This is a genomic window from Roseomonas genomospecies 6 (genome assembly GCF_008365375.1).
GTDB lineage: Bacteria > Pseudomonadota > Alphaproteobacteria > Azospirillales > Azospirillaceae > Azospirillum.
In genome coordinates this window covers 1-55657 of the sequence record NZ_QOKW01000024.1, presented here as the reverse complement: position 1 = coordinate 55657, position 55657 = coordinate 1, and the positions used below count along the sequence as shown (strand labels likewise).

At 68.3% G+C, this 55657-nt stretch carries 53 protein-coding genes and 1 rRNA gene (1 of these 54 cut by a window edge); 21 read left to right on the top strand and 33 right to left on the bottom strand.

Annotated elements, in window-relative coordinates:
• Positions 1 to 125: the 3' portion of a chemotaxis protein CheB gene (locus tag DS843_RS23805; protein ID WP_149471321.1), read on the top strand. The gene continues 895 nt to the left of window position 1, outside the view; 125 of the gene's 1020 nt are visible here — the last part of the coding sequence; the start codon falls outside the window, past its left edge; the stop codon is at positions 123 to 125.
• A gap of 10 nt (positions 126 to 135) precedes the next feature.
• On the opposite strand, the gene DS843_RS23800 is transcribed toward DS843_RS23805, so the two are convergent.
• From DS843_RS23800 to DS843_RS23755, 10 genes are all read right to left on the bottom strand, one after another.
• Positions 136 to 2412, bottom strand: coding sequence for a CheR family methyltransferase (locus DS843_RS23800; protein ID WP_149471320.1), 2277 nt, complete (start codon positions 2410 to 2412; stop codon positions 136 to 138).
• A 108-nt stretch (positions 2413 to 2520) separates the two neighbouring features.
• A complete protein-coding gene (gene pth / locus DS843_RS23795; protein WP_149471319.1) occupies positions 2521 to 3096 on the bottom strand; it encodes an aminoacyl-tRNA hydrolase in 576 nt (191 codons plus the stop codon).
• Positions 3097 to 3185: 89 nt separating this feature from the next.
• On the bottom strand, positions 3186 to 3797 hold the full coding sequence (locus tag DS843_RS23790) for a 50S ribosomal protein L25/general stress protein Ctc (protein ID WP_149471318.1): 612 nt from the start codon (positions 3795 to 3797) through the stop codon (positions 3186 to 3188).
• Positions 3798 to 4039: 242 nt separating this feature from the next.
• A complete protein-coding gene (locus DS843_RS23785) occupies positions 4040 to 4975 on the bottom strand; it encodes a ribose-phosphate pyrophosphokinase (RefSeq protein ID WP_014199935.1) in 936 nt (311 codons plus the stop codon).
• A gap of 212 nt (positions 4976 to 5187) precedes the next feature.
• Complete coding sequence (locus DS843_RS23780; RefSeq protein WP_149471317.1) at positions 5188 to 5640, bottom strand: bacteriohemerythrin; 453 nt, start codon at positions 5638 to 5640, stop codon at positions 5188 to 5190.
• A gap of 113 nt (positions 5641 to 5753) precedes the next feature.
• Complete coding sequence (gene pgeF / locus DS843_RS23775; RefSeq protein ID WP_149471316.1) at positions 5754 to 6521, bottom strand: peptidoglycan editing factor PgeF; 768 nt, start codon at positions 6519 to 6521, stop codon at positions 5754 to 5756.
• 43 nt (positions 6522 to 6564) lie between these two features.
• The gene (locus DS843_RS23770; protein ID WP_149471315.1) at positions 6565 to 7680 is read right to left on the bottom strand and encodes a class I SAM-dependent methyltransferase; all 1116 of its coding nucleotides are present in this window, start codon (positions 7678 to 7680) and stop codon (positions 6565 to 6567) included.
• Positions 7681 to 7697: 17 nt separating this feature from the next.
• On the bottom strand, positions 7698 to 8501 hold the full coding sequence (gene lgt / locus DS843_RS23765) for a prolipoprotein diacylglyceryl transferase (protein WP_149471314.1): 804 nt from the start codon (positions 8499 to 8501) through the stop codon (positions 7698 to 7700).
• Between the two features lie 60 nt (positions 8502 to 8561).
• Entirely contained in the window at positions 8562 to 9548 is a 987-nt protein-coding gene (gene rfaD, locus DS843_RS23760) for an ADP-glyceromanno-heptose 6-epimerase (protein WP_149471313.1), read from the bottom strand.
• A 126-nt stretch (positions 9549 to 9674) separates the two neighbouring features.
• Positions 9675 to 11387 (bottom strand): long-chain-fatty-acid--CoA ligase, encoded by a 1713-nt coding sequence (locus DS843_RS23755; protein WP_149471312.1) that lies wholly within the window; start codon positions 11385 to 11387, stop codon positions 9675 to 9677.
• A gap of 275 nt (positions 11388 to 11662) precedes the next feature.
• On the opposite strand from DS843_RS23755, the gene DS843_RS23750 reads away from it, so the two are divergent.
• From DS843_RS23750 to DS843_RS23740, 3 genes are all read left to right on the top strand, one after another.
• Complete coding sequence (locus DS843_RS23750) at positions 11663 to 12208, top strand: cold-shock protein (protein ID WP_167525440.1); 546 nt, start codon at positions 11663 to 11665, stop codon at positions 12206 to 12208.
• A gap of 98 nt (positions 12209 to 12306) precedes the next feature.
• Positions 12307 to 12969 carry a chemotaxis protein gene (locus DS843_RS23745; protein ID WP_149471310.1) on the top strand — a complete coding sequence of 221 codons (663 nt, stop codon included), beginning with the start codon at positions 12307 to 12309 and terminating at the stop codon, positions 12967 to 12969.
• Between the two features lie 145 nt (positions 12970 to 13114).
• Positions 13115 to 13744: an HAD hydrolase-like protein gene (locus DS843_RS23740; protein ID WP_149471309.1), complete on the top strand. Its 630-nt coding sequence runs from the start codon at positions 13115 to 13117 to the stop codon at positions 13742 to 13744.
• Between the two features lie 33 nt (positions 13745 to 13777).
• Here DS843_RS23740 and DS843_RS23735 read toward each other — a convergent pair whose 3' ends face one another.
• From DS843_RS23735 to bioF, 8 genes are all read right to left on the bottom strand, one after another.
• A complete protein-coding gene (locus tag DS843_RS23735; protein WP_286192282.1) occupies positions 13778 to 14860 on the bottom strand; it encodes a serine hydrolase domain-containing protein in 1083 nt (360 codons plus the stop codon).
• A gap of 60 nt (positions 14861 to 14920) precedes the next feature.
• A complete protein-coding gene (gene ppdK / locus DS843_RS23730; RefSeq protein WP_149471354.1) occupies positions 14921 to 17614 on the bottom strand; it encodes a pyruvate, phosphate dikinase in 2694 nt (897 codons plus the stop codon).
• A 410-nt stretch (positions 17615 to 18024) separates the two neighbouring features.
• Positions 18025 to 18732: a DUF2270 domain-containing protein gene (locus tag DS843_RS23725; RefSeq protein ID WP_149471308.1), complete on the bottom strand. Its 708-nt coding sequence runs from the start codon at positions 18730 to 18732 to the stop codon at positions 18025 to 18027.
• 55 nt (positions 18733 to 18787) lie between these two features.
• Positions 18788 to 19780 (bottom strand): biotin synthase BioB, encoded by a 993-nt coding sequence (gene bioB / locus DS843_RS23720; RefSeq protein ID WP_149471307.1) that lies wholly within the window; start codon positions 19778 to 19780, stop codon positions 18788 to 18790.
• Between the two features lie 27 nt (positions 19781 to 19807).
• Entirely contained in the window at positions 19808 to 21112 is a 1305-nt protein-coding gene (bioA, locus tag DS843_RS23715; RefSeq protein ID WP_149471306.1) for an adenosylmethionine--8-amino-7-oxononanoate transaminase, read from the bottom strand.
• Positions 21109 to 22518, bottom strand: a complete 1410-nt coding sequence (gene bioD / locus DS843_RS23710) for a dethiobiotin synthase (protein WP_149471305.1) — start codon at positions 22516 to 22518, stop codon at positions 21109 to 21111. The genes bioA and bioD overlap by 4 nt, the downstream gene beginning before the upstream one ends.
• Positions 22515 to 23300 carry an alpha/beta fold hydrolase gene (locus tag DS843_RS23705; protein ID WP_149471304.1) on the bottom strand — a complete coding sequence of 262 codons (786 nt, stop codon included), beginning with the start codon at positions 23298 to 23300 and terminating at the stop codon, positions 22515 to 22517. Before DS843_RS23705 ends, bioD begins: the two co-directional genes overlap by 4 nt.
• On the bottom strand, positions 23297 to 24478 hold the full coding sequence (gene bioF, locus DS843_RS23700) for an 8-amino-7-oxononanoate synthase (RefSeq protein ID WP_149471353.1): 1182 nt from the start codon (positions 24476 to 24478) through the stop codon (positions 23297 to 23299). Before bioF ends, DS843_RS23705 begins: the two co-directional genes overlap by 4 nt.
• Positions 24479 to 24571: 93 nt before the next feature.
• Between bioF and DS843_RS23695 the strand changes: the two genes are divergently transcribed.
• The gene (locus tag DS843_RS23695) at positions 24572 to 25039 is read left to right on the top strand and encodes a GIY-YIG nuclease family protein (protein ID WP_149471303.1); all 468 of its coding nucleotides are present in this window, start codon (positions 24572 to 24574) and stop codon (positions 25037 to 25039) included.
• Positions 25040 to 25111: 72 nt separating this feature from the next.
• The gene (locus DS843_RS23690; RefSeq protein ID WP_149471302.1) at positions 25112 to 26224 is read left to right on the top strand and encodes a BMP family ABC transporter substrate-binding protein; all 1113 of its coding nucleotides are present in this window, start codon (positions 25112 to 25114) and stop codon (positions 26222 to 26224) included.
• A gap of 3 nt (positions 26225 to 26227) precedes the next feature.
• On the opposite strand, the gene DS843_RS23685 is transcribed toward DS843_RS23690, so the two are convergent.
• A complete protein-coding gene (locus DS843_RS23685; RefSeq protein ID WP_149471301.1) occupies positions 26228 to 26953 on the bottom strand; it encodes an RluA family pseudouridine synthase in 726 nt (241 codons plus the stop codon).
• Positions 26954 to 27165: 212 nt separating this feature from the next.
• Here DS843_RS23685 and DS843_RS23680 point away from each other — a divergent pair, with 212 nt between their 5' ends.
• The 3 genes from DS843_RS23680 (at position 27166) to galU (ending at position 29725) form a co-directional block, all read left to right on the top strand.
• Positions 27166 to 27879 carry a VWA domain-containing protein gene (locus DS843_RS23680; protein ID WP_149471300.1) on the top strand — a complete coding sequence of 238 codons (714 nt, stop codon included), beginning with the start codon at positions 27166 to 27168 and terminating at the stop codon, positions 27877 to 27879.
• Between the two features lie 111 nt (positions 27880 to 27990).
• On the top strand, positions 27991 to 28722 hold the full coding sequence (locus DS843_RS31895) for a DnaJ domain-containing protein (protein WP_167525439.1): 732 nt from the start codon (positions 27991 to 27993) through the stop codon (positions 28720 to 28722).
• Positions 28723 to 28855: 133 nt separating this feature from the next.
• Positions 28856 to 29725 carry a UTP--glucose-1-phosphate uridylyltransferase GalU gene (gene galU / locus DS843_RS23670; protein ID WP_149471298.1) on the top strand — a complete coding sequence of 290 codons (870 nt, stop codon included), beginning with the start codon at positions 28856 to 28858 and terminating at the stop codon, positions 29723 to 29725.
• Positions 29726 to 29792: 67 nt separating this feature from the next.
• On the opposite strand, the gene DS843_RS23665 is transcribed toward galU, so the two are convergent.
• A complete protein-coding gene (locus DS843_RS23665; protein ID WP_149471297.1) occupies positions 29793 to 30404 on the bottom strand; it encodes a hypothetical protein in 612 nt (203 codons plus the stop codon).
• A complete protein-coding gene (locus DS843_RS23660) occupies positions 30401 to 30961 on the bottom strand; it encodes a hypothetical protein (RefSeq protein ID WP_149471296.1) in 561 nt (186 codons plus the stop codon). Before DS843_RS23660 ends, DS843_RS23665 begins: the two co-directional genes overlap by 4 nt.
• Positions 30962 to 31240: 279 nt before the next feature.
• Between DS843_RS23660 and DS843_RS23650 the strand changes: the two genes are divergently transcribed.
• Both DS843_RS23650 and DS843_RS23645 read left to right on the top strand, forming a co-directional pair.
• Positions 31241 to 31993, top strand: a complete 753-nt coding sequence (locus tag DS843_RS23650) for an isochorismatase family protein (RefSeq protein ID WP_149471295.1) — start codon at positions 31241 to 31243, stop codon at positions 31991 to 31993.
• 156 nt (positions 31994 to 32149) lie between these two features.
• The gene (locus DS843_RS23645) at positions 32150 to 33334 is read left to right on the top strand and encodes a pentapeptide repeat-containing protein (protein WP_149471294.1); all 1185 of its coding nucleotides are present in this window, start codon (positions 32150 to 32152) and stop codon (positions 33332 to 33334) included.
• A gap of 9 nt (positions 33335 to 33343) precedes the next feature.
• Here the strand turns inward: DS843_RS23645 and DS843_RS23640 are convergent, their stop codons facing one another.
• Together DS843_RS23640 and DS843_RS23635 are read right to left on the bottom strand one after the other, a co-directional pair.
• The gene (locus DS843_RS23640; RefSeq protein ID WP_149471293.1) at positions 33344 to 34336 is read right to left on the bottom strand and encodes a BMP family lipoprotein; all 993 of its coding nucleotides are present in this window, start codon (positions 34334 to 34336) and stop codon (positions 33344 to 33346) included.
• Positions 34333 to 35079: a hypothetical protein gene (locus DS843_RS23635; protein WP_149471292.1), complete on the bottom strand. Its 747-nt coding sequence runs from the start codon at positions 35077 to 35079 to the stop codon at positions 34333 to 34335. Before DS843_RS23635 ends, DS843_RS23640 begins: the two co-directional genes overlap by 4 nt.
• Positions 35080 to 35249: 170 nt before the next feature.
• Here DS843_RS23635 and DS843_RS23630 point away from each other — a divergent pair, with 170 nt between their 5' ends.
• Positions 35250 to 36077 carry an SDR family oxidoreductase gene (locus DS843_RS23630; protein ID WP_149471291.1) on the top strand — a complete coding sequence of 276 codons (828 nt, stop codon included), beginning with the start codon at positions 35250 to 35252 and terminating at the stop codon, positions 36075 to 36077.
• 36 nt (positions 36078 to 36113) lie between these two features.
• On the opposite strand, the gene DS843_RS23625 is transcribed toward DS843_RS23630, so the two are convergent.
• Positions 36114 to 36866, bottom strand: a complete 753-nt coding sequence (locus DS843_RS23625) for a TSUP family transporter (RefSeq protein WP_286192280.1) — start codon at positions 36864 to 36866, stop codon at positions 36114 to 36116.
• 124 nt (positions 36867 to 36990) lie between these two features.
• Between DS843_RS23625 and gcvA the strand changes: the two genes are divergently transcribed.
• Positions 36991 to 37857: a transcriptional regulator GcvA gene (gene gcvA / locus DS843_RS23620; protein ID WP_149471289.1), complete on the top strand. Its 867-nt coding sequence runs from the start codon at positions 36991 to 36993 to the stop codon at positions 37855 to 37857.
• A 196-nt stretch (positions 37858 to 38053) separates the two neighbouring features.
• Here gcvA and DS843_RS23615 read toward each other — a convergent pair whose 3' ends face one another.
• The 3 genes from DS843_RS23615 to DS843_RS23600 form a co-directional block, all read right to left on the bottom strand.
• Positions 38054 to 39577: a UxaA family hydrolase gene (locus DS843_RS23615; RefSeq protein WP_149471288.1), complete on the bottom strand. Its 1524-nt coding sequence runs from the start codon at positions 39575 to 39577 to the stop codon at positions 38054 to 38056.
• 225 nt (positions 39578 to 39802) lie between these two features.
• A complete protein-coding gene (gene uxaC, locus DS843_RS23610; protein WP_149471287.1) occupies positions 39803 to 41206 on the bottom strand; it encodes a glucuronate isomerase in 1404 nt (467 codons plus the stop codon).
• A 162-nt stretch (positions 41207 to 41368) separates the two neighbouring features.
• Positions 41369 to 41803 carry a methylglyoxal synthase gene (locus tag DS843_RS23600; RefSeq protein ID WP_149471285.1) on the bottom strand — a complete coding sequence of 145 codons (435 nt, stop codon included), beginning with the start codon at positions 41801 to 41803 and terminating at the stop codon, positions 41369 to 41371.
• A 165-nt stretch (positions 41804 to 41968) separates the two neighbouring features.
• Here DS843_RS23600 and DS843_RS23595 point away from each other — a divergent pair, with 165 nt between their 5' ends.
• Together DS843_RS23595 and mgrA are read left to right on the top strand one after the other, a co-directional pair.
• Positions 41969 to 42844, top strand: coding sequence for a GntR family transcriptional regulator (locus DS843_RS23595; protein WP_286192279.1), 876 nt, complete (start codon positions 41969 to 41971; stop codon positions 42842 to 42844).
• A gap of 113 nt (positions 42845 to 42957) precedes the next feature.
• Positions 42958 to 43998: an L-glyceraldehyde 3-phosphate reductase gene (gene mgrA, locus DS843_RS23590; protein ID WP_149471284.1), complete on the top strand. Its 1041-nt coding sequence runs from the start codon at positions 42958 to 42960 to the stop codon at positions 43996 to 43998.
• A gap of 76 nt (positions 43999 to 44074) precedes the next feature.
• Here mgrA and DS843_RS23585 read toward each other — a convergent pair whose 3' ends face one another.
• The 6 genes from DS843_RS23585 to DS843_RS23560 all read right to left on the bottom strand — a co-directional run bounded on the left by DS843_RS23585 (position 44075) and on the right by DS843_RS23560 (position 49016).
• On the bottom strand, positions 44075 to 45358 hold the full coding sequence (locus DS843_RS23585) for a TRAP transporter large permease (protein ID WP_149471283.1): 1284 nt from the start codon (positions 45356 to 45358) through the stop codon (positions 44075 to 44077).
• Positions 45349 to 45867 (bottom strand): TRAP transporter small permease, encoded by a 519-nt coding sequence (locus DS843_RS23580; RefSeq protein ID WP_286192278.1) that lies wholly within the window; start codon positions 45865 to 45867, stop codon positions 45349 to 45351. The genes DS843_RS23585 and DS843_RS23580 overlap by 10 nt, the downstream gene beginning before the upstream one ends.
• 85 nt (positions 45868 to 45952) lie before the next feature.
• Positions 45953 to 46942, bottom strand: a complete 990-nt coding sequence (locus DS843_RS23575; protein ID WP_149471281.1) for a TRAP transporter substrate-binding protein — start codon at positions 46940 to 46942, stop codon at positions 45953 to 45955.
• A 124-nt stretch (positions 46943 to 47066) separates the two neighbouring features.
• The gene (locus DS843_RS23570) at positions 47067 to 47402 is read right to left on the bottom strand and encodes a cupin domain-containing protein (protein ID WP_149471280.1); all 336 of its coding nucleotides are present in this window, start codon (positions 47400 to 47402) and stop codon (positions 47067 to 47069) included.
• Between the two features lie 34 nt (positions 47403 to 47436).
• Positions 47437 to 48195: a 2-dehydro-3-deoxy-D-gluconate 5-dehydrogenase KduD gene (gene kduD / locus DS843_RS23565; RefSeq protein ID WP_149471279.1), complete on the bottom strand. Its 759-nt coding sequence runs from the start codon at positions 48193 to 48195 to the stop codon at positions 47437 to 47439.
• Positions 48192 to 49016, bottom strand: coding sequence for a GntR family transcriptional regulator (locus DS843_RS23560; protein WP_149471278.1), 825 nt, complete (start codon positions 49014 to 49016; stop codon positions 48192 to 48194). The genes kduD and DS843_RS23560 overlap by 4 nt, the downstream gene beginning before the upstream one ends.
• Positions 49017 to 49524: 508 nt before the next feature.
• On the opposite strand from DS843_RS23560, the gene DS843_RS23555 reads away from it, so the two are divergent.
• The 6 genes from DS843_RS23555 to DS843_RS31630 all read left to right on the top strand — a co-directional run.
• Entirely contained in the window at positions 49525 to 50631 is a 1107-nt protein-coding gene (locus DS843_RS23555) for a restriction endonuclease (protein WP_167525438.1), read from the top strand.
• A gap of 472 nt (positions 50632 to 51103) precedes the next feature.
• The gene (locus DS843_RS23545) at positions 51104 to 51799 is read left to right on the top strand and encodes a GntR family transcriptional regulator (protein WP_286192277.1); all 696 of its coding nucleotides are present in this window, start codon (positions 51104 to 51106) and stop codon (positions 51797 to 51799) included.
• 21 nt (positions 51800 to 51820) lie between these two features.
• The gene (locus DS843_RS23540; RefSeq protein WP_149471274.1) at positions 51821 to 53305 is read left to right on the top strand and encodes a mannitol dehydrogenase family protein; all 1485 of its coding nucleotides are present in this window, start codon (positions 51821 to 51823) and stop codon (positions 53303 to 53305) included.
• Between the two features lie 70 nt (positions 53306 to 53375).
• Positions 53376 to 54572 carry a mannonate dehydratase gene (gene uxuA, locus DS843_RS23535; protein WP_149471273.1) on the top strand — a complete coding sequence of 399 codons (1197 nt, stop codon included), beginning with the start codon at positions 53376 to 53378 and terminating at the stop codon, positions 54570 to 54572.
• 306 nt (positions 54573 to 54878) lie between these two features.
• The gene (locus tag DS843_RS23530; RefSeq protein WP_149471272.1) at positions 54879 to 55073 is read left to right on the top strand and encodes a hypothetical protein; all 195 of its coding nucleotides are present in this window, start codon (positions 54879 to 54881) and stop codon (positions 55071 to 55073) included.
• A 503-nt stretch (positions 55074 to 55576) separates the two neighbouring features.
• Positions 55577 to 55657, top strand: a 16S ribosomal RNA gene (locus DS843_RS31630); the annotation flags it as partial.

The window sequence follows — 55657 nt, the reverse complement described above, 5'->3', positions numbered from 1 at the left end:
TCATCGAGACGAAATGGACCCGGGCGGCGCGGGAGGCCGAAGGGAGCGCCGCCTTGTTGAAGAATGTGCTTGCCGGGCCGGGACAGGAGCTGGCGGGCGGCATGGCTGCCGAGGGGGAGGATTGACGGAGCCGCCCTATTCCACCTCCGCCGTCCTGCCGCCTTCCGCCCCCAGATGCTGGCGCTCGGTCGTGTCGTGCACGATGGCGAGGAGGATCGGCGGCTGCTCCCCGCCGAAATGCTGGAGGCAGACCTCCACCGGGTAGGCGCCGGGGTGGCTGCCCTCCATCACCGTTTCGAAGACGACCTCCATCTTCTTGCCCGACAGGAGAGGAGCGACGAGAGCCCGGAACCGTTCCGCCGACACCTCGGGCATGAGATCGTGGACGGCGAGCTGCTTCAGGTGGTCCAGCTTGTAGCCCAGTTTCGTCTCGGCCCCGCGGTTCACCAGAAGGAAGCGGAAGGTGGAGGGGTCCAGGAAATAGACCTCGTTCAGGGATTCGCCGATGACGCGCCCGAGGTAGCCGGCGAAGGCTTCGGTGCGGGTCTGTTCGGTGACGTCCTCGATGATCAGGACGACGCCGTGCGCCTCCCGAACCTCGTACAGCAGCGGCGAGAGCCGGACCCGGCAGGTCGCCGCGCGGCCGCGCCGGTCCACGGCGTTCAGCATGGCCGGCGGCTGCGGCACCCCGCTTTCCAGGACACCTTCCAGATGGGCGCGCAGCCGTTGCACCGGCAGGCCGATGTCGAGGGCGAGGAAATGTTCGCCCTGCACCTCCTCCGCGCGCAGGCCCCACATGTTCTCGCCCCAGCGGTTCCAGGACCGCACGCGCAAGTCCTCGTCCAGGACGATGATGCCCACATCCATGCTGCGCAGGATCGATTCGGAGTAGCGGCGGAACTCGCCGGACTCCTCGCCCTGGCGGCGCAACTCCTCGTTCGCGACCTCCAGCTCCTCGTTGGCGGAGCGCAGCTCCTCGTTCATGGTCTCCAGTTCTTCGTTGGTGGACTGGAGTTCCTCGTTCGTGGTCTCCAACTCCTCGTTGGTGGACTGGAGTTCCTCGTTGGTCGTCTCAAGCTCTTCGTTGGAGCTTTGCAGCTCCTCGATGGTGGTCTCCAGGCTTTCCTGCGCCGCTTCCAGCTCCTGCTGCACCTGGAAATGCCGGCTGGTGTCGGTGAAGCCCAGCAGCGTGGCGAACGGCTTCCCGTCGCGCCCGTAAAGCAGGGAGATCTCGATGGTCAGTCGCATCGGCTCGCCCGGCGGGCGGGTGAACTCCTGATGCTCGATGCGCACCATGCGCCCGGTCTTCTGCACCTCCTCGATGCGGGAGCGCAGCTCTGCCGGGCGGTAGGAGATCGACAGATCCTGGAACGGGCGCCCGATGTCGATCTCGCCGACGTCCAGAAGCCGCCGGGCCATGGCGTTGGCGAAGACGAGGATGCCCTCGCCGTTGACCGACAGATAGGCCGTGGCGCTGCTGTCCACGATGCCTTCCATCAGGCGGGTCTGGAAGCTCTGCCGGTGGTTGTTCTGCTCCGGCGCGATGGTCAGGCTGCCGCCCGGGCTGCGCCGCCATTCCTGCGGCACCTTGCGGAAGATGCGGCTCTTCAGGTTCACCGGCTCGAACATCTTGGAGCGGGCGAGCTGCGTCTCCGCCTTGCCGAGGAACAGGACGCCGTCGTTGGTCAGCGCATAGTGCAGGCGCGGCAGAACGATGTTCTGGGTCTCGCTTTCCAGATAGATCAACAGGTTGCGGCAGACCAGCAGGTCGATGCGCGAGATCGGGGCGTCGGTCACCAGATTGTGCCGCCCGAAGATCACGCATTTGCGCAGATCGCGCAGGAAGACATAGTGGTTGTTGGACCGCTCGAAATACCGGTCCAGCAGCGGTGGCGGCACGTTCTCCACGTCGCGCGGCGAGTAGATGGCGTGCCGGGCGATGTTCAGGGCCGCGTCGTCCAGATCGGTGGCGTAGATCTTCACCCGGTCGATGAACTGGTCCTTGCCCAGCGCCTCCGCGAACAGCATGGCGAGGGAATAGGGCTCCTCCCCCGATGCGCAACCGGCGCTCCAGATGCGGATGGGACCGTCGTCGGACCGCTGCGCGAGGATCTGCGGCACGACCTCCTTCCTCAGCACGTCCCACGCCTCGGTGTCGCGGAAGAAGGACGTCACGTTGATCAGCACGGTGTTCAGAAGATGGATGAATTCCTGCGGATCGGCCTCCAGCAGGCCGTGGTAGGTGGCGAAATCCTCGCAGCCGGCCTCCTCCATCCGGCGGCGGATGCGCCGTTGCAGGCTGGTGCGCTTGTAGCCGCGGAAATCGAGTCCCCGGCTTTCCTGGATGTAGCGGATCAGCGCCTCGAATTCGGGATCGGCGGGTTCTTTGTCGCTGAACTCTTTGCTGGACATGGCGGCCACGCGGCTTGAGAGGACGCCATCATATCGGCATGGCGGCGCTTGCCTCAACCCGTCGCAATTTTCCCTGCCGTGGGCCGGGAAACGTCACTTGGCAAAATCTCATTTGGCGGGCGCGGTGGCCAGGGTGACCTTGTTCATGAAAGTCTCGGCTTGGCCCTTCACGACCAGGGGGAAGGCGTCGGCGACGGCGTCGATCAGCGGGGCGAGCCAGCTCTGCTCGGCCTTGGCGAAGTCGTGCAGCACATAGCCGCTGACCCGGTCCTTGTCGCCGGGATGGCCGATGCCCAGGCGGATGCGCCAATACTCCTTGCCGAGATGCGCGTCGATGGAGCGCAAACCGTTGTGCCCGCCATGCCCGCCGCCCTTCTTCACGCGGATCTTGCCGGGAGGGAGGTCCAACTCGTCATGGATGACGACGACGTTCTCGGGCTTCAGCTTGAAGAACTGGAGTGCGGCGGCCACCGACTGGCCGGAGAGGTTCATGAAGGTCAGCGGTTCCAGCGCGATCACCTTCTCGCCGCCGACCGTGCCGTCGGCGGTCCGGCCCTGGAAGCGCTTGCGCCAGGGGCCGAAGCCATGGCGGCGGGCGATCTCCTCGACCGCCATGAAGCCGATGTTGTGCCGGTTGCGCGCGTACTCGGCGCCGGGGTTGCCCAATCCCACCAGCAGCAGCATGGCGAGGTCTCCTCATCTCGAAACAGCATAAGCCGGAAACGAAACAGGGGGCCGAAGCCCCCTGTCGCAACCCACAAGGCGGCTTCCGGTCAGGAAGCGGCGGCCTCGGTGCTCTCGGCCTCTTCGGACTTCAGGCCCGACGGGGCGACGATCGTGGCGATCGTGAAGTCGCGGTCGGTGATGGTCGAGGCCACGCCCTCCGGCAGCTTCACCGCGGAGATGTGGATCGAATCGCCGACGTCGAAGCCTTCGCAGGAGATCGTGATCTGCTCCGGGATGTTGCCGGCGGAGACGGTCACGTCCAGCTCGTGGCGGACGATGTTCAGCACGCCGCCGCGCTTCAGGCCCGGCGACTTCTCCTGGTCCACGAACTCGACCGGAACCTGCACATGGGTGCGGGTGTCGGCGGAGACGCGCAGGAAGTCGACGTGCAGCGGGACGTCGGTGACCGGATGGAACTGCACGTCGCGCGGCAGGACCCGGTGGGTGGCGCCATCGACCGTGATGTCGAACAGGTGCGTGAAGAAGCCCGCCTGGTTCAGAACGCGGGTGAACGCGAACTTCTCCAGCGAAATCATGATCGGGGCCTGCTTGTCACCGTAGATCACGGCCGGAATGCGGCCATCACGACGGGTCTGGCGGGCGGTCCCCTTGCCGGCCCGGTCGCGCGTTTCGGCGCTGAGCGGAACGATCTGCGTCATCGGATGAACTCCTTGAACGGAAAAAAGCGCCAGCCTCCAGGGGTGCTGACGCGTGGGCGCGGTGATTAAGCCATGCGGGGCGCCGCGTCAAGGAAAGAGTCTGGACATCAAGGAAAGAGTCTGGACATCAAGGAAAGAGTCCGGACATCAAGGAAAGCGTCCCGACATCCGCCGGATGGCGCCCATGAAAAAGCCCTTCCCCCGCGAAGGGAAAGGGCTTTCAGCAGGTGTTCCGGTCGCCGTTACGAGAACAGGCTCGACACCGAGCGTTCCTCGCTGATGCGGGTGATGGCATCGGCCAGCAGCGGGGCGATGGTGAGCTGGCGGATGTTGCGGGACACGCGCACGGCCTCGGTCGCCTGGATGCTGTCGGTGGTGACGAGCTGCTCCAGCGGGGACACGGCCACGCGGGCCACCGCACCGCCCGACAGAACGCCGTGGGTGCAATAGGCGTGGACCGACTTGGCGCCGGCGTCCATCAGGGCGACCGCGGCGTTGCACAGCGTGCCGCCCGAATCCACGATGTCGTCCAGCAGGATGCAGCGGCGGTTCTTGACGTCGCCGATGATGTTCATCACCTCCGACACGCCGGCGCGCTCGCGCCGCTTGTCGATGATGGCGAGGTCGGCGTCCAGACGCTTGGCCAGCGAACGGGCGCGCACCACGCCGCCGACGTCCGGCGACACCATCGTCACCTCGCCGATGTCCTCGAAGGTCGCGCGGATGTCCTTTTCGAACACCGGGGCGGCCATCAGGTTGTCAGTCGGGATGTCGAAGAAGCCCTGGATCTGGCCCGCGTGCAGGTCCATGGTCAGCACGCGGTTGGCGCCGGCCTGCGTGATGAGGTTGGCGACCAGCTTGGCCGAAATCGGCGTGCGCGGGCCGGTCTTGCGGTCCTGGCGCGCATAGCCGTAGTAGGGGAGGACCGCCGTGATGCGCCGGGCCGACCCGCGACGCAGGGCGTCGATGGTGACCAGCAGCTCCATCAGGTTGTCGTTGGCCGGGAACGACGTCGACTGGACCACGAACACGTCTTCGCCGCGCACGTTTTCCAGAATTTCGACGAACACCTCCATGTCGGAAAACCGGCGGATGCTCGCTTTGGTCAGCGGCACGCCGAGACAGGTGGAGATGGCCTCGGCCAGCGGACGGTTGCTGTTGCCGGCAAGCACCTTCATCGCAGTCGGCTCTCTCTGCAGGGAATAGGTTCCGGTGCGCCCGTCAGTCCCATGCCGACGCCGCCCCTTGAAAACGCGGCGGACCATAACAAAGGGCCGCTCCTATGTAAACGTTCCATGACGGCCGGTCCAAGACGCCGCAGCCAGCCCGCCCTGCGAATCCCGCATGGCGTGAGCGTGGCGGCAGGCGGTGGACGAAGGCCACCCGGGCGTCACCGCACCGCGAATTTCGCAAGGTACGATTTCATGGGCAGGTCGGCCTTCGCGAAGTGGTCGAAGAACCAGAATTGCAGCAGTTCGTCCGCCTTGTTCTTCACGTAACCGTAATCGAAGGCCGATTCGCCGGCATCCACCTGCCCGATGATGTCGTCCAGCAGGGCGGCCAGCCGGCGGTGCTGCGCCCGGTGCTCCTCCAGATGCGGGTAGCGCATGGAGATCTGCACCCGCTCTTCGCGAAGGAAATGCCGGGCCGAGACCCGGCGCAGCTCGTCCAGCAGGTGCAGGGCCTGCAGGCGCCCGGACTCGTCGGCCGGGAGCTGTACGAAGCGGCGGATCAGTTCGTGCTGCATCCGGTGGTCGGCGTCCAGCCCGCCGTTGTCGAGCACCATCCGTCCGCTGCGCCAGTCGCTGCGGTGCGAATCCTCCCGCTGCATATCCATCGTCATGCCGGCCTCCCCTTTCCGGAACGCCCCCTGTCGATTCCGATCTTACCCGAAATGGGTCGTATGGCAATCAGTCAGAGGTAAGAACAGTTGAGGGGGTGTGCTTCCTCTCGCGCTCAGCCTTGGAGGACGATGGCCGACAGGCCGCGCCCATAGTCCTTCTCGCCGCGCAGGCAGGACCGGCGGTAGCTGAAGAAGCGGTCCTCCTCGACCACCGTGTCGTTCGGGCAGCGCTGGATGATCTCCACCCCGGCATCGCCCAGCCGGCGGGTGACGTAGCCGGCGAGATCGAACAGGAAATGCTCCGGCCGGCGGGCCGGGGCGAAATAGTCGCGGTTGCGCGGGTCTTCCGACAGGAAGGGGGCGGGGAACTCCGGCCCGACCTCGTAGGAGCGCTGGGCGATGCAGGGGCCGATGGCGGCGACGATGCGGCTCCGCTTGGCGCCCAGCTCCTCCATGCGGGCGATGGTCGCCTCCAGCACGCCGCCCTTGGCGCCCTTCCAGCCGGCGTGGGCCGCGCCGATCACGCGGGACTTCTCGTCGGCGAACAGCACCGGCGCGCAGTCGGCGGTCAGGATGCCCAGCGCGATGCCCGGACGGTCGGTCGCCATGGCGTCGGCGTGGGGCGCCTGATCCGGCGTCCAGGGCTCGGTGACGGCGACGCAGGTCGGGCTGTGCACCTGATAGCAGGTGACCAGTCGTTCCGGCGGCACGTCCAGCCGGGCGGCGGCACGCGCGCGGTTCTCCGCCACCGCGGCCGGCGCGTCCCCGGACCCGAAGCCGACGTTCAGCGAGGCGTACAGCCCCGTGGACACGCCGCCGGTTCGGGTGAAGAAGGCGTGTCGGATGTGTGTGATGTCGTTCAGCGCGCCAAGCGTAATCACGAACCCGTCCCTTTGCTGTCGCGGTCTCTTTGTTGTGATGCTTTCAAGGACTCTCGAAGCCCGCCGGGCTTCCCAAGCCAGGGGAGGCGAGCGCCAGAGCCTTGAAGAGGGTGCCCATTCGGTCCGGCGCGATCAAGCGGGCCAGCGCCGCGTCGATGTCGGCGGCCTGCTTCGCCGTGGCGCTGCGCTTCAGCGCGGCGGCGCGCGGCTCGATGCCCAGCCGGACCAGCCAGTCGCCCTGGTCGACCGGGCCGAAGCTCTCCGCCCCGCCGTCGCGCGCGGCGGTGGCGATGGCGGCGAAGTCCACATGCGCGGTCAGGTCGGCCTCGCCCGGCGCCTCCAGCACCGGGGCGTAGGCGTGGCGGCGCAGCGCCTGGAGCGTGTCGCCGACCGCCGGCCCGCCGCGGTAGCCGTAGTCGATCACCAGCGCCGCGCCGGGATGGGCGGCCAGCCGCTCCCCGATCAGCCGGGCCACCGCCTGGGAGGCGGGGGAGACCTCGACCACGCTGCCCTCCGGCGCGTCGCGCAGGGCCGGCGGGATCAGGCGGGCGCCGGCGCTGCCGAAGGCCTCCAGAACGAAACGGAAGCGCGGCTCGTCGGCGGAGGAGGCCGGGTCCAGGTCGATCAGCCGCTCGAACCAGCCGTGGTTGGTCTTCTGCACCTGCCGGATGGGCAGGGCGTCGAAGAATTCGTTGGCGAGGATCAGGGTGGGGCCTTCGGGAACGTCCTCCAGCCGGTCGTGCCACAGGACGGGAACGCCGGTCAGGGTTTCCCGCTGGCGGGCGCGCAGGGTCGGGCTGGTCTCTACCAGATGGACCTGTGCCGCCTCGCGGAAGGCCGGAACCACCGCGGCGGCGCGCAGGGCGTCCTGCATCAGCGTGCCGCGGCCCGGCCCAAGCTCCACCAGATGGAAGGGAGCGGGGCCGCCCAGCCGCGCCCAGGTGTCGACGCACCACAGCCCGGCCAGCTCGCCGAACATCTGGCTGATTTCCGGGGCGGTGGTGAAGTCGCCGGACACGCCGAAGGGGTCCTGGCGCATGTAGTAGCCGAAACGCGGGTGGCCCAGCGCCTCCGCCATGAAGGCGGCGACCGACAGTGGCCCGTCCATCAGGATGCGGCGGGCGAGGTGATGGGCGAGGCTGTCCGGGGCGTCACTCATGGCGGGGCCTCCCAGGTTCAGGCGGCGGCGGGGCGGCGGGCCTGGGCGACCAGCCAGACGCCGAACAGCACCATCGGCACCGACAGAAGCTGGCCCATGGTCGCCCCGGCGTACAGGAAGCCGAGCTGCGGGTCGGGCTCGCGGAAGAACTCCGCGACGATGCGCGACAGGCCGTAGCCGATGAAGAAGACGCCCGCCGTCATGCCGGGCCGCCCGCGCACGCCGGGCATCCGCACCAGGATGGCGAGCAGGACGAACAGAACCGCTCCCTCCAGCACGGCTTCATAGAGCTGGCTGGGGTGACGCGGCACTTGGATCGGGTCGCGCGGAAACACCACCGCCCAGGAGACGTCCGGCGCCGGACGGCCATAGAGCTCGCCGTTGATGAAGTTGGCGATGCGGCCGAAGAACAACCCGATCGGGGCTGCCGCGGCGATCAGGTCGCCGAAGGCCAGCGGCGACAGGCCCCGCTTCCAGCAGAACAGCAGGATCGCGCCCAGGACGCCGATCAGCCCGCCGTGGAAGGACATGCCGCCATGCCAGACCATCAGCGCGTCCAGCGGATTCTGGAGGTAGAAGGGCAGGTTGTAGAACAGCACGTAACCGATGCGCCCGCCCAGGATGACGCCCACCACGGCCCAGGTCAGGAAGTCGTCGTAATCCTCCGCCGAGGGGCGGCCCGGGTTGCCGCGGGCCAGCGCCAGACAGTAGCGCCAGCCCAGCACGAAGCCCGCCAGATAGGCCAGCGCGTACCAGCGGATGACGATCGGCCCGAGTTCGAACGCCACGGGGTCGATGGCGGGGAAGGCGATGGCGAGCATGCGCGGCGGGTGCCTTATGTTGTTTGTGCGTTTCCCCCATCGGTGGGGGAGGCGGGACCGTCAGCGGTAGGGGTCGGGCTGCGACAGGAAATCCTGAACGTAGCGGCGCACGCCCTCCTCCAGCTCGGTGAAGGGCCGGTCGAACCCGGCGGCGCGCAGGCGGTCGGTCCGGGCCTCGGTGAAATACTGGTACTTGCCCTGGAGCGCTTCGGGCATGTCGAAATACTCCACGCGCGGCTCCAGCCCCAGCGCGGCGAAGGTGGCGAGCGCCAGATCCTTGAAGCTGCGGGCCTTGCCGGTGCCGACGTTGAACAGGCCGCTGACCTGCGGGTTGTCGTACAGCCACAGCATCACGGCCACGCAGTCGTCCACGTAGATGAAGTCGCGGAACTGCCCGCCGTCCTCGAAATCCGGGCGGTGCGACTTGAAGAGGCGCGCCGGTTCGCCGGCCATGAGCCGGGGGTGCAGCTTGGCGACGACGCTCATCATGTCGTCCTTGTGCCGCTCGTTCGGGCCATAGACGTTAAAGAACTTCAGCCCGGCCCATTGCGGCGGGATGATGTCGCCCTCCGCCACCACGCGGGCGACGCGGCGGTCGATCAGGTGCTTGGACCAGCCGTAGGCGTTCAGCGGGCGCAGGCCCGCCAGCGCCTCCGGCGACCCGTCGTCGTCGAAGCCGGCGGAGCCGTCGCCGTAGGTCGCGGCGGAGGAGGCGTAGATCAGCCGCGCGCCCCGCCAGGAGCACCAGCGCCACAGGTCCAGGGTCAGCGCCACGTTGTTGGCGACGATCTTGTCCACGTCGCGCTCCGTCGTCGCCGAGATGGCGCCGAGGTGGAAGATCACGTCGATCTCCGCGGCGTGCTGGTCGAGGAAGGCCAACGCGTTCTCCGGCGCGACGAGGGTGGCGAGTTCCCGCTTGGCGAGATTCTGCCACTTCTCCCCATCGCCGAAGCGGTCGATCACCGCGACGTTGGTGATCCCGCGCGCGGCCAGGGCCGCCACGAGGTTCGAGCCGATGAAACCGGCCCCACCGGTGACCACGATCATGCGCTTTTCCTTGCCGCCGGACCGAAAGAAAGGACGAGCGTCCTTATAGGGTCCGGGGGGCGGGGCCGCAAGGTGGGGTGGGGCGTATGGCCGCCTTGCGGCTCTGGAGGATGCGGCCCCGAAAGGTCACGCCGTTCCTTTCGTGCCTTTCCGCCGCGCCTCCTCCTCGTCCAGCAGGGCCTTGCGGGACAGCTTGCCGATCATGGTCTTGGGCAGTTCGCCGCGGAACTCGACCACCTTCGGCATCTCGATGGGGGAGAGCTTGTCCTTCAGGAAGTCGATCAGTTCGTCCCGCGTCAGGGTCTTGCCGTCATCGACGCGGATGTAGGCCTTCACCGTCTGGCCGCGGTACTCGTCGGGCAGGCCGGCGACCACGCATTCGGCCACGGCGGGGTGCAGGTAGATCGCCTCCTCCACGTTGCGCGGGTAGACGTTGAAGCCGCTGCACAGGATCATGTCCTTGATGCGGTCCACGATGTGGGTGTAGCCGTCCTCGTCCATATAGCCGACGTCGCCGGTGTGCAGACGCCCGTCCACCAGGGTCAGGGCGGTTTCGGACGGCTTGTTCCAGTAGCCCTTCATCACCTGCGGGCCGCGGATGCAGACCTCGCCCTTCTCGCCGATGGGGAGGACGCGGCGCGGCTCCTCCAGGCTGACGATCTCGATCAGGGTGGCAGGCAGGGGCAAGCCGATGGACCCTGCCTTGTTCATGCCGGTGATCGGATTGGCCGTGGCGACCGGCGAGGATTCGGACAGGCCGTAGCCCTCCACCAGCACGCAGCCGGTGTTCCGCTCGAACGCCTCCTTCACCTCGACCGGCAGCGGGGCGCCGCCCGACAGGCAATAGCGGATCGAGGAGAGGTCGTATTTCTCCAGATGCCTGTGGTGGTTGATCGCCGTGTAGATGGTCGGCACCGCGGGGAACAGCGTCGGTTTCTTGGCGTGGATGGTTTCCATCACCTGATCCAGCTCGAAGCGGGGGAGCATCACGATCTCCGCCCCGATGCGGATGCTGAAGTTCATCACTACCGTCATGGCGAAGACGTGGAAGAAGGGCAGCACGCCCAGCATCCGCTCCTGCCCCTGCCGCGCGCCGACGAACCACAGGGCGCACTGCTCGGAATTGGCGTAGAGGTTGGCGTGGGTCAGCATGGCGCCCTTCGGCACGCCGGTGGTGCCGCCGGTGTATTGCAGAACCGCCACGTCCTCCGCCGGGTCGATGGCGACCGGCTTCGGGTTGCCGTCGTTGGCGACCAGCCGGCGGAAGGACAGGTGGCGGTCGTCCGCGGGGATGCGCGCGACCTCCGCCCGCTTCACGATGGGGAACAGCCAATTCTTGGGGAAGGGCAGGATGTCGGCCATCGGGCAGATCACCAGCCGCTTCAGCCCCGATTCGGCCAGCATGCGCTCCATCTTGCCGTAGAGCACCTTCAGGTCCAGCGTGACCATCAGTTCCACGCCGCTGTCGGTGATCTGGTGGTGCAGTTCCCGCTCCGCATAGAGGGGGTTGAAGTTCACCACCGTGCCACCGGCCTTCAGGATCGCGAAATAGCAGATCACGAAATAGGGCGTGTTCGGCAGGAACAGCCCGACGCGCACCCCCTTGCCGACTCCGATCGACTGGAAACCGCGGGCGGCGCGGTCCACCATCCGGGCGACCTCCGCGTAGGTCGAGCGCTTGCCCATGAAATCCAGGAAGGGACGCTCCGCGAAACGCGCCGCCGCATCTTCCAGCAAAGCGGTCAGCGGTTTGACCGGAATCGGCGCGTTCCAGTCCACATCGGGCGGATAGCCCAGGGTCCAGGTCTGGTCCGGCAGGCTGCGGGCCGCTTCACCCATGATCGTTCTCCCTCCCTCTGTTCGGCCTTGGCGCCTGTTTGGCTGCTTCTCCGGCCTTTGGAGCATTGTAGCCCTTTTTGTAACCCGTCATCCGGAGAAATGGTCCTTGGAGCGGGGGCGTGACCAGAGGGGCGCAGCCTATGTGACGAAAAAATTACCCTGGAGTCCCTATTTTCTGTGTGGCTAAATGAACGCCCGGCGAATGATCCGGCGATGCCGGGCGGCGCCGGTTCCGTTTCACCGCGCGTGGCGCCTTGACCGAAAGGTTCGGACCCTTGCCTTCAACCGATTCGCAGTCCGGCGGCGTTCCGGCCGCTCCCTTTTCCGGTGAGGGCCTTCAGCTCCGTGCCCTGGTCAAATGGTTCGATGCCGCCAAGGGCTTCGGCTTCGTGGCGGCGCAGGACGGGACTCGGGAAGGGATGGGCGACGCCTTCCTGCACATCGCCGTCCTCAACCGCGCCGGACTGCATGAGATTGGCGACGGGGCGGAGCTTCTGTGCCGGGTCGTTCCGGGAGCCAAGGGGCCTCAGGTGGCCGACATCCTGGATGTGCTGAGCGCGGGGACCCCCGCCGCCGCCCGCGCGCCCCGCCGCGACGTGGCTCCCGGCCCGGAGGAGGAGGTGACGGGCACGGTGAAATGGTTCAAGCCGGACCAGGGCTTCGGCTTCGTCACCGCGGACGATGGGGCCAAGGACGTCTTCGTCCACAAGAGCGTCCTGCGTCGCTGCAACCTCACGGGCCTGGACTCCGGCCAGCGGGTGCTGCTGCGGGTGCGCGCCGCGCCCAAGGGGCGGGAGGCGTCCTGGGTCGTGCCGCTGTGACGCGGCGGGCGATGGCGGGTGATACGGATCTGTTGTATTTTCCTTAAGTGCCATGGGTTACCGTGGCGTGAGCTTCCGCCCCATCCAGGCTGACGACGATGCCCCTGTCCGGACCGTTCCATTTCCAGACCTCCGCAGGGTTCGACCGGCGCGGCGCGGGGAGCGACGGGCTGCGCTCGGACGGCAGCTACCTCGACCGCGAGTTCGGAGCCTATGTGGTGCCGGTGGTCCTGGGCCATCACCGCATCTCCAGCCGTGGCGACGACATGCTGGTGACCACGCTCGGGTCCTGCGTCGCCGCCTGCATCAACGATCCGGTGGCGCGGGTCGGCGGCATGAACCATTTCCTGCTGCCCGGCTCCCCCTCCGGCGGCGATGGGTTCGGGGTCGCCACCCGCTACGGCAGCGTGGCGATGGAGCGGCTCATCAACGACCTGCTGGAGCGCGGCGCCCGGCGCGAGCGGATGGAGGTCAAGCTGTTCGGCGCCGCCCGCGTCATCGACACCAGCCTGGACGTCGGCGCCGCCAACGCCGCCTTCGCGCTGGAGTACGTGCGGCGGGAAGGGCTGGCGCTGGCCGTTCAGGATCTGGGCGGGGACAAGGGCCGGCGCGTCCATTTCTTTCCGGCCACCGGGCGGGCCTTCCGCCGTCTGCTGCGCCCCGAGACGGAGCGGGAGACGGTGCATCAGGAGATGGACTATCTCCAGGCGCTGAAGCGCACCCCCGTGGAGGGGGAGATGGAGCTGTTCGACCGGCGCTGACGGACTCTACCGGCAATACGGCCAGCACTTTCTCAGCCGCGCGACGAGCGTCTTGGCGTTGCTCGGCAGGCACCGTACAGTGACTTCGGCGGGCGCTCCTTCCTGAGCAATTCCGGCCGCCGCCCAAACACAACACGATAGTCTTATGGGTTATAAGCTCGCAATTTTCGACTTCGACGGAACGCTGGCCGACAGTGCAGACTGGCTGAAAGGCGTGTTCAATCAGGTTGCTGACCGATACGGTTTCAAACAGATCAGCGATGAGGACTTCAATGTCCTTCGAGGCCGCGACAACCGCACCATCATCCGCCATCTCGGCGTGCCGGCCTGGAAAATGCCGTTCATTGCGAATCATATGCGGAAACTGGCCGGGCGTGACGCCTCAATCATTCCTTTGTTCGATGGTTCGGCCGAACTGCTGCGTGCGCTGCGCGAGAGCGGTGTAACAATCGCAATCGTGAGCTCGAATTCCGAGGAGAACATTCGGAAAATACTTGGGCCAGACAACGCGTGTTTGGTCCATCACTATGAATGTGGCGCATCGATATTTGGAAAGGCATCCAAATTCCGCCGCGTTCTGAGACGGGCCGGTGTTGTTCCGAATGACGCCATCGCCATCGGCGATGAGACCCGCGACATCGAAGCCGCCATGCAGGCCAACATCGCTGCGGGAGCGGTGGCATGGGGTTACGCGACACCAGAACTGCTGAAATCCCGTTTCCCCGCACATATGTTTGATACAATGGACGATATCGCCGCGACTCTCCTGCCCTGACACGCCGGCCATCTCCCCGCCCGATTCCCGGGATCATCCCCTCAGGATTTCAGCGGCTTCCACCGTCATCCATTCGGCCTGATCGTTGTCCTCGCCGTCGGTGAAGAGGGCGACGGTCAGCGGCTCCTCTCCCGGTCCGCGCGCGGGGAAGTGATAGGCGCAGGCCGACCCGCCCGGCCCGCCTCCGGTGTGGCCCCAATAGGGTCCCGCCTGTCCGTCCCGCTCCACCATCAGGCCGAGGCCGTAACCCGGCTCCACCCAGGGGCGCCCGCGCATGGTCCCCGGCACCGGGAAGGACTCGTGCATGCGCGCCGCCAAGGCGGTGGGCAGCAGGCCGCCCGCGAAGAGGCCGTGCAGAACCTCGGCAATGTCCTGTGCCGCCGCGGCCACCACGCCATGGGCGACCCAGCCGGGATGGTAGAGCGCCGCCACGTCGGCGGGCGGGCCGTCCTTGCCGCCGAGATAGGGGCTGGGGCCGCTCCACAGGCCGGACAGGTCGCCGCGAACGGTGGGCACCGACCAGCCGGTCAGGCCCAGCGGGCCGAACAACTCGCGCTCCAGAGCCTGGGCGAAGGGCAGGTCGGACGCCCGCTCCAGCACCCGCTTCGCCAGCAGATAGCCGATGTTGGAGTAGGAGAATTCCTGCCCCGGCGGGGCGAACAGGTCGGCGGCGCGGCAGCGCTCCAGGAAGCCGTCCTCGCTCCAGGGCTCCTCCCCCGCCCGGACGGCGGCGTGATAGGCGGGACTGCCGCCGTAATTGCGCAGGCCTGCGCGGTGGGCCAGAAGCCGGGCCAGGGTGATGCGGTCCGCCGGGGGGAAATCCGGCAGCCAGCGGTCCAGCGGGGCGTCGGGGTCGATCAGGCCGCACCCGCACAGCCGCAGCAGGGCGGCGGCGGTCAGGGTCTTGGTGACGCTGTAGACCAGGAAGCGGGCCGTGACGGGCGGAGGCGCCATGCCGCCGCGGGCGAGGCCGGCGGTCCAGGCCCTTCGCCCCGAACGGACCGCCACCACCGCCGCGCGGGCCGAGGCGGGGCCTTCGCCTTCGTCGAGACAGGCGGTGAGGCGGTCGGTCAGCCGACCGGCGAGTCCGGCCGGAAGGGCGGCGTCAGTGTCCACGGAAACCACATCCCAGAAAAAGCGAAGGCCCCCGGGGTGGGGGGCCTTCACGTCGTCGGGTCAGTCGCGCTTCACCGTGTCGGCGTCCAGCGCCGCCTGGGCGGCGGCGAGACGGGCGATCGGAACGCGGTAGGGCGAACAGGACACGTAATCCAGCCCGACCTTCTCGCAGAAGGAGATGGAGGCCGGATCGCCGCCATGCTCGCCGCAGATGCCGAGCTTGATGTTCGGACGGACCTTGCGGCCGCGCTCCGTGGCGATGGCGATCAGCTCGCCCACGCCGTCCTGGTCCAGAGTCTGGAACGGGTCGTGCTCCAGGATGCCCTGACGCTGATACTCCGGCAGGAAGGCGCCGGCGTCGTCGCGCGACAGGCCGAAGGTCGTCTGGGTCAGGTCGTTCGTGCCGTAGGAGAAGAACTCCGCCGTCTCCGCGATCTCACCGGCCTTCAGGGCGGCGCGCGGCAGCTCGATCATGGTGCCGACCATGTATTCGAAGCGGACGCCGGTCGAATCCATGACCTCCTTGGCGACGCGGTCCACGACGGCCTTGAGGATGTCCAGCTCCTTCTTGGTGCCGATGAGCGGGATCATGACCTCCGGCATCACCGTCTCGCCCGTGGTCTTGGAGACCTCGGCGACCGCGCTGAAGATGGCGCGGGCCTGCATCTCGTAGATCTCGGGGTAGGTGATTCCCAGGCGGCAGCCGCGATGGCCGAGCATCGGGTTCGCCTCGTGGAGCTGCACCACGCGGTGGTTCACCCGGAGCTGATCGGTGCCGGTGGCCTTGGCGACCTCCGCCATCTCCGCCTCGGTGTTGGGCAGGAACTCGTGCAGCGGCGGGTCGAGCAGGCGGATGGTCACCGGCAGGCCCGACATGATGGTGAACAGCTCGACGAAGTCCTTCTTCTGGAAGGGCTCCAGCTTCGCCAGGGCGGCGCGGCGGCCGGCCTCGCTCTCCGCCAGGATCATCTCGCGCACCGCCAGGATGCGGTCCGGGTCGAAGAACATGTGCTCGGTGCGCGACAGGCCGATGCCCTCCGCGCCGAACTTGCGCGCGGTGCGGGCGTCCAGCGGGGTTTCCGCGTTGGTGCGGATCTTCATGCGGCGCAGCGAGTCGGCCCAGCCCATCAGCGTGGCGAAGTCGCCCGACAGTTCCGGCTGGATCGTCGGCACCTCGCCCAGCATCACCTCGCCGGTCGAGCCGTCGATGGTGACGATGTCGCCTTCCTTGATGGTGACGCCGCGAACCGACATGGTCTTGGACTTGTAGTCCACGCGCAGGTCGCCGGCGCCCGACACGCAGGCGCGGCCCATGCCGCGGGCCACCACGGCGGCGTGGCTGGTCATGCCGCCGCGGGTGGTCAGGATGCCGCGGGCGGCGTGCATGCCGTGGATGTCCTCCGGCGAGGTCTCGACGCGGCAGAGGATGACCGCCTCACCCTGGCCGGCCAGAGTCTCCGCCTCGTCGGCGGTGAAGACGACCTTGCCCGAGGCCGCACCCGGCGACGCCGGCAGGCCCTTGGCGATGACCTTGCGCTCCGCCTTCGGGTCCAGCGTCGGGTGGAGAAGCTGGTCGAGCGAGGCCGGATCGATGCGGCGCACGGCCTCGGCCTTGTCGATCAGCCCTTCGTCGGCCAGATCGACGGCGATCTTCAGCGCCGCCGGGGCGGTGCGCTTGCCGTTGCGGGTCTGCAGCATGAACAGCTTGTTCTGCTGGACCGTGAACTCGATGTCCTGCATGTCGCGGTAGTGCTTCTCCAGCGTGAGGCGGACCTCGTTGAGCTGGTTGAAGACCTCCGGCATGACCTCTTCCATGGCGGGGAGGTCGGACTTGTTGGCCTCCTTGCCGGCGATGGTCAGGTGCTGCGGCGTGCGGATGCCGGCCACCACGTCCTCGCCCTGGGCGTTGACGAGGTATTCGCCGTAGAAGGCGTTCTCACCGGTGGACGGGTTGCGGGTGAAGGCCACGCCGGTGGCGCAGTCGTTGCCCATGTTGCCGAACACCATGCACTGCACGTTGACGGCGGTGCCCCAATCGGCGGGGATGTCGTGCAGCTTGCGGTAGGTGATGGCGCGGGCGTTCATCCAGGAGCCGAACACGGCGCCGACGGCGCCCCATAGCTGCTCCTGCACGTCCTGCGGGAAGGGCTTGCCGAGTTCGTGCTCGACGGCCTTCTTGTAGTCCTCGATCACGGCCTGCCAGTCGGCGGCGCTCAGGTCGGTGTCGAGGTTGTGGTTCTTGTCGCGCTTGTGGTTGTCCAGGATTTCCTCGAAATGGTGGTGGTCGACGTCGAGCACCACGTTCGAGTACATCTGGATGAAGCGGCGGTAGCTGTCGTAGGCGAACCGGGCGTCGCCCGAGCGCTTGGCGAGGCCGGCGGCGGTCGCGTCGTTCAGGCCGAGATTCAGCACCGTGTCCATCATGCCCGGCATGGAGGCGCGGGCGCCGGAGCGCACCGAGACCAGCAGCGGGTTGGCCGGATCGCCGAAGGTGGCGCCCATGGCCTGCTCCAGCCGCTTCACCGCGCCTTCCACCTGGGCCTTCAGCTCCGGCGGATAATTGCGGCCGTTGGCATAGAAATAGGTGCAGACCTCGGTCGTGATGGTGAAACCCGGAGGAACCGGGAGGCCCAGATTGGCCATCTCGGCCAGATTGGCTCCCTTGCCGCCGAGCAGGTTCTTCATGTCAGCCCGGCCTTCGGTGGCATCGGCACCGAAGCAGTAAACCCACTTGTTCTCGCCCTGGCTCGCCATCGTGAAATCCTCGTTCACCTCTATGGTCGTCCGGCCGTCGGTCGTGCGGGGAACCGGGGAAGGTCCGTCCTGCGAACGGGTGTCCTTCTGGTATGACCGCGCAACCGCATCCGATGGTGCACCTTCTATCCCCCCGCGGAAGGAGAACACAAGACGATCCGTTGCATAGCGTGAGCGCGACGGTGCTGATCCCATTTATGCCACGGCGCGCAAAAGGGGCAGGCCGGACGGTTGGGGTGCTGCTAAGGGGTTGATAAACCCCCTCTCCCGCCCCGGGAGAGGGTGCCCGCGAAGCGGGCGGGTGAGGGTAAAGCCGAGGATCAAATTGCTGATTCTTGTCGGGACCCTCACCCTCCCGCCGCTTTGCGGCGGGTCCCTCCCTCTCCCGGGGCGGGAGAGGGGGTGGGGTTTCAAGGACCGCGCGCCAGATCCAGCACGGCGTCGGTGGGCGGCGGGGGCGGGCGTTCGCGGTCGGCGCCGCGGCGGCTGCGGTAGGTGCGGAAGGCGATGGCCATCCAGGTGCCGTGGAAGGCGAGGCCGCAGAGCAGGACGATCTCCCCCGGCACCGGCCCGATGGTTGCCCGCGCGAACAGTTCCTCCAGGCTCGACAGCGGGACCGGGTGGATCATCAGCTTGCCCAGATAGGCCACCACCTGGATCAGGAAGATCCAGCCGTAGTTCCGCCGCAGCCGGCGGCCCACCGCTTCCAGGTAGGTGATGTGCAGGTTGGGATGCTGGTAATCCTGGAACAGCGTCTCGTTCCAGCCCTTGGCGAACTGGTCGCCCTGGCCGCGCAGGATGGGGCCGAGAAAGTACAGCTCCAGCACATGGGCGCGGATTCGCCAGAAGTCGAAGAAGCGGTAGCGCCGTGCCTCGATGTAGAGGAACACGGCGACCAGAAGACCCACCAGCACCAGCGGCAGGGGGGAAGCGGTGGCGCTGCTGAAGGTCAGCGACAGGGCGATGCCGGTGGTGACGACCGCCCAGTTGGTGGTGGCGTCCAGCCGGGTGCGCCAGACGGTGCTTCGGTAGATCTCGGCCCTGTAGAGATGGGACAGGGCCGTGACCTCGGCGGATGTGTAGTGGGTCTTTGGTGCTTTGGCGGCGATCTCGTCCATGCTCGGCGTCCTCCCCCTGGCTTTTCTTGGCACAGGGGCCGGGGACGCCGGCGCGTCAGTGGGCGCCGCCGTCGGCCTCCAGCCCCAGCCGGTCGAACAGCCGCCGGTCGGCCTCATGCTCCGGGTTGCCGGTGGTCAGCAGCTTGTCCCCATAGAAGATGGAGTTCGCGCCGGCATAGAAACAGAGCGCTTGTCCCTCGTCGCTGAGCGAGCGGCGGCCCGCCGACAGGCGGACGTAGGAGCGCGGCATCAGGATGCGGGCCACCGCGATGGTGCGGATGAACTCGAAGGCGTCCAGCGCGTCCACGCCGCCCAGCGGGGTGCCCGCGACCGACACCAGCTTGTTGATCGGCACGCTTTCCGGCTGCGGCGACAGGTTCGCCAGCGTCTCCAGCAGGCCGGCGCGGTCCACGCGGCTCTCCCCCAGCCCGACGATGCCGCCGGAGCAGACCTTCAGCCCGGCGTCGCGGACGTTGGCCAGCGTGTCCAGCCGGTCGCGGTAGCTGTGGGTGGAGACGATCTGCTCGTAGAACTCCTCCGACGTGTCGAGGTTGTGGTTGTAGTAGTCGAGCCCCGCATCCTTCAGCGCGTCTGCCTGCGGGCGGGTCAGCATGCCCAGCGTCATGCAGGCTTCCAGCCCCAGGTCCTTCACGTCGCGGACGATGTTGGCGATCTTCTCGACGTCGCGGTCCTTCAACTCCCGCCACGCGGCCCCCATGCAGAAGCGGCCCGCACCCGCCTGTTTGGCCTTCTCCGCGGCGGCGCGCACCTGGGCGCGGTCCAGCAGCTTCTCCGCCGCGAGGCCGGTGTCGTACTTCACGCTCTGCGCGCAGTACTTGCAATCCTCCTGACAGCCGCCGGTCTTGATGTTCATCAGGGTGGAGAGCTGGACCTTGTTGGGGTCGTGGAACTGCCGGTGCGTCTCGTGGGCGCGGTGCAGCAGTTCCATGAAGGGCAGCTCGAACAGGGCCAGGATGTCCTCGCGGGTCCAGCGCCGGGCGGTGGAGGAAGCGGCGGAGTCCGCGGTCTGCATGGCGGTGTCGGGCATGGTCGGTCCTTGGCTCAGGAAAGCAGATCAGAGAAGGGTGTCGGCGGCGTCGCGGATCGCGGTGTAGGCGCGGTCCAATTGTCCGTCCGTCACGCAATAGGGCGGCAGCAGGTATATCACGGGGCCGAGCGGGCGCAGCAGCAATCCCCGGTCCAGGAAGAAGCGCTTCAGCGTCTGCCCGACCGCGGCGGTGTAGCCCTGCGCGTCGGTCACCTCGATGGCGGCGATGGTGCCCATGACGCGCCCGCGCGACAGCTTCGGGTGGCCGGACAGCTCGGCGATGGCGGCGCGGTGCCGCTCCTCGATGCGCGCGAGGTTCGCGGCGGTCTCCGCCGAGCTGGTCAGGTCGAGCGAGGCCAGCGCGGCCGCGCAGCCCAGCGGGTTGGCGGTGAAGCTGTGGCCGTGGGCGAAGGCCCGGTCGAAACCGGCGCCCTTGAACGCCTCGTAGACCGCCTCGCCGCAGGCTGTGACGGACAGCGGGAGGAAGCCGCCGGTCAGCCCCTTGGACAGGCAGATCAGGTCCGGCGCCACCCCGGCCTTTTGGCTGGCGAACAGGGCGCCGGTGCGGCCGAAGCCGGTCATCACCTCGTCGAAGATCACCAGCGCGCCCGCCGCCCGCACCCGCGCGGCCATGGCCCGCAGGAACTCCGGACGGCAGAAGCGCATGCCCGCCGCACCCTGGACCAGCGGTTCGATGATGACGGCGACCATCTCCGTCCCGTTGGCGGCCAGCCAGCGGTCGAGCCAGTCCAGCGCCGCGGCCTCCTTCGCTTCGACCTCCGGGTCGTTGTCCCAGGTGGCGGGGTAGGGCATGCGGTCCACGGCGAAGAGAAGCTCGTGGAACGGCTCGTAGAAGCCGGAGCCGACACCTGCCGCCATGGCGCCGAAGGTGTCGCCGTGATAGCTGCCCTCGAAGGCCAGGAAGCGGCGGCGCTGGCCCTCGCCCTTGTTGCGCCAATACTGCCAGGCGAGCTTCAGCGCCACCTCCACCGCGGTCGAACCGTTGTCGGAGAAGAAGACGCGGTCGAGGTCCCCGGGCAGCACCTCGGCCAGCCGGGCGGCGAGGCGGGCGGCGGGGGCGTGGGTGAAGTCGGCGAAGATCACCTGCTCCAGCCTGTGGGCCTGTTCCGCGATGGCCCCGGCGATGGCCGGATGGGCGTGGCCGTGCAGGTTCACCCACCAGGAGGAGATGAGGTCCAGGATCTCCCGCCCATCCTCGGTGAACAGGCTGACCCCCTCGCCGCGGGTGACGGCCAGCGGTTCCGGTGCGGTCTGCGCCTGGGTGAAGGGGTGCCAGACGTGGCGGCGATCCAGGGCGATGGTGTCGGTCATGGAAACACGCTGTCGAAGGAAGGAATGAGGGATGCCGCCTCGGCGACGGATTCGGCGTCGATGCGGTCGAGCGTGGGGATCTCGGCCAGCACGCGGACCTTGCCGAACCGTTCGATGGCGGCGCGGTTGCCGGGGTTGGGCGGGCCGTTCAGCACCACCCCGGCCACCGCCAGCCCGCGCGCCCGCAACGCCTCCAGGCTGAGCAGCGTGTGGTTGATGGTGCCCAGCGTGCTGCGCGCCACCAGCACCACCGGCAGGCCGAAGCGGGCGATCAGGTCGATGATGAAGACGTCCTCCGTCACCGGCACCATCAGCCCGCCGGCCCCCTCCACCACCAGCGGGCGGTCGGTGTCGGGCGGGGCGAGGGCGTCGGCGTCAATGGTGACGCCCTCCAGCTCCGCCGCGGCCAGCGGGGCCAGCGGCTCGGCCAGCGCGTAGGCGGGCGGGTGGACGCGCTCCGGGGGCAGGGCGGCGAGGGCCGCGACGGTGGGGGTGTCGCCCGGCTCGTCCTTCAGGCCGGTTTGCAGAGGCTTCCAATAGGCGGCGTCCCAGGCCCGCGCGAGGCAGGCGGACACCAGCGTCTTGCCGACGCCCGTGTCGGTGCCGGTGACGAAGACACCCTTGGGGCGGGGGCCGTCCTTGCGGAACAGGCCGTAGGCGATGTGGTGGGTCATGGTCAGTCCTTCCGGCTGTGCCAGCCGGCGCAGCACGCGGCGCAGGGTGCCCGGCGGCAGAGGGCGGCGGCCCTCCGCCGGCAGATGGGCGCCGATGCCCTTCAGTTCGGCCAGGAACTCCAGCCCGTCGGCGTGGCGGCGGAGCAGCCGCTCCTCCTCCACCGATCCGGTGCCTCCGGCGGGCCACAGCCGGTCGAGGTCGTGGCGTGTGGGATAGGCGGGCACCCCGGCCTCCAGCCCCAGCGCGCGGTGGGCCTCCCGCCACTCCCGGAAGCTGTCGGCGGCGAGCGTGGCGACGGCGATGCGGCCACCCGGCGCCAGCAGCCCGGCCCAGCGCGCCAAAGCGGCTGCGGGATCACGGAACCATTGCAGGGCGAGGCTGGAAACGATGAGGTCGAAGGGGCCATCGAGGCCCGGTGCTTCCCCGTCCACAATCCGGAATTCGGAATCGCCCGGATCGCCCAGCGCCGCGCGGCAGCGCGCCAGCATGTCCGGCGACAGATCGGTGAACAGCCACTCCGCCGGGCCGATCCTCTCGCGCAGGGCGCGGCTGAGGAAGCCGGTCCCGCAGCCGATCTCCAGCACGCGCGGGCGGTGCGGCAGGGGCAGGCGGGCCACCCGCTCCGCCAGACGCTCCGCCGCGATGCGCTGCACGGCGGCGTGGTCCTCGTAGCGGTTGGCGGCCTTGCCGAAGGCGGCGGCGATGGCGGCCTTGCGCGGGTCGGCGCTCATCGTGACAGCCCGGCGGCGAAGGCGGCGATCCGCTCCGCGCACCAATCCGGTGCCGTCAGCGGCAGCAGATGCCCGCCATCGGGGTGCCATACGGTGTCGATTCCGCGAAACGCCTGTTCGGTCATGGCCGGCGGCACGATGGGGTCCTGCGCACCCGCCAGGGCCAGCGCCGGGCCGGTCAGCGCCGCGCGGGCGTCCCAGTCGCGCAAGGCCCGCAACGCCTCGCCCAGCCGGGCCGGTTGCAGCCCTTCGGGCGGTGGGGCCTCGCAGCCGCAGCGGCGCAGGAAGTCCGCGGCGACCGCCTCCGGCGCGGCGTCGAAGCGTGCGATCATGCGGTCCAGCACCCGGCGCGGCGTGGCCGGGGCGAAGGCGTCGCCCTCGGTGAAGCGGGGGAAGCCGTTGACCAGCACCAGCCCGTCCCAGGCGAAGGGCCGCTCGTGCAGCAGCCACAGCGCCCCGAAGGAATGACCGACTGCGACGATGGGGCGGGAGCGAGGCCATGGCGTTTGAGTGCCCCTCTCCCGCCCCGGGAGAGGGAGGGGCCCGCCGCCCGGCGGCGGGAGGGTGAGGGTACCGCCGAGGATCGGTGCCTTGATCCTCGCAAGACCCTCACCCGCCCGCTCCGCGGGCACCCTCTCCCGGGGCGGGAGAGGGATAAGAGGACCGTAGAAGCCCAGGTCGACCGCCACGCTCTCCGCCTCCGGCAGGGACGCGCGCACACCGTCCCAGACGCCGGGACCGAAGCCCCAGCCATGGACGAGGACGAACAGCGGCCCGGTCATCGCGGGCTCCAGGCATCGGCCACCGCACCCGCCAACGCCTCCAGGTCGGCGTCCGTGTGGGCGGCGGACAGGGCGAAGCGCAGGCGGCTGGTGCCGGGCGGAACGGTCGGCGGACGGATGGCGATGCCCAGGATGCCGCGCTCCTCCAGCCGCCGGCTGAGAGCCAGAGCATCCTCTTCCGCCCCGGTGATGGCGGGGACGATCTGCGTGCTCGACCCGCCCGTGTTCATTCCCAGCCCGTGGAAGGCGGTGCGCAGCCGCTCCGCCATGGCCTGGAGCCGGGCGCGCTCCGCGTCCAGCGTCGGCACGAGGTCGAGCGCCGCGTCCATCGCCCCCAGCACGGCGGGCGGCAGTGCCGTGGCGTAGATCAGCCCGCCGCAGCGGTTCACCAGATAGTCGCAGAGCGCCCTCGACCCCGCCACATAGGCGCCGAAGCCGCCCAGCGCCTTGCTGAAGGTGCCCATGGCGAGGTCCACGCGCCCATTGCCCAGCGCCGCCAGCCCCATCCCGCGCGGGCCGAGCACGCCGGTCGCGTGCGCCTCGTCCAGGAACAGGAAGGCGCCGTGCCGCTCGGCCAGCGCGGCCAGCGCGGGCACGTCGGCGCGGTCGCCGTCCATGCTGAAGACGCTCTCCGTCACGATGAAGCGCGTCCCCGGCTCCCCCGCGCGCTGGGCCAGCAGGCTGTCCAGATGGTCGAGGTCGTTGTGGCGGAAGCGGATCTGCCGCACCCCGGCGGCGGCGCAGCCGTGATGCAGGCTGGCGTGGTTCAACCGGTCGGTGAAGACCAGCGCGTCCCCGCCCAGAAGCTCCCGGTCGAACAGGGCGGGCAGGACGGCGGCGTTGGCCTGCCAGCCGGAATTGAACAGCAGCGCCGCCTCCGTCCCCTTCAGGCGGGCGAGCTTCGTCTCCACCTCCGCATGAAGCTCCAGCGTGCCGCAGACGAGGCGCGACGCCGTGGACCCCGCCCCCCAGCGCCGCGCCCAGCCGCAGGCGCGCTCCACCAGCAGCGGGTGGGACGCGAGGCCGAGGTAATCGTTGCTGGAGAAGTTCAGCAGGGTCCGCCCGGCGCGCCGGATGCGCCCCGCCCCCTCCGGACGGACGGGCAGCAGCGCGCGGCGCGTGTGACGCCGGTCGAGGCGGTCGAGATGCCGGAGGAACAGCGGGTCGAGCAGAGACATGATCCGGGCGTGATAGCAGAGCGCGCCGCTGGGGCGAAAGGCCGGAATCATGCGGGTGCCCACACGGCCCCAAGGGCGTAGAGTGGCGGGACCATGCTTTCCGATCCGCAATTCCACGCTCCTCACTTCCATGACGGCCCCGACAGCCTGCCGCCCGTCCCCGGCGCCTACGTCCTGCTGATCGCGCTGGACCGGGACCTGACCGTCTGCCTGCCGGGAAAGCCCGAAACGGTGCTGGCGCCGGGCCGCTACCTCTATTGCGGCAGCGCGCGGGGGCCGGGGGGCCTGCGGGCGCGGGTGGGCCGCCATTTCCGCCGCGCCAAGACGGAGCGCTGGCACATCGACCGCTTGACCGGCGCCGGGCGGATGCTGGGCGCCTGGACCGTTCCGGGCGGCCACGAATGCGCGCTGGTCGCGGCGCTGTCCGGCCTTCCCGTGCCGCTTCCCGGCTTCGGCAGCAGCGATTGCCGCCATTGCGCCAGCCACCTCCTGGGTTGGCCGGACGGTGCTCCGTTGCCGCTTCCGTTCCCGCTCCCGGGGGCGGTTTCCGGGCGGTTCTGACCGGAATTGAGGGGAATTGTTTGGTTTGACCACGATCCGAAGGGTATAGTCCCCCGTCATCGGGAGGCGGGCATGAAGACATCGACCCACAACCGCCGGGCTGTCCTCCGATCCTTCGGGGCGGCGGCCATGCTTCTGACGGCGCCCCAGGCGCTGGGGCAGGCGGCTGCGCCGTCTTTCGGCGTCGGCGTCCTCTATTGCGGCGACCGTACGGATTTCGGCTTCAACCAGGCCCATGCGGAGGCCGCCCACGCGCTGGCCGGCCTGCCGGGGCTGCGGCTGGAGGAGCGGGAGAACGCCGCGGGCACGCTGGCCGCCATGGCGGAGGAGCTGGTGGGTCCCCAGGGCTGCCGGGTCGTCATCGTCACCGCCGCCGGGGATGCCCTGCCGGGGCTGCTGGCCCAGGCCGACGCCCACCGCGACACGGTGTTCCTGTTCTCCGGCGCGCCGCTGGACCGCGACCGCCTGCCGGTCAACACCGGCTTCTTCGAAGGCTATCTGGACGAGGCGCAGCACATTTCCGGCATCGTCGCCGGCTACGCCAGCCGGGCGAAGACCATCGGCCTCGTCGCCTCGCACCCCGCCCCGGATGTTCTGCGCTGCGTGAACGCCTTCGCCCTGGGTGCCCGGCGCGCCGATTCCGCCACCGCGCTGCGCGTCGCCTTCGTGGGCGAAGCAGCCACCCCGCAGCAGATTGCCGAAGCCGCCCGCGCCCTGGCCGAGGGCGGGGCCGACGTACTCGCCGCTCAGCTCGACGGCGCGCGCCCGGTCTGCGAGGTGGCGGAGGCGCACGGCCTGATGTGCTGCGGTCTGCACACCGACCTCTCCGCCTTCGCGCCGCAGGGCTTCCTGACCGGAGCCGAATGGGCGTGGGAGAGGGCCTACGCCGAGACCGTTTCGCTGATCGCCGCGGGAAAGCCGTGGCAGCATCTGCGCCAGGGCGGCTTCGACCAGGGCTTCGTCCGCAACACCGCCTACGGCCCGGCGGTGGGGGTGGAGGCGCGGGCGCACGCGGACGCCGCGCGCATGCAGCTCGCCAACGGCAACTCCGCCGTCTTCCGCGGGCCGATCCAGGACAACACCGGACGGACGGTGGTCGCCAAGGGCAAGGCCCTGCGCGGCAACGACGCGGAGCTTGGCCGCATGGTCTGGCTGGCCGAGGGTGTTACCGAAGTCGGGCGCTGAGTCCTACCAGTCCGGTTCCCCGGTCCAGCCGCAGGCGGCCAGCGCGTCCCGCATGTGCGGCGGGGCCGGGGCCGTGGCGGTGACCGGCGGGCGGTCGAAGGCCATGGTGAAGGTGACCGACCGCGCCAGCAGATGCAGGTTTCCCGGCGGCACGCGCACCGGGCCGTAATAGGGTTCTCCCACCAGGGGGCATCCGATGGCCGCGCTGTGGACGCGAAGCTGATGGGTGCGCCCGGTGCGCGGCTTCAGCTCCAGCCACGCCCGCCCGCCGCCGTCTTCCCCCTTGCCGGTGCCCAGCACCCGGTAATGGGTGACGGCGGGCTGGCCCGTGGGGTGCGTCACGATGTTCCAGGCGCCGGGGATCAGCAGCTTCAGCAGCGGGTGGTCGATGACGCCCTCCGCCTCCTCCGGGACGCCTTCGCTGACCGCCCAATAGGTCTTCTCCACATGGCCGGCGGCGAACATGTCGCCCAGCCGCTTCAGCGCCCGCAGCGACCGCCCGAGCACGAGGCAGCCCGCCGTGTCGCGGTCCAGCCGGTGGGCCAGCCGCGGCGGCGTGCCGTCCGCCTCCGCCAGGAAGGGCAGGTAGAGATCCAGATGGTCGGTGATCCGCCCGGCCTTGTGCACGGCCAGCCCGGCGGGTTTGTCGATGATGAAGACGTCCTCGTCCTCGTGCAGGATTCGGGCGCGCAGCGTGGCGGGGGTGAGGGTCATACCGGCGTCGCTCATGGCCGCCACCCAAGCACGGCGCGGACGGAGGGGCAAGCCCGGCGGCTGTTTTGCGCCGCGGAACCAACGCCGCGCATGGCCTGTTGCCCGGAAGGCGTCAGCCGCAAAGCGGTCTGGACCGGCTCCATCTGAACCAACTCCACATCTGGACCAACTCCACAAGGCCGCCCATCTTCTTGAATGGACAGTCACGCCGCGAAGGGGAACGGGCGATGGGGGAACGCGATCATCTGCCGGCGCAGCAGCGGTCCTCGCAGACCGAGGTGGATGACTTCCTGCGCCGCGTGGCGGCGTTGCCGCGGGCGGCGGGGGGGCCGCGCGGGCGGCTGATGTTCGCCATGGACGCCACCGCCAGCCGGGAGCCCACCTGGGACCGCGCCTGCCAGATCCAGGGGGAGATGTTCCAGGCCACCGCCGGGCTCGGCGGGCTGGACATCCAGCTCGTCTACTACCGCGGATTCCGGGAATGCCAGGCCAGCCCGTGGGTCGGCAATTCGCAGGACCTTCTGCGGCGGATGACCGCGGTGTCCTGCATGGCCGGTCAGACGCAGATCGGGCGCGTGCTGGGGCACTGCATCAAGCAGACGCGGGACCGCAAGGTCAACGCGCTGGTCTTCGTCGGCGATTGCATGGAGGAGGACATCGACCAGCTCGCCCATCAGGCGGGACAATTGGGGCTTCTCGGCGTGCCGGTCTTCATCTTCCACGAGCGCGGGGACCTGATCGCCAAGCGCGCCTTCCAGACCATCGCCCGGCTGAGCGGAGGGGCCTATTGCCCGTTCGACGGCTCGTCCGCCCAGCAGTTGAAGGATCTGCTGAGCGCGGTCGCCGTCTACGCGGCGGGCGGGCGGCCGGCGCTGGAGGATTACAGCCGCGGTCGGGGCGACGCGGTGCGGCTGCTCACCAGCCAGGTCGGGCATGGCTAGGCCGTCCGGAACGGTTGGCCGGCGCGGTCGGCCAGGACGAGGCGGAGCGGGACGCGGAGGCCGTTCCCATGCATCATAGCGCGGATTTTTGAAACCATGGGGCAGAGCGGGATGTTTGGGTACTTTCTCCTGGGCATCGCGCTGGTGGCCGGGTTCGCCATGCTGACCCGCGTTTTCCTGTCCGCCGATCCGCGCGCGTTGGCCAGCGCGGTGCGCTACGGTGGAGTCGCGCTGGCCGTCGTGACGGTCGTCGTCCTGACCCTGACCGGGCGGCTGGGCACCGCCATGATGCTGGGAGCGCTGGCTTTTCCGCTGCTCACCCGCTGGCGGACGCTGCGCGACGCCTTGCGCCCTTCGCCCCGCGGCCCCGCAGGCGGGCAGACCTCCCGGATCGAGACGCTGTATCTGCGCATGACGCTGCATCACGACACCGGCGCCATGACGGGGGAGGTGCTGCACGGCTCCTGGCGCGGGCGGACGCTGGAGTCGTTGACCCCGGACCAACTGAGGGTGCTGCTCGGCGACTGCCGGCGCGACGACCCGCAATCGGCCTCCGTGCTGGAAGCGTGGCTGGACCGCACCCATCCCGACTGGCAGGCGGACCGGGACGAAACCGCCGATCGGGAAGGCTCATCGCAGTCCGGTGGCGGCGGTGCTCCTGGCGGCGGTGCCATGACCCGCGAAGAGGCCTATGAGATTCTGGGGCTGTCGCCCGGAGCCACACCCGAACAGGTAAAGGACGCACACCGACGGCTGATGATGAAAGTGCACCCAGATCATGGGGGGTCCACCTATTTGGCGGCCAAGATCAACCAAGCGAAGGATTTGCTGCTTCGCAACTAACCTTTTGCCGGGTTACGGAAGGGGAGTTGCGTCACCGAATCGACTGTGGCAGAAAGCTGGACGAGCGTTTTGCAAACCCGCGAATCGTCTCCATATTCGAAGTATTTCCACAAGCAACCACAAGAGAACCCCAATGCGAAAGCCTGTGCGCAAGGTGGTGTTCCCCGTCGCCGGTCTCGGTACGCGCTTTCTGCCGGCCACCAAGGCGATCCCGAAGGAAATGCTGCCTCTGGTTGACCGGCCTCTGCTTCAGCATGCCGTGGAAGAGGCGCGGGCCGCCGGCATCGAGGATTTCGTGTTCGTCACGGGCCGCAGCAAACGCGCCATCGAAGACCATTTCGACGCCGACACGGAACTGAACCGCACCCTTGAGGAGCGCGGCAAGCAGGACGCCCTCGAGGTGGTGCGCGACAGCGAGATCGCGCCGGGCCGCTGCTTCTACACGCGCCAGCAGGTTCCGCTGGGTCTGGGCCACGCCGTGTGGTGCGCGCGCGCGGTGATCGGCAACGATCCCTTCGCCATCGTCCTGCCCGACGATTTCGTCCAGGGCGACACCCCCTGCCTGAAGCAGATGGTGGACGCCTACAACGAGGTGGGCGGCAACGTCGTCGCCGTCGTCGACGTCCCGCGCGAGCGGACCAGCAGCTACGGCATCCTGGACGTGGAGAAGGACGACGGCCGCCTGGCCACCGTCCGCGGCCTCGTCGAGAAGCCGAAGCCGGAGGAGGCGCCCTCCACCCTGTCGATCATCGGCCGCTACATCCTGCAGCCGGAGGTGTTCGACCACCTGGAGAAGCAGCAGCGCGGCGCCGGCAACGAGATTCAGCTCACCGACGCCATGGCCAAGCTGATCGGCACCCAGCCCTTCCATGGCCTGCGCTTCGAAGGCACCCGCTACGACTGCGGCGACAAGGTCGGCTTCATCGAGGCCACGCTGGCCCACGCGCTGAAGCGTCCGGACATGGCGGACAAGGTCCGCGACATGCTGCGCAAATACTGCTGAGGCTGCTGCCGAAGCGGGCGGTCCGCGGGAAGGGGGGACGCTGTTCTCTTCCCGCGGGCCGGCGCGCTCATCCGCGGCCGCTGGCGGCCCGGCGGGGAGGGCGTGCGGTTTCCTCCGCCGGGGCGGACCGGCGGAAGGTGCTGAGTTCGGGGATGCGGTTCACCGCCAGCCCGGCCAGCCGGCAGGGCACCACTTCCAAAACCTGGAATCCCGCCTTGCGCGGGTAGCGGGCGGAAACGCGCTCGCGCACGTCCCGTTCCGTTTCGGCGGTCAGCAGACAGCGGCGGATGCCCACCCAGCCGCGCTGCCCGGTCACGGCCGCGGCGTCGGTCGGCACATGGCGCACCGCGGCCTCCCAGAAGCGGCCCGGACGCGGTTCGGACCGGTCGAACACATGGTAGCGGACGATGGGCGACGTCCGTTTCGCCTCCAGCTCGTGCAGCGCGGCCTGCATGTCCTGCTCCGCCTTCACGGCGCGTTTTTCGGCGTCGGCGTGCCGCTGGGCGATCTGGGCGTAGGCGGTGGCGATGTCCTCCACGTCCTTTCCCACCTCCTCCATCCTCTCGCGGATGCGGACCTGGGCTTCGCGCAGGGTCTCCAACTGCCGCCGCCAGTAGCGGTTGGACAGCACCGTCAGCACCATCAGCCCGAGGCTGAGATAGAGCATCATTCCGGTCATGCGGCCGTCCCTTGCGCGTCGGGATCGGGGGCCTGGGCGATCGGGAGGATCATGCTCGGCAGGACGCCGTTCTTCACGGAGAAGACGGCGCGCGCCATCGCCGCCGCCTGATCGGCGGAGGCCGTCCAGACATGGGCGACGTTGGGGTAGCTCCAGATCTGGCGGGCGAAGATCACGTCGCGCCGTTCGATGGACGGGAACTCGTCCTGCACGGTCAGCCGGACCCAGAAGCCGTTGGCCTCGTCGCCCTCGCCCAGTTCGTGCACGAACTCCACCTTGGTGAGTTCCAGCGCCCGGATGTCCGACAGCGCCTTCTGCCGTCGCCCGTTGGCCTCGTTGACGCGGGCCTGGAAGGCGGCCAGTTCCTCCTGCCGCTGTTCCAGCTTGCGCGTCCATTCGCCCAGCGCCGCCCTCTTCCGGTCGTGCTGACGCATCATCATCGTCTGGCGGGCCTTCTCCGAGGTGACCTGGCCGACGTCGATGACGATGGACAGGCCGAGCGCCGCGGCGCTGGTGACCAGCAAAAGCATGCCCAGGAACTCGGCCGATAGAACCATTGGTGTGCCTTATGGTTGCGGCAGGAGCTTCGCGACGCCTTATTGAGGACCGGGTTTCACGGCTTGGCATTGCGGTATTCCGTCGCATGACCGTCCGGACGCTGGCAGGAATATGTCGCGCGGTTGCAACAATAGATCGACAGGCTTGAATCCCATTGATCTTTTCTGACCCTTGCGCGAGCGTCCGGCCAGAATGTCGCAGTGCTTGGACACGCTTGCGGAATGCTGCGGCTCCTGGGTCGCAGGACCGACGTTTCCGCCGTTCGAAAAGGAGGACCCATGCTGGATCTGCTGACCCGGAGCGACGAGGCGCTGGAGACCATCCGCCGCACCTTCCCGGTGGCGCTCGGCGACTACGCGATGCCCGCCGGGGGCACCGGTCTGGTCATCATCGACGAGGTGAAGGGATTCGCCGCCGTCGGCTGCGGCCCGCTCGCCCCGGCGGCGGCGAACGCCCAGGTGGATCGCATGATCGCCGAGACCGACCGTCTGGCCCGCCGTTTCGCCGGGGCCGGCTGGCCGATCTGCGCCTCCCTGGACCGTCACGACCCGGACCGGCCGGAGCCGCCCTATCCCCCTCACTGCTTGGCCGGCACCGGCCATGACGAGCTGGTCTCCGAACTGGCCTGGCTCGAGTCGGAACCGTCGGCGACGCTGATCGCCAAGGACTGCATCAATTTCTTCATCGGCGCGACGGATACCGACGGCACGGGGAAGGCCGGGCGCAACCGGCTGGTGGACTGGGTCAACGGCAACCGTCTGGAGTCGGTCGTCACGGTCGGCATCTGCACGGACGTCTGCGTGATGGACTTCGTCCTGACCCTGCTGTCCGCGCGCAATCATGGAATGATGCCGACGCTGAAGGACGTGGTGGTCTACGAGCCGGGCTGCGCCACCTACGACCTGCCGGCGGAGACGGCGGAGGCGCTCGGCCTGCCGGAAGCCGCGGCCCACCCGCAGGAGCCGGCCCACCACATGGGGCTGTACATGATGGCGTCGCGGGGCGCGCTGCTGGCCGACACGCTCCGTTAGGGCCGGGCAGGCCAGCGTTTCAAATCGGGGAACAAAGGCAGGGCTTTCGCTTTTTCCAAGCGGCTCTGGTAACATCCCTGCGTGGCATGGGGTCCGATCGTTCAACCGGCGTGCGCCGTCGGGGAGGACGCGAGGACGGCGCGGAGACGTCGCACGGTGGAAGAGCGATACCTGAGGGCGATCCGCAACGCGCTGGTCAAGCATCAGCAATGGCTGACCCGCGACCCCAGCATGAAGGGCCGCTGCGCCGACCTCAGCTTCCACAATCTGTCGGGTCTGGGGCTGCGCCGGATCAATCTCAGCAACGCGAAGCTCAGCGGCGCGAACCTGAACAGCGCGCGGCTTGCGGGGGCCGACCTGTCGCGCACCGATCTGTTCGGCGCCGACCTGTCCAAGGCGGACCTGACCGGGGCGTCGCTGGAAAGCGCCGACCTGCGCGGCGCGCGGGTGGAGGGCGCCCGGCTGGAGGAGGCCAACCTGCGCGGCGCCGATCTGCGCAAGGGCATGATGCTGGGCGCGGACGAGCGCAAGCCGGCGGGCAACGCGGACGGCAGCACCACCTTCATCGGTTCCAAGATGGCCCGCGCCGTGCTGTCCGACGCGCGTCTGGCGCAGTGCGACTTTTCCGGCTGCGACCTGTGCGGGGCGACCTTTTCGGGCAGCGATCTGACCGGGGCGATCCTGATCGGCGCCAATCTGGTCGGCGCCGTGATGGATCGGGTGGAGATGGGCGGCGCCCTGCTGTGCGGCGCCCGGCTGGACGACGAGCTGCGCCAGACGCTGGAGCGGCGCGGCATCGACGTGGACGGCACCGGTCTGGTCAGCCTTGCCGGGCGGATGGCCGACAGCATCTCGGCCCACCAGCTCTGGGTCGAGCGGAACGCCGCCGCCGGTCTGCGGCTGGAGATGCAGCGCGCCGACCTGCGCGGCTACAATTTCGCGAATCAGCTTCTCGCGGGTTGCGTGATGCGCTTCTGCGGCTTGCGCGGGGCGGATTTTTCCGGGGCGAAGCTGGTGATGGCGGACCTGTCCTACTGCGACCTGCGGGAGGCGGACTTCACCAGCGCCGACCTGTCCGGCTGCAACCTGCGGGGCGCCAATCTGGCGGGGGCGAAGCTGTGGCGGGCGCGGCTGCGCCCGGTGGATCTGGCCGGGGACGGCAGCCGCCTGTGGCCGACCAACCTCGCCGAGGCCAGCCTGACCGGCGCCGATCTGCGCGACGCCAGCCTTGCCCGCGCGATCCTGCACGGCACCGACCTGACGCGCATCCGTGCCAGCGTGGAGACGCTGCGCGGCGCCGACCTGAGCTTCGCCGTGGGGGTGGAGCCGCAATACGCCTGAAGCGGGCGCCTACAAGGCGTCGAGCACCTGGATGCGGCCCTGGACGATGGCCTCGCGCGCCTCCTCCAGCCGGTCCCGCAGGACGGGGGTGACCAGGGCGCGGTTGTGTTCGTCCAGCGCGTAATCGACGCCGCGCTCCGCCAGACCCAGGGCGCGCGGGCCGGGGGTCCAGGCGCCGCTGCGGCCCTCCCCGAAGGCGCGCTCCACCGCCAGATCGACCCGCTTCAGCATCGAGGTGAGGATGGTGCCGGGGTAGAGGTGGTTCTGGTTGCTGTCCACCCCGATGGCGAGGCGTCCGCCGTCCTTGGCCGCCGCGAAGATGCCGAAGTTGGACACGCCGGCCCCGGCGAACACCACGTCGGCGCCGCGCTGGAACTGGGACATCGCCACCTCCGCCCCGGTGGTGGGGTCGTTGAAGGCGGCGGGGGTGGTGCCGACGAAGTTGACCAGCAGGCCGATGTCCGGACGGGCGTGGCGCGCACCCTGCCGGAAGCCGGCGATGAATTTGCGGATCAGCGGGATGTCCAGCGCCCCGATGAAGCCGACGGTCCCCGTCCTGGACGCCATGGCCGCCAGCATGCCGACGAGGAAGGACCCTTCCTGCTCCTTGAAGGTCACGGACTGGACGTTCGGCGCCTCCACCACCGCATCGACGATGGTGAAGCGGACGGCGGGATGCTTCGGCGCGAGGCTGGCGAGCGGGGCGGCGTAGTAGAAGCCGATCAGCGCGAGGTCGGTCACGCCGCGGCGCAGAAGAGACGCCACCGCCTGTTCGAACTGCGCCGTGCCGGCGGGCAGATAGTCGCGGTAGGCGATCCCGGTGGCCTCCTTGAACCGCTCCGCTCCGGTGAAGGCGCCTTCGTTGAAGCTCTTGTCGAATTTCTGCCCGACCGCGTAGAGCAGCCCCGGCGCGAAGTCCTGCGCCCGCAGCGGACATGCCAGCGTGGCGAGGCCGGCGGCGCCCAGCGCCAGAACGGAACGGCGGGACGGGCGGGTCGTCATCGGGCGGGCTCGGCAATCAGGGTTTCGGACAACAGCGCCGCGTGACGTCCCCGCAGCGGGGGCAGGGCGGGACTGTCGGGCTGGGTGGGCTGGAAGACGAGCCGCGCGTCGGCGCGCCCGGCTTCCGCCAGGACCGCATCGGGGAAGGCGGCGGCGGCGCGGCGCAGGGACTCGGTGAAGGCGTCGTCGGGAAGACCACTGTAGGGTTGCCCGTCGCCGCCGCGCAGGTTCAGGAACAGCAGCGTGTCGCCGAAGGCGGTGTAGCCCCCGCCCAGCCCCTGATGCTCCGCCGCCGCGGCGACGAAGAATCGCTGGGCGAGGTCCGGCGTCAGGCTGTTCTCGGGAAAGCGGACCAGGGCGTAGCCGGTGGCACCGTCCGCGCCGTCGAAATCGGCCACCAGGACGCTGTCCTGCGCAAAGCTCCAGGCGATGGCTCCGGCCAGCCGGTCGGCGGGGGCGTCCTCCAGCCGCAATGTCATGTGGAGCGACGGGTTGGTCCGGAGCCGGTAGCCGCCCATCCGCAACTCCGTGACCGCCCCGATGCCGTCCAGGCCGACGGACGCGAGAACGGCGGGCAGCAGGTCGGTCCGGGTGCGCTCGGTCAGGCGTTGGCGCGCCTCGTAAGGGGCGTCGGGTGGGGCGCCGGCGGGCACCGCCTCGAAGAACAGATGTTGCGCCACCGCCTGTGCGAAGGCAGGCGACGCACCGAGAAGCAGAGCAAGGGCGAGAACCGGAAGGCGCACGGGCGGGCTTTCCCGAACGGAGGGAGCAAGCGCAGTCTAGACGGAAAAGCCTCATTGACGCATAGGTCAATTGGGTGACGTTCGCGTCTGGACGGCCCCTGGGGGAGGTGTGGTAGCATCGCCGACAACGGGCCGGGGCTTCGGCAAAAGACCATGGGGAGGGAACCAGCATGACCGACGGGCGCACTCTGAAGGGCAAGACCCTGTTCATCACCGGCGCCAGCCGGGGCATCGGCAAGGCCATCGCGCTCCGCGCGGCGCGGGACGGCGCGAACGTCGCCATCGCCGCCAAGACGTCGGAGCCGCACCCGAAGCTGCCCGGCACCGTCTTTTCCGCGGCGGAGGAGGTGGAGGCCGCGGGCGGCAAGGCGCTGCCGATCCTCTGCGACATCCGCGACGACGCCCAGGTGGCGGAGGCCGTCGCCCGCACGGCGGAGGCCTTCGGCGGCATCGACATCCTGGTGAACAACGCCAGCGCGATTAGCCTGACCGGCACGCTGGACACGCCGCTGAAGCGCTGGGACCTGATGATGGGCGTGAACGGGCGGGGCACCTTCGCCTGCTCGCAGGCCTGCCTGCCGCATCTGCTGAAGGCTTCGAATCCGCACATCCTGACCCTGTCGCCGCCGCTGAACCTGAACCCGCGCTGGTTCCAGCACCACACCGCCTACACCATCGCCAAATACGCGATGAGCCTGTGCACGCTGGGCATGAGCGCGGAATTCCGCGGCACGGTGGGCGTGAACTCCCTCTGGCCGCGCACGATCATCGGCACCGCGGCCATCGCCATGCTGAAGGGCGCCGCCGATTTCGACAACTGCCGCAAGCCCGACATCCTGGCCGACGCCGCCCACGCCATCCTGACCCGCGACGCCAAGACCACCAGCGGCAATTTCTTCATCGACGACGAGGTGCTGGCGGAGGAGGGCGTGACCGACCTGGAGCCCTACGCGGTGAAGCCGGGAGCCCCGCTGGCGCCGGATATCTTCCTGGATTGAGTATGGGGGCCGGGGTGGGGCGAGACTTCTCCGGACTTACCCCACCGCCAGCAGGAACAGCCCCTGGCCGAGATAGACGGTGCCGGTCAGGGCGACCAGACGCAGGCTCCAGGTGCGGAACTGCGCGTCGCTCATGGCGTCCAGCAGGCGGCGCGACAGGTTCGTCCCCAGTACGGCCATGCCGATGCAGACGAGCGTCACCGTGACGTCCAGCGCCTCCGCGTCCGAGGCGGCGACGATGGAGCCGAAATAGACCGTCTTGAACAGATGGCCGAAGACCTGCATCGTCGCCTTGGTCGCGACGACGCTCTGACGGGACAGGCTGGACTTCACGAAGAACACGTCGAGCAGCGGCCCCGAGATTCCGGCGATCAACTGCACGCCCATGCACAGGACACCCGCCAGCGCGCTGTGGCCGCGACGCGACACGTTCGGCGCCCAGTGGGACGGGACGGCCATCGCCATGAAGGGCGACAGGCCGAGCACGATCAGCGACACCGCCTTGTCGGGCACATAGCGGATCAGGGTGAAAACACCGACCGCAACGGCTCCGCCCAACAGAAATTGGGCCACGATGCCCCATTGGACATGCCGCCGCCACAGCCACGCCCGCCAGCCGTTGGCGGTCATCTGCGTGATCCCGTGCAGCAGCATCGCCGAGGACACCGGCAGCAGCACCAGCAGCAGACCCATCAGCACCATGCCGCCCGCCATGCCGAACAGGCCCGACAGGAACGAGGTCGCCAGCGCCGCAAGGCCGAGTCCGAGTGTCAGGGGAACCGTCAGCATCCCGCTCATCCAAAAGAATTTCTATGGCTGTGGAGTGCATGATGGCGCTGGTGCGCTTGTCTCGCAAACGGCATTGTCTGATGCTGACCCCAAGGAAATGTTGGGGTGATGCGGAGGGGATCGGATGCGGCGCCTGCCATCGCTGAACGCCTTGCGGGCGTTCGAGGCCGCGGCCCGGCACGGCAGCTTCACGGGCGCTGCGGGCGAACTGAACGTCTCGCAGGCCGCGGTCAGCCGCATGGTGCGCCTGCTGGAGGAGCGGATGGGGTTCCCCCTGTTCGAGCGGCGTGCCAACGCGCTGGAACTGACCGACCGCGGGCGGGCGCTGCAACCCGGCCTGACCGGCGCCTTCGACAGGATCGCGGAGAGCGTCGAGCGGGTCGCCGCCATGCGCGACGGCCCGGTGCTGACCCTGGGGGTGGGGGCCACCTTCGCGGTGCGCTGGCTGATCCCGCGCCTGTCCGCCTTCCACGAGCGCCACCCGGACGTGGAGGTGCGCATCGCCACCGGCGGTGCCGGTGCGCCGATCCGCGAGGACTGGACCTGCGCCCTGCTGCTGGGTGACGGTCACTGGCCGGGCTACGAGGTGGAGGAGCTGTTCACCGCCGACATGCTGCCGGTCTGCGCGCCCGCCCTGGCCCGGACCCTGCGCCGTCCCGAGGATCTGCTGTCGGCGACGCTGCTGTCGGTGTCGCATTGGGCGGACGACTGGCCGCACTGGTTCGCGTCGGCGGGGCTGGCGCCTCCGGCGGCGAAGGGGCTGTCCTTCGGCAGCTACGCCATGGCCCTTCAGGCGGCGGCGGATGGGGTCGGTGTGGCGTTGGGCGCGCAGCTCTACATCGCCGACGATCTGGCGGCGGGACGGTTGGTCACGCCCTTCGCGCTGGCGGTGCCGATGGGGCGGGCGTGGTATCTGGTCTCGCGGCCGGCACGGCACGGGGAGCCCGGTTTCAACGCCTTCCGGGACTGGCTGCGCACCGAGGTCGGGTGATCCTCGCCGGACCCCGCAAAGAAAAGACCGCCGGAGCGTGCCCCGGCGGCCTGAAGTCGCACTTTGGAGAAACGTCAGCCGGCGGGACCACGCGCATGGTGCGGCCTGCCGATTGGGTTTCAAAGGATAACCGAACGAAGACACTTATACTAGTATATCACATCAGGCGCAAGCCCTTTCCATCACATGACCCTGATCACATGACGGCGCCCATCTGCCAGGGCGTGAACTCGTCGGAGCCGAATCCCAGCTCCTCGCTCTTCGTCTTCCGGCCCGAGGCGGTGTCGAGCACGAGCTGGAAGATCGCCCGTCCGACCTCCTCGATGGTGGCGTCGCCGGTGGCGATGGTTCCGCAGTCGATGTCCATGTCGTCGGTCATCCTGCGGTAGAGCGGCGTGTTGGTGGCGAGTTTCAGCGACGGCGTCGGCTTGCAGCCGAAGACGGAGCCGCGGCCCGTGGTGAAGCACAGCACGTTGGCGCCGCCCGCCACCTGCCCGGTGGCCGACACCGGGTCGTAGCCCGGCGTGTCCATGAAGACGAGGCCCGGCCCGGTGATCGGCTCGGCGTAGCGGACGACCTCGACGAGGTTGGTGGTGCCGGCCTTGGCGACGGCGCCCAGCGACTTTTCCAGGATGGTGGTCAGGCCGCCCTTCTTGTTGCCGGGCGAGGGGTTGTTGTTCATCTCGCCGCCGGTGCGGCTGGTGTAGTCCTCCCACCAGCGGATGCGCTCGACCAGCTTCTCGCCGACCTCCGGACGCGCGGCGCGGCGGGTCAGCAGATGCTCGGCGCCATAGACCTCCGGTGTCTCGCTCAGCACCGCGGTGCCGCCGTTGCGGATCAGCAGGTCCACGGCATGACCCAGCGCCGGGTTGGCGGTGATGCCCGAATAGCCGTCCGACCCGCCGCACTGCAGCGCCAGGATCAGGTGGCTGGCCGGGACGGTCTCGCGCTTCACGTCGTTGACGCGGGGCAGCAGGGCGCGGATGCGCTCTACGCTCGCCCGCACGGTGGCGGCGGTGCCGCCGCTCTCCTGGATCGCCAGCGTGTGCAGGGTGTCGCCGACGGTCAGCCCCTCCACCTCCACCAGCGTGTCGATCTGGTTCACCTCGCAGCCGAGGCCGAGCACGATCACGGCGGCGAAGTTCGGGTGGCGGGCGTAGCCGGCGATGGTCCGGCGCAGCGCGTCGATGGCGTCGCCCTGGGAGCCCATGCCGCAGCCGTAGGCGTGGGTCAGCGCGACCACCCCGTCGATGTTGGGGTAGGCGGCCAGCGCGTCGCCGCGGAACTGGTCGGCGATCATCCGCGCGGCGGTGGCCGAGCAGTTCACCGTGGTCAGCACGCCGATGTAGTTGCGGGTCGCCACGCGCCCGTCCGCGCGGACGATGCCCTGGAAGGTGGCGCGCTCCGCCTCCGGCACGAAGTCCGTGGGGTGGGCATCGGCCCCGAAGGCGTGGTCGCGCTCGAAGCTGTCGCCCATGCCGATGTTGTGGACATGGACATGGTCGCCCGGCTCGATCGGCTGGGTGGCGAATCCGATGACTTGGTTGTACTTGCGCACCGGTTCGCCGACCGCGACGGCCCGCACCGCGACCTTATGGCCGGAGGGAATCGTGGTCCGGGCGACGACGTCCGTGTCGGGCAGGGTGGTGCCCTCCGGCAGATCGGCGCCGGCAACGACGACGTTGTCCGCGGGATGCAGGCGGATGGTCAGCGATGCCATGGTGTTCGTCCTCATCGTGAATCCCCTCTCCCGCCCCGGGAGAGGGAGGGGCCCGCCGCGCTGCGGCGGGAGGGTGAGGGTGCAGACAAGGAGAAGCATCTCAATCCTTGCACGACCCTCACCTGGCCCTTCGGGCCACCCTCTCCCGGGGCTCTCGGCGGCCATGGGCCGCCTGACGCCGTCAGCGCCCGCATGCGGGCGCGAGAGGCGGGAGAGGGGGCTAGGTCAGAGCTTGTACGCCTTCTTGGCGAGGTTGTAGGCGAGGTCCACGGCCAGTTCCGCCGCCTCGTCCTCGTCCATCCGATGCTCGGCGACGAGGCGCGCCAGGAAGCCGCAGTCCACGCGGCGGGCCACGTCGTGGCGGGCCGGGATGGAGCAGAAGGCGCGCGTGTCGTCGTTGAAGCCGACCGTGTTGTAGAAGCCCGCCGTCTCCGTGATCATCTCGCGGTAGCGGCGCATGCCCTCAGGGCTGTCGTGGAACCACCAGGCCGGGCCGACGCGCAGCGCCGGGTAATGGCCGGCCAGCGGCGCCAGCTCGCGGGCGTAGCTGGTCTCGTCCAGCGTGAAGACGATGATGGTCAGGTCGCGCTCGTTCCCCACCCGGTCGAGCAGCGGCTTCAGCGCCCGCACATACTCGGTGCCGGTCGGGATGTCCGCGCCCTTGTCGCGCCCGAAGCGGTCGAACAGCGTCGGGTTGTGGTTGCGGAAGCTGCCGGGGTGGATCTGCATGACCAGACCGTCGTCCAGGCTCATCTTCGCCATCTCGGTCAGCATCTGGCCGCGGAAGACCTCCGCCTCCGCCGCCGTGACCGTGCCGCGCAGCGCCTTCTCGAACAGCCGCTCCGCGTCGGCGTCGGACAGGTCGGCGGTGGTCGCCGTGGCGTGGCCGTGGTCGGTGGAGGTGGCGCCGCCGACCTCCTTGAAGTACTGGCGGCGGTTGCGCAGGGCGGCGAGGTAGCCGGCCCAGGTGGAGGTGTTCTCACCGGCGAGCGCGCCCAGCGCCTCCACATTGGCCTGGAAGCCCTCGAACTCCGGATCGACGACCGGGTCCGGACGGAAGGCGGTGATGACGCGGCCTTTCCAGCCGCTCTCGCGGATGGCGCGGTGATGCTCCAGCGTGTCGAGCGGGGACTCGGTGGTCGCCAGCAGCTCGATGTTGAAGCGCTCGAACAGGGCGCGCGGCAGGAATTCCGGCTTCTGCAGACAGGCGTCGATTTGGTCGAAGATGCGGTCGGCGCTCGCCCCGCTCAGCCGCTCGGTCACGCCGAACACCGTCTCGAAGGCGTGGTCCAGCCACATGCGCGTCGGGGTGCCGCGGAACAGGTGCCAGTTCTGGGCCAGCAGGCGCCATATCCTGCGCGGATCGCTCTCCACCGCCCCGCCGTCCCGGCGCGGCACGCCCAGGCTTTCCAACGTCACGCCCTGGCTGTAGAGCATGCGGAAGGCGTAATGGTCGGGCACCACGAACAACGCCGCCGGGTTCGGGAACGCCTCGTTCTTCGCGAACCAGGAGGGGTCGGTGTGACCGTGCGGGCTGATGATCGGCAGGCTGCCCACCTCCGCGTACAGCCGGCGCGCGATGTCGCGCTGCGTGGGGTCGCTGGGGAAGAGGCGGTCGGGGTGGAGCATCGTTCATCTCCGGAAGGGGGGAGGTTCGGGTGTGGCGCCGCATGCGGCGCCGATCGAGCCCCGCATGTCGGAATATATTAATATATCAGTTCCGGATGCAAGGACTTTGTGCGCCTCGCCCACAATTCTGTCCGAACGGCGCCCTGTTCAAGGGGGAACCGGTCAGAGGCTGCGCGAATCGTGGGCGGCGAAGTCCACGGCCCGCGGGCGGTAGCCGCTGGTGAAGAGGGGGGAGGAGATCACCATGTCCGCGGTGGCCTCGTTGCAGGCCATCGGGATGTTGTAGAGCGTGGCGAGCCGGGTCAGCGCCTTCACGTCCACGTCGTGGGGCTGGGCGGTCATCGGGTCCACGAAGAAGACCAGGAGATCGATCCGGCCTTCCGCGATCATCGCGCCGATCTGCTGGTCGCCGCCCAGCGGTCCGCTTTTCAGCGAGGTGATGTCCAAATGCGGGTGGGCTTCCCGGACCAGCCGGCCGGTCGTGCCGGTGGCCCAGAAGACGTTGCCCTCCAGCGCGCGGATGTTGGTGCCGAGCCAGCCGATCAGGTCCGGCTTGCGGGCGTCGTGGGCGACGAGGGCGATGCGTTTGCGGTCCACGGTGACGGTCCCTGCGATGACGCTCCGGTGTGGAGTTTCGTTCAATATACTAGTATACTCCAAGGCGGCGCAACGCGCTTTCCGGTGGGACAAACTGGCGCGGACCCGGCGCGCCGCGTGGGGCCAAGGCGTTTGACCCGCCCCGGCGGGTATTAGTATATTGCGATGAAGGGCGGTCCGCCCACGGCGTGCGTGAAGCGCGGCGAACCGGCGGACCGGCACCCTGAACGATCCTGGCAGGAGCGGGTGTTGGAAAAGGCGGCGCAGACTTCGACGGCGGATTCGGAACGGACGGCGGAGGTCAGGACGCGGACCCGGCGGCGCACGGCGGCGGCGGTCGCCCGTCCGGCCCAGCGCGGCACCACCGTGGCCGCGACGATCTACCGCGACCTGCGCAACGAGATCGTCTCGCTCCGCCGCAAGCCGGGCGAGCCGGTCGCGGAAAAGCTGATCGCCCAGGATTACGGCGTCAGCCGCACCCCCGTGCGCGAGGCCGTGCTGCGTCTGGCGGACGAGGGGCTGATCGAGATTTTCCCGCAGTCGGGCACCTTCGTCTCCCGCATCCCGCTGGGCGCCCTGCCGGAAGCCATCGCCATCCGCAAGGCCTTGGAGGAGGCGACCGTCCGCTACGCCGCGCAGCGTGCCACCCGAAGCCAGATCGCCAAGCTGCGCGCCAACCTGGAACTCCAGCGCGAGATGGAGGCCGCCCAGAATTTCGAAGGCTTCCATCAGGCGGACGAGGCGTTCCACGCGTTGCTGGCGGAGACCGCAGGCTATCCCGGATTCTGGAACCTGACGCAGCAGGTGAAGGTGCAGGTGGACCGCTACCGCCTGCTGACCCTGCCGGTGCTGGGCCGCGTGCCGGACGTGATCGCCGAGCATTCCGCCATCATCGAGGCCATCTCCAACAACGACCCGGAGGCGGCGGCGAAGGCCATCGACCTGCATCTGGACTATCTCCAGGTCACGATCGCCGACGCGCAGAAGGCCAACCCGCTCTACTTCACCGCTCCAGCGGAGGACGAGGCGACGCCCGCCTGAGGCGCGGACACGCGGGCGGCTGCCTTGCGCAATTGGCCTTGGACGGCGGCTGATCTCTAATATATCAGTTTACCGTTCCACCAATCTGTGCTCAAGACAGCCAGGAGACCGCGATGCAATCGCTCTACCGCGCCGATCCGGCCCGCTACGACCGCATGACCTACCGCCGCTGCGGGCGGAGCGGGCTTGACCTGCCGGCCATTTCGCTGGGGCTGTGGCAGAATTTCGGCGGCACCGATGTGTTCGAGACCGGGCGCGCCGTTCTGCGCCGGGCCTTCGACCGCGGCGTGACCCATTTCGACCTCGCCAACAATTACGGCCCGCCGCCGGGTTCGGCGGAGGAGAATTTCGGGCGTGTCCTGGCGACCGACTTCAAGGCCCACCGCGACGAGCTGATCGTCTCCACCAAGGCCGGCTACGACATGTGGCCCGGCCCCTACGGAAGCTGGGGGTCGCGCAAGTATCTGACGGCCAGCCTGGACCAGAGCCTCAAGCGGATGGGGCTCGACTACGTGGACATCTTCTACTCGCACCGCGTCGATCCGCGCACCCCGCTGGAAGAGACGATGGGCGCGCTCGACCACGCCGTGCGGCAGGGCAAGGCGCTCTATGTCGGCATCTCCTCCTACTCGCCGGAGATGACGCGGCGGGCGGCGGCGATGCTGAAGGACCTCGGCACGCCCTGCCTGATCCACCAGCCCTCCTATTCGATGCTGAACCGCTGGATCGAGGGCGGGTTGCTCGACGCGCTGGAGGAGACCGGGGTCGGCTGCATCGCCTTCTCGCCGCTGGCTCAGGGCATGCTGACCACCAAGTATCTGGGCGGCCAGCCCACCGACGCCCGCGCCGCCAAGGGCGGCACGCTGAAGGCGCATTTCCTGTCGCCGGAAAATCTGGAGCGCGTCCGCGCCCTGGACGCCATCGCCAAGCGGCGCGGCCAGACGCTGGCCCAGATGGCCATCGCCTGGGTGCTGCGCGACCCGCGGGTGACCTCCGCCCTGATCGGCGCCCGCAACGTGGAGCAGCTCGACAACTCGCTCGACGCGCTCCAGAACACCGCCTTTACGCTGGAGGAGCTGGCGGAGATCGACCGCCACGCCGTCGATGGCGGGTTGAACCTGTGGCAGAACTCCTCGAACGCCGAAGCGGGCTGATCCGCAAAAGCGCACATAAAAAAGGGCCGCGCCGGGATACCGGCGCGGCCTTTTTTCATGACCCGGTGGACGCGCCTCAGCGCATGAGGAGGTGCGGGAGCCAGAGGGAGAAGGTGGGGACGTAGGTGACGAGGAGGAGTGTGACGAACAGCGCGCCGTAGAAGGGTGTGATGGAGCGCATGACCTGTCCGACGGAGACCTCGCCGATGGCGCAGCCGATGAACTGGGTGGTGCCGACCGGCGGGGTGTTGAGCCCGAGCGCGCAGTTGATCAGCATGACGATGCCGAACTGCACCGGGTCCATGCCGTACTGCATGGCGATGGGCAGGAAGATCGGCGTGCAGATCAGGATGGTGCTCGCCATGTCCATGAAGGTGCCGAGCAGGAACAGGATGATGTTGATCAGCAGGAAGATGACCAGCGGGTTGGAGGAGATGCCGGCCATCAGCTCGCCGGTGATCTCGGCCACCTGATACAGCCCCATGATGTACTGGAACATCGTGGAGACGCCGATCAGCAGCAGCACCACGCCGGTGGTCTTGACCGTCTTGGCGGCGGCGGCCAGGAAATGCTCCCAGGTCAGCGTGCGGTAGACGAAGGTGGTCAGCAGCAGCGCGTAGATCACCGCGATGGAGGCGGACTCGGTGGCGGTGAAGACGCCCGACGTGATGCCGGCCAGGATGATCACGACGATCAGCAGGCCCGGCGCGGCGGCGGCGAAGGAGCGGCCCAGGATGGCCCAGCCGGGGAAGGTGCCGGCGGGGTAGCCGCGGCGCACCGCGACGTAGTAGGCGGCCCCCAGGTTGCAGACCATCAGCAGCAGGGCGGGGACGATGCCGGCGGCGATCAGCGCGCCGATGGAGGCCTTGCCGCCGGCGGCCAGCGCGTAGATGATCATGTTGTGGCTGGTCGGCATCAGCGCGCCGACGAGGGCGGCGTGGGTGGTGACGTTGACGGCGTAGTCGGCGTGGTAGCCTTCCCGCTTCATCATCGGGATCATCACGGCGCCCATGGCCGAGACGTCGGCGACGGGGGAGCCGGCGACGCCGCCGAACAGGGTGCAGGCGACGACGTTGGACATGCCCAGGCCGCCGCGGATGTGGCCGACCATGTTCTTGGCGGTGGCGACGATCTTGTCGGCGACGCCGCCGTGGAGCATCAGCTCGCCGGAGAAGACGAAGAAGGGGATGGCGAGGAAGGAGAAGACGTTCATGCCGGACATCATCTGCTGGAAGATGACGGCGACGGGGAGACCCTCGTAGAGGATGGTGCACAGCGCCGACAGGCCGATGGCGAAGGCGACGGGGATGCCCAGGACGAGGAAGCCGAAGAAGGTGACGGCGAGGATGGTCAGTTCCATGATGGGGCGACCTCCTCGCCGCGGATGATGGCGACGACGTGCTCGACGGAGAAGAGCACGATGAGGACGCCGGAGAGCACGAGCGGGATGTAGCGGACCGCTTCGGAGACGTGCAGGTTGGGGATGTGGTAGGCGGCGACGGAGGTGCCGAGCAGCCAGCCGTTGTAGGCCATGCAGGCACCGAAGACGCCGACCAGGGCGTAGATGACGATCTCGACCTTGCGGCGGATGGCGTCGGGGAGCATGACGAGGAAGGATTCCAGGCCGATGTGGCCGGCGTCGCGGACGCCGACGGCGGCGCCGATGAGGGTGACGTAGAGGACCAGCACGATGGCCAGGCTCTCCGCCCAGGTCGGCGAGTCGTTCAGCACGTAGCGGCCGAAGACCTGATAGAACACCACGCCCACGATGGCCATCAGGCCGACCATCGCCACGCACATCCCCGACCGCGCCAGCCGCGCGTTCACCCGTGTCAGCAGGCCCGCGCTGCGCGGGGGGCTGTGATCCATTGCTTGCAGCTCGATATCCATGCCGCCGGCTCCCCTCGAAGGACGCGGCGCCACCCTTGGAGGGGAGGCGCCGCGTTTTTTGTGCTTACTTCGTGTCCTGGATGCGCTTCACGAGGCTGTCCAGCTTCGGCGTGCTCGCGAACTGCTTGTAGACGGGGGCCATCGCGTCGATGAACTCCTGCTTGTTCGCGACCTCGACGATCTGGGAGCCGGCCTTCGTCACGACGTCCTTGGACTTCTGCTCACGCTCGTCCCACAGCTTGCGCATGTAGGGGACGGAGTCCTTGGCGGCCTTGCGGATGGCGGCCTGATCGTCCTTGGACAGCCGGTCCCACGAGACCTTCGAGAAGACCAGCACTTCCGGCGCCATGGCGTGCTCGGTCAGGGTGTAGTACTTGGCGGCCTCGAAATGGCGCGAGGATTCATAGGAGGGGTAGTTGTTCTCCGCCGCGTCCACGATGCCGGTCTTCAGCGCGGTGTAGACCTCGCCGAAGGGCATGGGCGTGGCGTTGGCGCCCAGCGCCTGGATCATGGCGACGAACAGGTCGGACTGCTGGACGCGGATCTTGGCGCCCTTCATGTCGGCCAGCGTCTTGTAGGGCTTGGCCGCCGAATACATGCTGCGCGAGCCGCTGTCGTAGAAGGCCAGCCCGACCATGCCCTGGCTTTCCATGGCGGCCAGGATCTCGTCGCCGATCGGGCCGTCCAGCACGGCGCGCATGTGCTCGGTGGAGCGGAAGATGAAGGGCAGGGCCGTGACCATCGTCTCCGGCACCACGTTGTTCAGCGGGGCGACGTTGATGCGCATCATGTCGAGCCCGCCGATCTTGAGCTGCTCGATCGTGTCCTTCTCGGTGCCGAGCGCGCCGTTCGGGTAGACCTTCACGCCGAGCTTGCCGCCGGTGCGCTCCTTCAGGAGCTTGTCGACGTACTTGACGGCCTCGACGGTCGGGTAGTCGGCGGGGTGGATGTCCGCGGACCGGAAGTCCCGCGCCACGACCGGGGTGGCGAGCAGGGTGCAGGCCGCGCAGGCGGCGAGAAGGGCGGAGCGGATACCGCGGGTCGAAAGATGCATAGCGTTGTCCTCCTGGCGATTATTAGGCTGGTTCTTTGGTTTGGTCCGGATGCCGGCCGGCGCTTATTCCCGCGCGCCGGCCAGCAGGTGAAGGTTGGGGAGGGTGAAAGTCGGGGTGAACCCGTCAGGCGAGGAAGTCCTCGCGCGGGGGCGTGAAGATGTCGAGCAGGACGCCCGGCTCCAGAGCCACGACGCCGTGCAGGGCGTTGGACGGCACCATGTAGCCGTCGCCGGTGCCCAGCCGCCGGGTGACGCCTTCGATGGTGACGTCGAAGGAGCCCTTCTCCACCACGGCGCACTGGACGTGCGGGTGGCGGTGCTGCGGCCCGATGGCGCCGGTCTCGAATTCCACCCGCACCATCATCATGGCGTCGTTGTGGCCCAGGATCTTGCGGCGCACCCCCGCGCCCAGATCCTGCCAGTTCACCGCCTCGTCGATCACGAAAACGTCCGTGCTCATCCTCGTCTTCCCCTTACAATCATCGGCGGCCCCCTCAGCGGGCGAGCCAGCCGCCGTCCACCGGCAGGATCGTGCCGTGGACGTAATCGGACGCATCGGAGGCCAGGAACACCGCGGGACCGCCCATGTCGGCGGGCTCGCTCCAGCGTCCGGCGGGGATGCGGGCCAGAATTTCGGCGTTGCGGCGCTCGTCGGCGCGCAGCGCGGTGGTGACGCTGGTCGCGACGTAGCCCGGCGCGATGGCGTTCACGTTGATGCCCTTGCCCGCCCATTCGTTGGCGAGCAGCCGGGTGATCCCCGCGATGCCGCTTTTCGACGCCGTGTAGGAGGCCACGCGGATGCCGCCCTGGAAGGACAGCAGGGAAGCGACGTTGATGATCTTGCCCTTCCGCCCGTTGCCCAGCGCGTAGCGCCCGAAGGCCTGGCAGAGGAAGAAGACCGACTTCAGGTTCACGTCCATCACCGCGTCCCAGTCGGCCTCGGTGAAGTCCACGGCGTCGGCGCGGCGGATCAGCCCGGCGTTGTTCACCAGGATGTCCAGCCCGCCGAAGGTGCCGACCGCCTCTTCCATCAGGGCGGGGATCGGGGCGAGGCTGGAGAGGTCGGCGGGGATCGCGGCGAAGCGGCGGCCCAGCCCTTCGACCAGCGCGCGCGTCTCGTCCGGCGGGCTGCGCCCGGCCACGGCGATGTCGGCCCCAGCCTGCGCCAGGGCGACGGCGATGGCCTGCCCGATGCCGCCGTTGGCGCCGGTGACCAGGGCGGTCTTGCCGGTAAGGTCGAAGGGGTTGGTCATGACGGCGTGCTTTCTTTCTTCGTCTTCGAAAAGCCGTCCGGCTGCGCGCCGGAGAAGAAGAAGGGGTTGGCTCCCTGGGTGTCCGGCACGGAGTCCAGAAGCGCGCCGAGATGGGTCGCCATCCGCCGCTCCGCCTCGGCTGGGTCGCGCGCGGCGATGGCATCCACGATGCCGCCGTGTTCGGCCAGCACATGCGGGATGCGGCCCGGTTCCGGCAGGGTCAGGCGGCGGTAGCGGTCCACCTGCATCTTCACCTGCTGGGACATGCTCCACAGGCCGGGGAAGCCGGCGATCTCGGAAATCAGGCGGTGGAACGCCTCGTCCGCCTCGTGAAAGCCGTCGAGGTCGCCCGCCGCCATCGTCTCCTGCTGAAGCAGGATGTTGGCCCGCAGCGCTGCGATCTGGCTGCGCGCGGCACGGACAGCGGCGTAGCGGACCGCGGTGCATTCCAGCGAGGTGCGGATCACCACCGCTTCGGGAAGGGCGTCGACCGGGATGCGGGCGACGAAGGTGCCGGACTGCGGAAAGATTTCGACCAGCCCGTCGTCGGCCAGCCGCAACAGAGCCTCGCGCACCGGGGTGCGGCTGACGCCGAAGGACTCCGCGACGTGCTTCTCCACGATCGGCTCCCCCGGCTTGCGCCGCATGGCCACGATGTCCCCGCGCAGCGACCGGTAGATCTCCGTGGTGGCCGTGGCGCGGGCGGACAGGCGCGGTTCCTTGGCGGTTCCAAGCACCTTTCCAGGCGCCTTGCCGGGCACGGTCTCCGAAGCGGTTCCAGGCGGTTGAGCGTCCAGGCCGGGCCTGGAGGTCGAAGCCATTGCAGTCCTCCCCATGCGCCGGCCCGTGCCCCATGCGGGGCCGTTCCGTGCTGTTCCTTGAGGAAGAGCATATTAATATATCAGCGTGGCGCGCAAGCCTGATTTTGGGGGCGGGGCGAACATTTTTATGGAGGGAAGTGCCGCCGATGCGCGGTAAAAGGTGATTGTTGAGCCTAGTGAGAGATTCGGGGGTGCCGTGCGTGAATGAAGGGGAGCGCTGTCTGTCCGCTATCGCCAGAAGCGGACGTTACCTCTACTGATATGGTATGACTGTGTTAGGCTGTTTGCCGACCAGCGGATTTGGGCAGGCAACGTGCGAGAGCGGACGTTTAAATCTGCACGAAAGGTTGCTGTAACTACATGTATAGTCCGTTTCTACTCTCGTGGAGCGACAGTATTATTGGTCATTAATAACTGAATTCTTAGGATTGTTATGGCATCATCATTTGATGATCACTCGCTCGCTCAAGATGTCCGTCGGCTAGAGGCGGCTATCCAGAAATGGGCTATGGGTCACGATATCTGGTTTGACTGCGGCTTTAAAACATACTCCGAGCAAGTTGATAGTGAACCTGGGAAAATTCCAGTGGTGTCCGTTCTGTACTTTAGCTCGCCCTTTGCAGACAATGCGCTCTATGGGTGCCTCGATGGAGAATTTTTTGACCTTGTGGAGTCGCACGGCTTTCACTACGAACATGCGCGCTTGGCCAATCTCCACTTCTACCCAGCGGAAGGGCCTCGCTGCGATGCCTATGCCAACTACTATCATTGGGAGTGGATCTGTAGATTGGTCCAACCCGATTTTGCAGATATCTATGAAGAGTTATACGACCATTTCGCCCGCCATCCGGAGGACCTCCATCGCCTTTCCTGGCGAGAATTTGAGATTCTGCTGGCGCGCATCTTTCAGGCACAGGGATTTACAACGGAGTTGGGGCCGGGGCGTGGAGACGGTGGCATCGACATTCGCCTCCTGCAACGCGATCCCATCGGTGATATCCTCACCCTGGTTCAGGCTAAGAAGTACGCCCCGAAGAACCGGATCGGCCTAGAAGCGGTCGCAGCCCTGTCGGGGGTTGCAGGTGTGGAAAAGGCGCAACGAAGCCTTTTTGTCACCACGTCGTCCTATCAGCCCGCCGCGGCAAAATTTGCTGCGCGCACCTCCGGCGCCCTGGAACTCTGTACTGCGGCTGACGTCGCTGAGTGGTGCAAAAGCGCGCGGGATGGGATCATCAAAGACAAATCGGCCCTGGTGACGCCGTCCGCGGTCGAACGCCTTCTACTCGACGTGCACGAAAATACCCGTCCTCATGTCGTTCAAGCACGCTGTGGGTTCGGCATGATCTACAACAAATTCGCCCTGGTCCTAAAAGAGACGAAACACGCGGCGCTGCTCATGGAATTGCCCAGCAGGACGGTTTCAGACGATGGATATGGGCAACGTGGGACCGAGATTCCTTTGCTTGACGCCAACGCGCTCACAATGCTGAAGGAGGATACGGTTTGGCGCGCAAAGCGTTCAACCGATAAAGAAGGGAGGACCCATTATTGGGACGGTCAGAACGGATTTTGGCCTTGGGACGGGAACCCGGCTTACTTCGACCTGTGCGACTGAGGCGACGACGCACTCCTCTATAACGACGTCTGCCACAAATCATTTTCATTGCGTGAATCAGGCAATCTCTCACTCAACCGGGGCGGCCAATCGTGGCCTACCATTTGGCACCCGCAATGTCTACTATCGAGAAAACTGCAATCAGCCTTGGTGACCGCGATGAGAGCGAAGCAGATATAGCGATTAGGCTGCGTCTACTTCCAGTATGAGTCAGGTCCTGACTGCGGATTGTACCTCTGTGCCTCCAGAACCCTCATTCGTACTGTTATGATTTGCTTTGATCTCCGCCGCTTTGCCCAGAAAATCCTCTTCGGAGAGGGGCTCGGTACTCGTATGGCCAGAGGTGCCAACGAGTTCTGACGTCCCGTCATCCTGCCTTCGCAGCACCTTGTCCCCGCCACCGCCCCTCCACCCCCTTGCCAGCCTCCGTCCGCAATGGCATACTAGTATGCAAGTTGACGCGATGGACGCTATGATTGACTCGCCGACCTCCTCCGCCCCCACCGATATCCGCGGCCCCCGCCTGCAAGGGGTCTACGACGCTCTGCGCGCCGCCGTGCTATCGGGGGAGATTCGGCCCGGCGAGGGGATTTCGGAAACCCGCGTGGCCGCCCGTTACGGTGTCAGCCGCACCCCGGTGCGCGAGGCCTTTCGCCGGCTGGCCGATGAGGGGTTCCTGCGGATCGTGCCGCAGGTCGGCACCTTCGTGGCGCCGATCCAGCTCAGCGCCGTGTCGGACAGCCAGTTCATCCGCGAAACCCTGGAATGCCGAACCGTGCGTCTGGCCGCCGAGCGGGCGGAGGCGGCGGACGTCGCCTCGCTCACCAGACTTCTCGACTCGCACCGCGCGGCGATGTTGCCCGACCGCCATGCCGAGTTCTTCGCCCTCGACGAGGCCACCCACGCCGAACTGGCGCGCATCGCCGGACGTCCGGCGGTGTGGGACCTTCTGGTCGCCGTCAAGGCCCAGCTCGACCGCGTGCGATTCCTGTCGCTGCATGGCGAAGGCTGGGCGGCGAAGATCGTCAGCGAGCACCAGAGCATCGTGGACCGCGTCGCCGCCCGCGACCCCGACGGCGCGGAGGAGGCCATGCGCTCCCATCTGCGCACCGTCTTCGCGGCGGTGGACGAGATCGCCCGAACCAACAGCCACTTCTTCGAGACGTAAAGCCCTTATGCGGAGTGTTTCATGCGCCTGAGCCCCGACACGCTGCCCTCGCTGCGCCCCGGCGTGCAGCGTCCCGGCTATGACCGTGCCGCGCTGACCACCGGAATTGTCCATCTGGGCATCGGCGCCTTCCACCGTGCCCATCAGGCCGTCTACACCGACGACGCTCTGGCCCGGTCCTTCGGCCCCTGGGGTATCGTCGGGGTCAGCCTGCGCAGCCCCGACACGCGCGACGCGCTGGACCCGCAGGGCGGCCTCTACACCGTCGCGGTGCGCGACGCCGAGGGCGAGCGGCTGCGGGTGATCGGCTCGGTCACCGAATTGCTGGTCGCTCCGGAAGACCCCGCCGCGGTGCTGGAGCGGCTGACCCGCCCCTCCGTCCGCGTCGTGACCCTGACCGTCACGGAAAAGGGCTATTGCCACGACCCGGCGACCGGCGCCCTGAACGAGGCCCATCCGGACATCGTCCACGACCTCGCCAACCCGGATCGTCCGCGCAGCGTGCCTGGCTTCCTGGTGGAGGCTCTGATCCGGCGCCGCGCGGCGGGGGTGGAGCCCTTCACGGTGCTGAGCTGCGACAACCTGCCCAGCAACGGTGACACCGCGGCGGGCCTTCTGCGCCGCTTCGCCGAGCTGCGCGACCCGGCGCTGGGGGCTTGGTTCGCCGACACCGTGGCCTGCCCGAACAGCATGGTCGACCGCATCGTGCCGGCCACCACCGACGCCGACCGCGACGGCGTGTCGGACGGGCTGGGCCTGCGCGATTCCTGGCCGGTGGTGACCGAGCCCTTCACCCAGTGGGTGATCGAGGACCGCTTCCCCACCGGGCGCCCCGCCTGGGAGCTGGAAGGGGCGGAGCTGGTCGCCGACGTCCATCCTTATGAAATGATGAAGCTGCGCCTGCTGAACGGCAGCCACTCCACGCTCGCCTATCTCGGCTACCTCGCCGGCTACGAGACGGTGTCGGACACCATGGCCGATCCGTCCTTCGCCCGGCTGATCCGCGGCCTGATGGACGAGGAGTCCGGGCCGACCCTGCGCATGCCGCCGGGCGCCGACCTCGGCCGCTACAAGGACGCGCTGATCGAGCGCTTCCGCAACCCGGCCCTGCGCCACCGCACCTGGCAGATCGCCATGGACGGCACGCAGAAGCTGCCGCAGCGGCTGCTCGGCACCATCCGCGACCGGCTGGCCGCCGGGGCGCCCATCGACCGGCTGGCGCTGGGGGTGGCGGCCTGGATGCGCTACGTCTCCGGCACCGACGAGGCGGGCCGCCCCATCGACGTGCGCGACCCCATGGCGGCGACGCTCGCCGAACTGGCGGCGCAGGCCGGGCCGGACGCCGACCGTCTGGCGACCGCCCTGTTCGGGTTGAGCGCCGTCTTCGGCGACGACCTGCCGCGCGACCCGCGCTTCACCGGCCCGGTGACCGAGGCTCTGCGCCGGCTCTACGCCGAGGGCGCCCGCGCTGTCGTGCAATCCGTCGCGCAATCGGCGGCGGGCTGAGGCGCCCCTTACTCGCACCCCATCGGAACCTGCCGGAACCGGCACAGCACTCTTCTTCAAGGAGCAGACCATGGAACAGACTTGGCGTTGGTTCGGACCGGACGATGTGATCCGGCTCAACCACATCCGTCAGACCGGCGCCACCGGCATCGTCACCGCCCTGCATCAGATCCCCTACGGCGTGGTCTGGTCGGTCGAGGAGATCGAGGAGCGCAAGGCGATGATTGCCGCCGACCCCTCGCTCGGCCTTCGCTGGAGCGTGGTGGAAAGCCTGCCGATCCATGAGTCCATCAAGATCGGCGAGGGCGACCTGACCCCGCTGTTCGACAACTACCGCCAGTCGCTGCGCAACCTCGCGGCCTGCGGGGTGACGACGGTCTGCTACAACTTCATGCCGATCCTCGACTGGACCCGCACCGACCTCGCCGCGCCGGTGCCGGGCGGCGGCACCTCGCTGCGCTTCAACGCCCATGAGCACGCTGCCTTCGACGTCTTCATGCTGGAGCGCCCGGGCGCCGAGAACGACCATTCGCCCGACGTGCTGGCCCGCGCCCGCGCCTGGTTCGACAAGGCGTCGGAGGACGACAAGAAGCGGCTGCTCGCCAACATCATGGCCGGGCTGCCGGGCGCCTTCGACCGCTACGACATTCCCGGCCTGCGCAAGATGCTCGACCGTTACAAGGACATGAGCCACGGCGCGCTCCGCGAGACGCTGGCCCGTTTCCTGCGCGAGGTGATCCCGACCGCGGAGGAGGTGGGCATCCGCATGTGCATCCACCCCGATGACCCGCCGCGCCCGCTGATGGGCCTGCCGCGCATCGTCAGCAACGAGGACGACCTGGACTTCATCGTCAACGTCATCGATTCGGAGGCCAACGGCATCACCTTCTGCACCGGCTCGCTCGGCGCCGGGGCGAAGAACGACGTGCCGGCCATGGTCAAGCGCTTCGCCCCGAAGGTCACCTTCGCCCACCTGCGCAACGTGAAGAAGGACCCCGACGGCTCCTTCCAGGAAGCCGAGCATCTGGGCGGCGACGTGGACATGGTGTCGGTCGTCACCACCCTGCTGGAGGAGCAGAAGCGCCGCAAGGACGCCGGCAACCCGAACTGGCGCATCCCCTTCCGCCCCGACCATGGGCACGAGCTGCTGGACGACGTGGGCAAAAAGACCCATCCCGGCTACCCGGCCATCGGGCGGCTGCGCGGTCTGGCGGAAATTCGCGGCGTGATGACCGCCGTGGCCTCGATGCGCCAACTCCCGGTCTGACGACGCGGGAACGTTCAGGCGGCTTCGGCTGCATCGCTTGCCGCCTGAACGGATCACCGCGGAGTCTTTGTGTTCGAATGAAGAGGGGCGGGCGGCAGGCAAGGCGCCCGTCCTCTTTTTCTCACACCGCCAAAGCTCGGCTCCAGCCTTACTTTTCCCAACGATTTCCCTGCCTTAGCGTCTTCCCCACTTTCTTTTGGCAAGGAGACGAAAAGCTATGGCAAAAACATCACAATCAATTAAAATCAGGATCGTGGTGCCGGCCCTTCGGGTGACGGCGCTCCGATGACCAGGGAAGCGATTGGGATGAGCAACCGTCAGAATCCGCGACATGCCGCTGCCATGCTGTTCCGCGTGGTCGCTGCGAACGGGCGCTGCGATGTCCGCCCAATCGATCAGGTGCCGAAGAGCGCGCAGGAGATCGAGCTTGAGCGCTTCCTGCGCGACGGCTTCGCCCCCCAGCCGTCCGGTCGCCGCCGGGCCGAGGCCGTCCGGGCCTGATCTGAAGGCCCTTTTCAAAAAATTCGCTCACCGCTGAAAAAACCTCTTGCTGGGTTTGGCCGAGGCGCCTATAACCCGCCTCCCACGACGCCGGGGCCGCTGAGAAGCGGGACGGCGGCAAGGGAACGGCAGAAGTGCCGAAGGTGAGACGAAGTAACGTTGGGCCGGCGTGAAAACAAAGGCTTGACAGAGCAAGTCGAAGCTTCTAGATACAGCGCCCCGACGCGCCGCACCGGACCCCGGTAGCGCAGCGCGGAACGGGCAGCGGTCCTGACCTGAGGATCGCGGGATCTTGGAAATCGTTGATACCGTGTTGTGAGAAGGGATGCGCAGGCGGCGGTATGGACCGTTGGCCGCGGGTTGGTTCCGGGTGGAGCCGGCATCGCGGGTCGCTTGAGCATCTCGGTCAAGCAGTAAGAGACGAACAGTTTCGAAAGCTTGGGTGAGGTCGCTTCGGGCGGCCCTGTCAAGTGGGCTCGGTCTTCGGATCGGGGGCCCAGCTTGAACCTGAGAGTTTGATCCTGGCTCAGAACGAACGCTGGCGGCATGCCTAACACATGCAAGTCGAACGAGGGTTTTCTCTT

What these genes read in the sequence shown, in the direction of transcription:
- DS843_RS23570 (WP_149471280.1), bottom strand. Translation starts at nt 47,402, where the DNA reads ATGAGCACGGACGTTTTCGTGATCGACGAGGCGGTGAACTGGCAGGAT.
- uxaC (WP_149471287.1), bottom strand. Translation starts at nt 41,206, where the DNA reads ATGCTCCACCCCGACCGCCTCTTCCCCAGCGACCCCACGCAGCGCGAC.
- DS843_RS23660 (WP_149471296.1), bottom strand. Translation starts at nt 30,961, where the DNA reads ATGGTTCTATCGGCCGAGTTCCTGGGCATGCTTTTGCTGGTCACCAGC.
- DS843_RS23800 (WP_149471320.1), bottom strand. Translation starts at nt 2,412, where the DNA reads ATGTCCAGCAAAGAGTTCAGCGACAAAGAACCCGCCGATCCCGAATTC.
- DS843_RS23640 (WP_149471293.1), bottom strand. Translation starts at nt 34,336, where the DNA reads ATGACGACCCGCCCGTCCCGCCGTTCCGTTCTGGCGCTGGGCGCCGCC.
- DS843_RS23585 (WP_149471283.1), bottom strand. Translation starts at nt 45,358, where the DNA reads ATGGAACTGACCATCCTCGCCGTCACCTTCTTCGGCTTCCTCGTCCTG.
- DS843_RS23630 (WP_149471291.1), top strand. Translation starts at nt 35,250, where the DNA reads ATGACCGACGGGCGCACTCTGAAGGGCAAGACCCTGTTCATCACCGGC.
- DS843_RS23690 (WP_149471302.1), top strand. Translation starts at nt 25,112, where the DNA reads ATGAAGACATCGACCCACAACCGCCGGGCTGTCCTCCGATCCTTCGGG.
- bioB (WP_149471307.1), bottom strand. Translation starts at nt 19,780, where the DNA reads ATGCCCGACACCGCCATGCAGACCGCGGACTCCGCCGCTTCCTCCACC.
- DS843_RS23770 (WP_149471315.1), bottom strand. Translation starts at nt 7,680, where the DNA reads ATGAGTGACGCCCCGGACAGCCTCGCCCATCACCTCGCCCGCCGCATC.
- DS843_RS23580 (WP_286192278.1), bottom strand. Translation starts at nt 45,867, where the DNA reads ATGGATCACAGCCCCCCGCGCAGCGCGGGCCTGCTGACACGGGTGAAC.
- ppdK (WP_149471354.1), bottom strand. Translation starts at nt 17,614, where the DNA reads ATGGCGAGCCAGGGCGAGAACAAGTGGGTTTACTGCTTCGGTGCCGAT.
- DS843_RS23755 (WP_149471312.1), bottom strand. Translation starts at nt 11,387, where the DNA reads ATGGGTGAAGCGGCCCGCAGCCTGCCGGACCAGACCTGGACCCTGGGC.
- DS843_RS23555 (WP_167525438.1), top strand. Translation starts at nt 49,525, where the DNA reads ATGGGTCACGATATCTGGTTTGACTGCGGCTTTAAAACATACTCCGAG.
- DS843_RS23650 (WP_149471295.1), top strand. Translation starts at nt 31,241, where the DNA reads ATGCTGGATCTGCTGACCCGGAGCGACGAGGCGCTGGAGACCATCCGC.
- galU (WP_149471298.1), top strand. Translation starts at nt 28,856, where the DNA reads ATGCGAAAGCCTGTGCGCAAGGTGGTGTTCCCCGTCGCCGGTCTCGGT.
- DS843_RS23595 (WP_286192279.1), top strand. Translation starts at nt 41,969, where the DNA reads ATGAAGGGCGGTCCGCCCACGGCGTGCGTGAAGCGCGGCGAACCGGCG.
- DS843_RS23785 (WP_014199935.1), bottom strand. Translation starts at nt 4,975, where the DNA reads ATGAAGGTGCTTGCCGGCAACAGCAACCGTCCGCTGGCCGAGGCCATC.
- kduD (WP_149471279.1), bottom strand. Translation starts at nt 48,195, where the DNA reads ATGACCAACCCCTTCGACCTTACCGGCAAGACCGCCCTGGTCACCGGC.
- DS843_RS23695 (WP_149471303.1), top strand. Translation starts at nt 24,572, where the DNA reads ATGCTTTCCGATCCGCAATTCCACGCTCCTCACTTCCATGACGGCCCC.
- DS843_RS23545 (WP_286192277.1), top strand. Translation starts at nt 51,104, where the DNA reads ATGATTGACTCGCCGACCTCCTCCGCCCCCACCGATATCCGCGGCCCC.
- DS843_RS23725 (WP_149471308.1), bottom strand. Translation starts at nt 18,732, where the DNA reads ATGGACGAGATCGCCGCCAAAGCACCAAAGACCCACTACACATCCGCC.
- DS843_RS23780 (WP_149471317.1), bottom strand. Translation starts at nt 5,640, where the DNA reads ATGACGATGGATATGCAGCGGGAGGATTCGCACCGCAGCGACTGGCGC.
- gcvA (WP_149471289.1), top strand. Translation starts at nt 36,991, where the DNA reads ATGCGGCGCCTGCCATCGCTGAACGCCTTGCGGGCGTTCGAGGCCGCG.
- DS843_RS31895 (WP_167525439.1), top strand. Translation starts at nt 27,991, where the DNA reads ATGTTTGGGTACTTTCTCCTGGGCATCGCGCTGGTGGCCGGGTTCGCC.
- DS843_RS23680 (WP_149471300.1), top strand. Translation starts at nt 27,166, where the DNA reads ATGGGGGAACGCGATCATCTGCCGGCGCAGCAGCGGTCCTCGCAGACC.
- uxuA (WP_149471273.1), top strand. Translation starts at nt 53,376, where the DNA reads ATGGAACAGACTTGGCGTTGGTTCGGACCGGACGATGTGATCCGGCTC.
- lgt (WP_149471314.1), bottom strand. Translation starts at nt 8,501, where the DNA reads ATGCTCGCCATCGCCTTCCCCGCCATCGACCCCGTGGCGTTCGAACTC.
- bioA (WP_149471306.1), bottom strand. Translation starts at nt 21,112, where the DNA reads ATGACCGACACCATCGCCCTGGATCGCCGCCACGTCTGGCACCCCTTC.
- DS843_RS23790 (WP_149471318.1), bottom strand. Translation starts at nt 3,797, where the DNA reads ATGACGCAGATCGTTCCGCTCAGCGCCGAAACGCGCGACCGGGCCGGC.
- bioF (WP_149471353.1), bottom strand. Translation starts at nt 24,478, where the DNA reads ATGTCTCTGCTCGACCCGCTGTTCCTCCGGCATCTCGACCGCCTCGAC.
- DS843_RS23615 (WP_149471288.1), bottom strand. Translation starts at nt 39,577, where the DNA reads ATGGCATCGCTGACCATCCGCCTGCATCCCGCGGACAACGTCGTCGTT.
- DS843_RS23705 (WP_149471304.1), bottom strand. Translation starts at nt 23,300, where the DNA reads ATGACCGGGCCGCTGTTCGTCCTCGTCCATGGCTGGGGCTTCGGTCCC.
- DS843_RS23745 (WP_149471310.1), top strand. Translation starts at nt 12,307, where the DNA reads ATGCCCCTGTCCGGACCGTTCCATTTCCAGACCTCCGCAGGGTTCGAC.
- DS843_RS23560 (WP_149471278.1), bottom strand. Translation starts at nt 49,016, where the DNA reads ATGGCTTCGACCTCCAGGCCCGGCCTGGACGCTCAACCGCCTGGAACC.
- DS843_RS23575 (WP_149471281.1), bottom strand. Translation starts at nt 46,942, where the DNA reads ATGCATCTTTCGACCCGCGGTATCCGCTCCGCCCTTCTCGCCGCCTGC.
- DS843_RS23685 (WP_149471301.1), bottom strand. Translation starts at nt 26,953, where the DNA reads ATGAGCGACGCCGGTATGACCCTCACCCCCGCCACGCTGCGCGCCCGA.
- DS843_RS23740 (WP_149471309.1), top strand. Translation starts at nt 13,115, where the DNA reads ATGGGTTATAAGCTCGCAATTTTCGACTTCGACGGAACGCTGGCCGAC.
- DS843_RS23540 (WP_149471274.1), top strand. Translation starts at nt 51,821, where the DNA reads ATGCGCCTGAGCCCCGACACGCTGCCCTCGCTGCGCCCCGGCGTGCAG.
- bioD (WP_149471305.1), bottom strand. Translation starts at nt 22,518, where the DNA reads ATGAGCGCCGACCCGCGCAAGGCCGCCATCGCCGCCGCCTTCGGCAAG.
- mgrA (WP_149471284.1), top strand. Translation starts at nt 42,958, where the DNA reads ATGCAATCGCTCTACCGCGCCGATCCGGCCCGCTACGACCGCATGACC.
- DS843_RS23665 (WP_149471297.1), bottom strand. Translation starts at nt 30,404, where the DNA reads ATGACCGGAATGATGCTCTATCTCAGCCTCGGGCTGATGGTGCTGACG.
- rfaD (WP_149471313.1), bottom strand. Translation starts at nt 9,548, where the DNA reads ATGATCGTGGTCACCGGTGGGGCCGGTTTCATCGGCTCGAACCTCGTG.
- DS843_RS23625 (WP_286192280.1), bottom strand. Translation starts at nt 36,866, where the DNA reads ATGCTGACGGTTCCCCTGACACTCGGACTCGGCCTTGCGGCGCTGGCG.
- DS843_RS23530 (WP_149471272.1), top strand. Translation starts at nt 54,879, where the DNA reads ATGAGCAACCGTCAGAATCCGCGACATGCCGCTGCCATGCTGTTCCGC.
- pth (WP_149471319.1), bottom strand. Translation starts at nt 3,096, where the DNA reads ATGCTGCTGCTGGTGGGATTGGGCAACCCCGGCGCCGAGTACGCGCGC.